44 protein-coding genes and 7 pseudogenes are annotated in these 54,481 nt (G+C 44.0%); 30 read left to right on the top strand and 21 right to left on the bottom strand.

The window, feature by feature from the left end; translation table 11 throughout:
* Positions 1-182: 182 nt before the first annotated feature.
* From EKM84_RS14360 to EKM84_RS12270, 4 genes and pseudogenes are all read left to right on the top strand, one after another.
* Positions 183-275, top strand: a pseudogene (locus EKM84_RS14360) (zinc-ribbon domain-containing protein); the annotation flags it as partial.
* A gap of 234 nt (positions 276-509) precedes the next feature.
* Entirely contained in the window at positions 510-2,645 is a 2,136-nt protein-coding gene (gene dptF, locus EKM84_RS12280; RefSeq protein ID WP_225418201.1) for a DNA phosphorothioation-dependent restriction protein DptF, read from the top strand.
* 3 nt (positions 2,646-2,648) lie between these two features.
* Positions 2,649-3,989, top strand: a complete 1,341-nt coding sequence (gene dptG, locus EKM84_RS12275) for a DNA phosphorothioation-dependent restriction protein DptG (RefSeq protein ID WP_125766010.1) — start codon at positions 2,649-2,651, stop codon at positions 3,987-3,989.
* Positions 3,970-9,261, top strand: a complete 5,292-nt coding sequence (locus EKM84_RS12270; protein ID WP_164511397.1) for a helicase HerA domain-containing protein — start codon at positions 3,970-3,972, stop codon at positions 9,259-9,261. Before dptG ends, EKM84_RS12270 begins: the two co-directional genes overlap by 20 nt.
* A gap of 373 nt (positions 9,262-9,634) precedes the next feature.
* Here EKM84_RS12270 and EKM84_RS12265 read toward each other — a convergent pair whose 3' ends face one another.
* Entirely contained in the window at positions 9,635-10,810 is a 1,176-nt protein-coding gene (locus tag EKM84_RS12265; RefSeq protein ID WP_125766008.1) for an IS256 family transposase, read from the bottom strand.
* Between the two features lie 87 nt (positions 10,811-10,897).
* Here EKM84_RS12265 and EKM84_RS12260 point away from each other — a divergent pair, with 87 nt between their 5' ends.
* A complete protein-coding gene (locus EKM84_RS12260; RefSeq protein ID WP_225418198.1) occupies positions 10,898-11,500 on the top strand; it encodes a phage head morphogenesis protein in 603 nt (200 codons plus the stop codon).
* A 269-nt stretch (positions 11,501-11,769) separates the two neighbouring features.
* Here EKM84_RS12260 and EKM84_RS12255 read toward each other — a convergent pair whose 3' ends face one another.
* Together EKM84_RS12255 and EKM84_RS14450 are read right to left on the bottom strand one after the other, a co-directional pair.
* Complete coding sequence (locus tag EKM84_RS12255) at positions 11,770-12,018, bottom strand: GlsB/YeaQ/YmgE family stress response membrane protein (RefSeq protein ID WP_125766007.1); 249 nt, start codon at positions 12,016-12,018, stop codon at positions 11,770-11,772.
* Positions 12,019-12,024: 6 nt separating this feature from the next.
* A complete protein-coding gene (locus EKM84_RS14450) occupies positions 12,025-12,156 on the bottom strand; it encodes a hypothetical protein (protein WP_263853638.1) in 132 nt (43 codons plus the stop codon).
* A gap of 319 nt (positions 12,157-12,475) precedes the next feature.
* Between EKM84_RS14450 and EKM84_RS12250 the strand changes: the two genes are divergently transcribed.
* The gene (locus tag EKM84_RS12250) at positions 12,476-12,850 is read left to right on the top strand and encodes a YxeA family protein (RefSeq protein ID WP_125766006.1); all 375 of its coding nucleotides are present in this window, start codon (positions 12,476-12,478) and stop codon (positions 12,848-12,850) included.
* Between the two features lie 106 nt (positions 12,851-12,956).
* Here EKM84_RS12250 and EKM84_RS12245 read toward each other — a convergent pair whose 3' ends face one another.
* Both EKM84_RS12245 and EKM84_RS12240 read right to left on the bottom strand, forming a co-directional pair.
* A complete protein-coding gene (locus tag EKM84_RS12245) occupies positions 12,957-14,576 on the bottom strand; it encodes a peptide ABC transporter substrate-binding protein (RefSeq protein ID WP_125766005.1) in 1,620 nt (539 codons plus the stop codon).
* A 15-nt stretch (positions 14,577-14,591) separates the two neighbouring features.
* Positions 14,592-15,497: a proline iminopeptidase-family hydrolase gene (locus tag EKM84_RS12240; protein ID WP_110140163.1), complete on the bottom strand. Its 906-nt coding sequence runs from the start codon at positions 15,495-15,497 to the stop codon at positions 14,592-14,594.
* Between the two features lie 785 nt (positions 15,498-16,282).
* On the opposite strand from EKM84_RS12240, the pseudogene EKM84_RS12230 reads away from it, so the two are divergent.
* Positions 16,283-17,212: pseudogene (locus tag EKM84_RS12230) on the top strand (IS30-like element ISLpl1 family transposase).
* 173 nt (positions 17,213-17,385) lie between these two features.
* Complete coding sequence (locus tag EKM84_RS12225; RefSeq protein ID WP_125766003.1) at positions 17,386-19,215, top strand: bifunctional metallophosphatase/5'-nucleotidase; 1,830 nt, start codon at positions 17,386-17,388, stop codon at positions 19,213-19,215.
* A gap of 148 nt (positions 19,216-19,363) precedes the next feature.
* Here EKM84_RS12225 and EKM84_RS12220 read toward each other — a convergent pair whose 3' ends face one another.
* Positions 19,364-19,747: a hypothetical protein gene (locus tag EKM84_RS12220; protein WP_125766002.1), complete on the bottom strand. Its 384-nt coding sequence runs from the start codon at positions 19,745-19,747 to the stop codon at positions 19,364-19,366.
* A gap of 226 nt (positions 19,748-19,973) precedes the next feature.
* On the opposite strand from EKM84_RS12220, the gene EKM84_RS12215 reads away from it, so the two are divergent.
* Both EKM84_RS12215 and EKM84_RS12210 read left to right on the top strand, forming a co-directional pair.
* A complete protein-coding gene (locus EKM84_RS12215; RefSeq protein ID WP_125766001.1) occupies positions 19,974-20,708 on the top strand; it encodes a GH25 family lysozyme in 735 nt (244 codons plus the stop codon).
* The gene (locus EKM84_RS12210; protein ID WP_125766000.1) at positions 20,708-20,980 is read left to right on the top strand and encodes a hypothetical protein; all 273 of its coding nucleotides are present in this window, start codon (positions 20,708-20,710) and stop codon (positions 20,978-20,980) included. Before EKM84_RS12215 ends, EKM84_RS12210 begins: the two co-directional genes overlap by 1 nt.
* Positions 20,981-21,275: 295 nt before the next feature.
* Here the strand turns inward: EKM84_RS12210 and EKM84_RS12205 are convergent, their stop codons facing one another.
* The 4 genes from EKM84_RS12205 to EKM84_RS12180 form a co-directional block, all read right to left on the bottom strand.
* On the bottom strand, positions 21,276-21,515 hold the full coding sequence (locus EKM84_RS12205; RefSeq protein ID WP_225418200.1) for a DUF5388 domain-containing protein: 240 nt from the start codon (positions 21,513-21,515) through the stop codon (positions 21,276-21,278).
* A gap of 108 nt (positions 21,516-21,623) precedes the next feature.
* The gene (locus EKM84_RS12200) at positions 21,624-21,857 is read right to left on the bottom strand and encodes a hypothetical protein (protein ID WP_125765999.1); all 234 of its coding nucleotides are present in this window, start codon (positions 21,855-21,857) and stop codon (positions 21,624-21,626) included.
* On the bottom strand, positions 21,850-22,638 hold the full coding sequence (locus tag EKM84_RS12195; protein WP_125765998.1) for a ParA family protein: 789 nt from the start codon (positions 22,636-22,638) through the stop codon (positions 21,850-21,852). The genes EKM84_RS12200 and EKM84_RS12195 overlap by 8 nt, the downstream gene beginning before the upstream one ends.
* Positions 22,639-24,081: 1,443 nt before the next feature.
* Entirely contained in the window at positions 24,082-25,011 is a 930-nt protein-coding gene (locus EKM84_RS12180; protein ID WP_015473476.1) for an IS30-like element ISLpl1 family transposase, read from the bottom strand.
* Between the two features lie 742 nt (positions 25,012-25,753).
* On the opposite strand from EKM84_RS12180, the gene EKM84_RS12170 reads away from it, so the two are divergent.
* On the top strand, positions 25,754-26,221 hold the full coding sequence (locus EKM84_RS12170) for a CinA family protein (protein WP_041816491.1): 468 nt from the start codon (positions 25,754-25,756) through the stop codon (positions 26,219-26,221).
* A gap of 265 nt (positions 26,222-26,486) precedes the next feature.
* Here the strand turns inward: EKM84_RS12170 and EKM84_RS12165 are convergent, their stop codons facing one another.
* Both EKM84_RS12165 and EKM84_RS12160 read right to left on the bottom strand, forming a co-directional pair.
* Positions 26,487-26,765 carry a hypothetical protein gene (locus EKM84_RS12165; RefSeq protein WP_003680647.1) on the bottom strand — a complete coding sequence of 93 codons (279 nt, stop codon included), beginning with the start codon at positions 26,763-26,765 and terminating at the stop codon, positions 26,487-26,489.
* A gap of 21 nt (positions 26,766-26,786) precedes the next feature.
* Positions 26,787-27,007, bottom strand: a pseudogene (locus EKM84_RS12160) (hypothetical protein).
* A gap of 269 nt (positions 27,008-27,276) precedes the next feature.
* Here EKM84_RS12160 and mobQ point away from each other — a divergent pair.
* Together mobQ and EKM84_RS12145 are read left to right on the top strand one after the other, a co-directional pair.
* The gene (gene mobQ, locus EKM84_RS12155; RefSeq protein ID WP_125765996.1) at positions 27,277-29,337 is read left to right on the top strand and encodes a MobQ family relaxase; all 2,061 of its coding nucleotides are present in this window, start codon (positions 27,277-27,279) and stop codon (positions 29,335-29,337) included.
* Between the two features lie 183 nt (positions 29,338-29,520).
* A pseudogene (locus EKM84_RS12145) lies at positions 29,521-29,904 on the top strand (ArdC-like ssDNA-binding domain-containing protein); the annotation flags it as partial.
* Here EKM84_RS12145 and EKM84_RS12140 read toward each other — a convergent pair.
* Positions 29,888-30,118, bottom strand: a complete 231-nt coding sequence (locus EKM84_RS12140) for a hypothetical protein (protein ID WP_225354318.1) — start codon at positions 30,116-30,118, stop codon at positions 29,888-29,890. The pseudogene EKM84_RS12145 and the gene EKM84_RS12140 sit on opposite strands and share 17 nt — an antisense overlap.
* A 226-nt stretch (positions 30,119-30,344) precedes the next feature.
* Between EKM84_RS12140 and EKM84_RS12135 the strand changes: the two genes are divergently transcribed.
* The 6 genes from EKM84_RS12135 (at position 30,345) to EKM84_RS12100 (ending at position 37,708) form a co-directional block, all read left to right on the top strand.
* Positions 30,345-30,782: a MarR family winged helix-turn-helix transcriptional regulator gene (locus EKM84_RS12135; protein ID WP_082265494.1), complete on the top strand. Its 438-nt coding sequence runs from the start codon at positions 30,345-30,347 to the stop codon at positions 30,780-30,782.
* A gap of 69 nt (positions 30,783-30,851) precedes the next feature.
* Positions 30,852-33,371 carry a mucin-binding protein gene (locus EKM84_RS12130; RefSeq protein ID WP_125765995.1) on the top strand — a complete coding sequence of 840 codons (2,520 nt, stop codon included), beginning with the start codon at positions 30,852-30,854 and terminating at the stop codon, positions 33,369-33,371.
* Between the two features lie 405 nt (positions 33,372-33,776).
* On the top strand, positions 33,777-34,412 hold the full coding sequence (locus EKM84_RS14555; protein WP_449821073.1) for a hypothetical protein: 636 nt from the start codon (positions 33,777-33,779) through the stop codon (positions 34,410-34,412).
* Positions 34,413-34,521: 109 nt separating this feature from the next.
* Entirely contained in the window at positions 34,522-35,106 is a 585-nt protein-coding gene (locus EKM84_RS12110) for a recombinase family protein (protein WP_025086106.1), read from the top strand.
* 258 nt (positions 35,107-35,364) lie between these two features.
* Positions 35,365-36,285, top strand: a complete 921-nt coding sequence (locus EKM84_RS12105; protein ID WP_125765994.1) for an IS30-like element ISLsa1 family transposase — start codon at positions 35,365-35,367, stop codon at positions 36,283-36,285.
* A 217-nt stretch (positions 36,286-36,502) separates the two neighbouring features.
* Entirely contained in the window at positions 36,503-37,708 is a 1,206-nt protein-coding gene (locus tag EKM84_RS12100) for an NAD(P)/FAD-dependent oxidoreductase (protein ID WP_125765993.1), read from the top strand.
* A 159-nt stretch (positions 37,709-37,867) separates the two neighbouring features.
* Here EKM84_RS12100 and EKM84_RS14535 read toward each other — a convergent pair whose 3' ends face one another.
* The 3 genes and pseudogenes from EKM84_RS14535 to EKM84_RS12080 all read right to left on the bottom strand — a co-directional run bounded on the left by EKM84_RS14535 (position 37,868) and on the right by EKM84_RS12080 (position 40,582).
* Positions 37,868-38,287 (bottom strand): transposase, encoded by a 420-nt coding sequence (locus EKM84_RS14535; RefSeq protein WP_411348113.1) that lies wholly within the window; start codon positions 38,285-38,287, stop codon positions 37,868-37,870.
* Between the two features lie 485 nt (positions 38,288-38,772).
* Positions 38,773-39,228 carry a transposase gene (locus EKM84_RS12090; RefSeq protein ID WP_225418199.1) on the bottom strand — a complete coding sequence of 152 codons (456 nt, stop codon included), beginning with the start codon at positions 39,226-39,228 and terminating at the stop codon, positions 38,773-38,775.
* 919 nt (positions 39,229-40,147) lie between these two features.
* Positions 40,148-40,582: pseudogene (locus EKM84_RS12080) on the bottom strand (DDE-type integrase/transposase/recombinase).
* 273 nt (positions 40,583-40,855) lie between these two features.
* Here EKM84_RS12080 and EKM84_RS12075 point away from each other — a divergent pair.
* The 3 genes and pseudogenes from EKM84_RS12075 to EKM84_RS12065 all read left to right on the top strand — a co-directional run bounded on the left by EKM84_RS12075 (position 40,856) and on the right by EKM84_RS12065 (position 42,877).
* Positions 40,856-42,232 carry an FAD-dependent oxidoreductase gene (locus tag EKM84_RS12075; protein ID WP_024855732.1) on the top strand — a complete coding sequence of 459 codons (1,377 nt, stop codon included), beginning with the start codon at positions 40,856-40,858 and terminating at the stop codon, positions 42,230-42,232.
* A gap of 226 nt (positions 42,233-42,458) precedes the next feature.
* A pseudogene (locus EKM84_RS14350) lies at positions 42,459-42,599 on the top strand (recombinase family protein); the annotation flags it as partial.
* Between the two features lie 26 nt (positions 42,600-42,625).
* Positions 42,626-42,877 carry a GntT/GntP/DsdX family permease gene (locus EKM84_RS12065; RefSeq protein ID WP_238144789.1) on the top strand — a complete coding sequence of 84 codons (252 nt, stop codon included), beginning with the start codon at positions 42,626-42,628 and terminating at the stop codon, positions 42,875-42,877.
* Positions 42,878-43,007: 130 nt separating this feature from the next.
* On the opposite strand, the gene EKM84_RS12060 is transcribed toward EKM84_RS12065, so the two are convergent.
* From EKM84_RS12060 to EKM84_RS12045, 4 genes are read right to left on the bottom strand one after another with little or no spacing between them, the layout of a single operon-like run.
* Positions 43,008-43,592: a histidine phosphatase family protein gene (locus EKM84_RS12060; protein ID WP_071665518.1), complete on the bottom strand. Its 585-nt coding sequence runs from the start codon at positions 43,590-43,592 to the stop codon at positions 43,008-43,010.
* Positions 43,589-44,350, bottom strand: coding sequence for an adenosylcobinamide-GDP ribazoletransferase (locus EKM84_RS12055; protein WP_125643330.1), 762 nt, complete (start codon positions 44,348-44,350; stop codon positions 43,589-43,591). Before EKM84_RS12055 ends, EKM84_RS12060 begins: the two co-directional genes overlap by 4 nt.
* Before the next feature lie 16 nt (positions 44,351-44,366).
* Positions 44,367-45,125 (bottom strand): hypothetical protein, encoded by a 759-nt coding sequence (locus EKM84_RS12050; RefSeq protein ID WP_080952785.1) that lies wholly within the window; start codon positions 45,123-45,125, stop codon positions 44,367-44,369.
* Between the two features lie 14 nt (positions 45,126-45,139).
* Positions 45,140-45,652, bottom strand: a complete 513-nt coding sequence (locus EKM84_RS12045; RefSeq protein WP_125765992.1) for an ECF transporter S component — start codon at positions 45,650-45,652, stop codon at positions 45,140-45,142.
* A gap of 235 nt (positions 45,653-45,887) precedes the next feature.
* On the opposite strand from EKM84_RS12045, the gene EKM84_RS12040 reads away from it, so the two are divergent.
* Entirely contained in the window at positions 45,888-47,204 is a 1,317-nt protein-coding gene (locus tag EKM84_RS12040) for a DDE-type integrase/transposase/recombinase (RefSeq protein ID WP_225417763.1), read from the top strand.
* Between the two features lie 408 nt (positions 47,205-47,612).
* On the opposite strand, the gene EKM84_RS14445 is transcribed toward EKM84_RS12040, so the two are convergent.
* A complete protein-coding gene (locus EKM84_RS14445; RefSeq protein ID WP_013854969.1) occupies positions 47,613-47,741 on the bottom strand; it encodes a hypothetical protein in 129 nt (42 codons plus the stop codon).
* Positions 47,742-48,203: 462 nt separating this feature from the next.
* Between EKM84_RS14445 and EKM84_RS12035 the strand changes: the two genes are divergently transcribed.
* The 7 genes and pseudogenes from EKM84_RS12035 to EKM84_RS12005 form a co-directional block, all read left to right on the top strand.
* On the top strand, positions 48,204-49,100 hold the full coding sequence (locus EKM84_RS12035; protein WP_068807709.1) for an energy-coupling factor transporter transmembrane component T: 897 nt from the start codon (positions 48,204-48,206) through the stop codon (positions 49,098-49,100).
* Entirely contained in the window at positions 49,088-50,752 is a 1,665-nt protein-coding gene (locus tag EKM84_RS12030; RefSeq protein WP_071665514.1) for an ABC transporter ATP-binding protein, read from the top strand. Before EKM84_RS12035 ends, EKM84_RS12030 begins: the two co-directional genes overlap by 13 nt.
* Positions 50,753-50,759: 7 nt before the next feature.
* On the top strand, positions 50,760-51,470 hold the full coding sequence (locus EKM84_RS12025) for an ECF transporter S component (protein ID WP_003636323.1): 711 nt from the start codon (positions 50,760-50,762) through the stop codon (positions 51,468-51,470).
* Positions 51,471-51,489: 19 nt separating this feature from the next.
* Complete coding sequence (locus EKM84_RS12020; RefSeq protein ID WP_107696670.1) at positions 51,490-52,542, top strand: prenyltransferase/squalene oxidase repeat-containing protein; 1,053 nt, start codon at positions 51,490-51,492, stop codon at positions 52,540-52,542.
* 34 nt (positions 52,543-52,576) lie between these two features.
* Positions 52,577-53,311 carry a DUF4430 domain-containing protein gene (locus EKM84_RS12015; protein ID WP_125765991.1) on the top strand — a complete coding sequence of 245 codons (735 nt, stop codon included), beginning with the start codon at positions 52,577-52,579 and terminating at the stop codon, positions 53,309-53,311.
* Positions 53,312-53,567: 256 nt separating this feature from the next.
* Positions 53,568-53,882 (top strand): hypothetical protein, encoded by a 315-nt coding sequence (locus tag EKM84_RS12010; protein WP_107696668.1) that lies wholly within the window; start codon positions 53,568-53,570, stop codon positions 53,880-53,882.
* A gap of 64 nt (positions 53,883-53,946) precedes the next feature.
* Positions 53,947-54,405: pseudogene (locus EKM84_RS12005) on the top strand (IS30-like element ISLsa1 family transposase); the annotation flags it as partial.
* Positions 54,406-54,481: the final 76 nt, after the last annotated feature.

Raw genomic sequence — 54,481 nt, 5'->3', positions numbered from 1 at the left:
GTCAATTAACCACCAGTCTGCAAATGGTCGTTTTAGCGTTTTTAGCACTATTACTTAAGAGATTTTAGACAGCTTCTTAAAATACTCGACTGGCAAACACCGTATCAGGTTATGCTGACAAATTTGTCCAAAAATTCGGATTAAATTTGCAATCTACCAATTCAATAAATAATTTGGTTTTCATGACGTTACTAGGAGGCGTAACTATGAATTTCTGTCCCAATTGCGGGAACAAATTAGTTCCCGATGCAAACTTCTGTCCTAATTGTGGGGCTAACTTACAAAAATATCGAACGACTGAGCCTGCGGCTGTTCCGGAAGCAGCCTCTCAGCCGGAGATACCTGGTAATGAGCACTCAACCAATGAGCTATCGGCAGAGACAAGCCAATCGTCGGTAGGCTCAGAGACGCACCAACCTTCACAGACCAGTGTTTCACCCGTTGAAGATGACGGTATCGAAAGTCAGCAAGCTGAGTCAAACGCAGGGGTGGGGTCGGAAACGATAGATGTGGTCACAACAGAAGAGGCCGCTGAGACCTCTGAGGCGACTGAAGATGCGGGTGCTGAAGCGTCCAAATCAGTTTTGAGTGAGATGACGAGCTTGGCAGCTCGCCCGAAACATCAACCGGCCACTGAAATGAAGGTGCAACCGGCTTCTTCGGTAGCCAGACCGGAAATTCATACACGCTTGGTCGTTAAACCCCAGCCAACGGTTCCTAACGGCCAATTGACGCGTCAATTACGGGCTAGTCTGAATGCGCTTTATATCCAATTAACGTTGACGTTTGACATTCCTCAAGGGAATGGGACGTTAACCACCAAGTTTTCGCGGATAAAGTTACGGATTGCTAAAAAAATAGAAGGGTACGACCTTGACGAGTTAGCGTATAAAGTTGAACCGCTCTGTCAAGACGACCACGTGGCCACTCAAGAAGAAGTTGAGTTCGTGCAAGCCCTGATAAATAAATACCGAAATTACGGGCGAACGAGTGAATTAGAAAAGAAATTGAACCTTCTATCTGGTCAATCGAGTAATGCTATTGTGGATGCGGACCACTTGAATCAGCTACAAGAATATATGCACGTTGACCGCGGGAATCTTGAGACGGACCTATTAACGATGATTGAAGGGCTGTCCACTCAACACGGAAAATTGATTTTCTTAGTCGGTAACGTTGGGGATGGGAAATCCCATTTGATTGGCTATTTGAAGCAAAAACATCGTGACTTATTTAGGGAAAAACAGGTCAAAATTCACTACGATGCGACTGAAAGTTTTGATCCCCATAAAACGGCGATGGAAACGTTACTGGAGATCCTTCAGCCGTTCTCAGATGGCAAACTGGCCACGACGCAAATGAATCTGGTCGTGGCAATCAACATGGGAATCCTGATGAACTTCATTCGCCAGGCGAAACAGGCCGGGGATTTTGAGCAAGTCTTAGCCTTTTTGGCGGCATCGGGGATCACCACCAGTCTGACAAACCAGGATAAGTTAGCGAATGCTCAGTTTGGTCTCTTATCATTTCGGGATTATCCGCTCTTTAAGGTTGATGCCACGGGGACTAACAGCCAATTTTATGATGCGTTATTTGATAAAGTGGCGATGCAGAGCACGACGAATCCATTCTATCAAGCTTACCAAATGGATCAACAACACTATGTGACGCGACTGACCCATCATAATTATGAGTTGTTTATGAACCCTAAAGTTCGCGAAACGTTGAAATTCTTACTCATTAAGATTCAAGTGGAATCAAAGGTCATTATTTCAACGCGGGCGTTGCTTGAATTGATTCACGATATCTTAGTGCCCAATCAATTAGAGGAAAATGATGTCATTAACTACCAAGAATCGCTTCCCTACTTATTATTTGGTGGTTCAGGGGATTCGGCTGTCATCAAAAAGATCAATGAGTTCGACCCCCAAAAATTCCAGAATCAACGGGCCGAAGAGCTGATGACTAAGATTTACAATTCGCGAAAAGACTTGCAGAAACTGGCGGAAGACTTTTTAGGAGCCGAAGACGCCCACCAGATTGAATGGCTCTGGGACTATGTCAACGTTGATAAAGCCTCCTTTGAGGAAAAATTGGGCTTGCTGCTACGGATAAAGTATTTATTAGAACGGGAAGATGCCATCTTTGATGACGGCCCATACCATGAATACTTGCAATTGCTGATGGCTGCGGCCACCAAAGATGGTCGTCACCCAGTTAATCGCGAGTTCTATAAGCAGACAAAACAATTTATCTACGACTGGAATGGTAGCCCCCAACGCAATTATATTTTTACGTTCATTAACGAACGTAAAAAATTTGGGGTGGCGGTGCCGTTTAACCTTGAGTTCAAGGAGATTACCGAACATGACTTTAATGTCGTGTTTCAGTTAAAAAATGCGGATGCGACCCAAGGCCATGCGCTCGTTATCGATTTCGACCTGTTCGTCCTGATTAAGCGAGTGGGACAAGGCTATTTGCTAAAAACGGCTGACCGGCATCAATTTGTCAACGTGGCAACGTTTATTGAAAATATTACCAAGAGTCGCCAGACGGACAAAGAAACGTTGATTGGGAATATTGAGACTAACCACTACTACCGGTTAACCTATGATGGCATGGATGTTGAAATGGGGGAGATGTAGTCAATGAACGAACAAGTTAAGGCCTTATGCACAACGTTACATTTTGAGACCAAGTTTAAAGCCACCCATGATTTTGCCGGATATATCTTACCCTTCTTTACGCGTAAGCCGGAACGGGTCAAGTTTACAAATGGGTTCACCCCCATGGTCGGCGTCATTGCGCGGGCAGTTAATGGGAAGAACGTTGACCTGAACCAATCAGCTTTAACGGCGAAGAGTACGTTGATTGACACCGATGTTGATCAGCAGGTCGTTGACCAACTTTTCTCGCCAGACATTTATCGCGAGATGCCCAGTTCGAAGTTGTTACAATATCTGCCACTATCAGAAAGCAAAGAACGCACGGGTGAAATTCGGTTAGGGGAATTCTTGATTGAGCTCCTGCGGCTGAAAGAAAATCAAACGTTTGTGGCGAGCTTTAGCGGGACCCAGCCGGCGAACTTGTATGAACGTGTCGTTTTCGAAGGACTCAAGGCCACGGAGAGTGCGAAGCAGCAAGCCCCTCGCCATTTTGAATTCTATAATCAGGGTTACTATGAAGACCTATTTCGCCAGGATGTTCAACGGTTGATTCAAGATAAAGGTTATTTTTATGACCATATCGCCGAGTTGTTGAAATTTTATTACTTCACCTATGTGACCCAAACCATTGCGCGAGTTAGCAATTCTAAGGCCAGACAGACCATTACGCCGCTTTATTTTGCGCTTGAAAACGAATCGATTTCCCGTTCACGACAGGCGGTTAAAACGGGGTATTCAATGGTCTACCAACACGGGCAGGATTTGTTGACCGATGTTGATGTTTTGAACTACTTAAATGCTTTGATTCCGGATACGAAGCATTTCTATTGGAAAAATCAGATTCTATCGCCTGATTTTGCGTATATCCATGCGTTATATGCCAATTTAGCTGAGTTCTTACCGATTTTCAGCCAGCAGTTAGACGCCGCAGTGACCGCCGGTATCGATTTTGAGTTCCCTGATTTATCGGCGGCAGTGAAATGTTTGTGGACGTTACTGGCTAAAAGAAGTGATGGTAGTCGAGGAACCAGTTCACGGTATGCGAAGTCGTTTGAAGAAATTGCCCAACAAGGGTTTGTTCGGCAACACGGACGGTTGGGCCGCACCTTCTCCCTGAACAAGCACACTGTGCTGATGTTGACGACCGCGATTGTTGGTCAAGATAAAATGCCGTTGAATGCCGTTTTCAAGGCGCTACAGGAACGTGGTGTTTATTTCGATCGAATGACGCGTGACCAGGTGATTGCCTTATATGAACAAGCCAATATTTTAGAAAAATTAAGTGATAGCGGGGATGCACAATATGTTAGAGGAATACTATGAGTTCTTATGTAAACGGCTGATTTCATGGGCGAATACGGTCGATATCACGCCGGGGGACCGCTACGTCTTAAGCTTTGAAGAGTCTCAGCAAGTTCAAAGCTTCATGGGGAACCTGAGCCGTCTGGACACTGTCAATGAATTCCACGTGAGTCAGGGAGACAGTGACTTTAAAGGGTTAGCCGTTGAGTTAGGCCAACAACCACAAGCTATGAAGTTGGTGGTTGTGTCCACGAATAATGTGACGCCAGACTATTTAGTTAATCTGCGAAATCAGATTGGGCGACAACAAGGGATTTGGGAAAATACTGCATTACTGTTTGTTTCCAACCGTATTTTGGATAGTATCAATAGCGGTGCGAAGGACATCAGTCGCCAGGGTGGACCGTTCAACCTTGATGAGTTACGTAAAAATCTGGAAAATGAAGTTGATCAAAGTGACAGTCTTAGCATCAAGGAGCAACAGATTCTAAAGGTCATGGTGCGGGCCTTCTTCAAGGGGGAGCAAACCTTTACCCTGATGGATTTTGCGGATGCCTATGCCATTATCGAAAAGGGGAAAATCGAATCCCATGATTATACGCAGATGGGGTATTTCCAGGATAAGAGTTTGGAGACCTTCGAAGAGGATGATATCGAGAAACGCTTGGGTGAAAATCATGCGGATTTTGCTGAAATTGGCATGATTCGAGGCTTTGGGGATACAAAAGAAAAGTTAGAAAAGATCGTCACTGGTGACCGACTCACAACCGCATTAGCGGGCAATGATTGGCAGTCAGTGGATTACAAACGGGTGCTAGAGGGAAAGGCTGAGCTTGCTGAGACGAATCAGGTAAAAATCTCCTATTTAGCTGACCAATTAGTAACGGACAATCCGGACATCCAACTCTGGGATCGGCCGCAGAAATCAACTAAGGCGGGCCAACGGAATCGGCAACTCATCATTTTTAATCCGTCTGCGCAGCCGGAGCTAACGTTATCAATTCCGTTTGATCAAGTCATTAAAAAGGATGGCTTGGCTAAAAAGATGACGGATAGCACTAACCCTAAAATTGAGACGGGGGGGCATCATTTAAAAATCGCCTTTACCCATTTAACAGACCAGAAGGCCATGGCGACGAAGGTCGTTTATAAACATCAAAACAAGGGCTCACTGCGTTTTACCTTCAACATCTTGATTTTACCCATTGTCCCGATGTTGATTAGCGCGTTGCGGCCGGTTTATCGATTGGCGATTCGTGGTGGTCAGAAATATGCGATTGAGTTACCTAGTGATATCGATGATTTTGAATTGGGAACGGGGCCGGTCAAAGAAATCACGGCACGGTCGATTGATGATTTAGATGGCCTGCAAGTGACGAAATGGAATCGGTTAGCGATTAAAACGACCCAGTTGATTTTAGACGACGAGGCTGCTGATGAGTTTACATTGTCGATCAATAACATCGATGTGCCATTTTCTTTGGTTGATGAGGATGAACAGGTCGTTCCACGGAACGCCGTCTATCTTGAAAATTTCCGGCGGCAACATAGATTTGATGGGTATTACCGCAACAAACAAATCTTTTTCGGGGAGACCGCTTTTAGTGTCTACGAATCGCAGAAGAGATTTCTGGACTTAGAGTTTGATGCGATTAACCATGACAAGTATTTCCCGGGTCATGATGATTTCACCCTGGAAGCGCCATTACTGACGGCCTATGGTAATCTGTTCTTCGAATTACGTCATCGGCAAACCGCGATGAGCCTAGTTAACTGGGACGACAAGATTCAGGGCCTTGTCCAGATTATTTTGGATGAAGTTAAGTCGGAAATTAGTCAGCAAGACAATCGTATCGAATTACCGAACGACATTCGAAATATCGTGCATATCGGGGAATTCGAACGAGATGGTGAGCTGGCTTATGCACCGTTCAATCCGATGCTCTTGGCCTACCAACTGCAGGTTGAAAAGGAAATCGGCCACGAACAACTGTCTGATACGATTCAGCGTAAGTTGAACCCAGCGCACCTTGTGCCGTACCTTAAGCGAAACGGCACCGAATATAAGGCGGATTATGTCTCTAACGCCCCAAGATGGCTGATCTATTCCCAGACAAAACTGTCCAAGTTTAGTGAGGTTTCTCAAAAGATCATCACGGAGCGCCTCAAGGACTTTAAAAAGCACTTTGACTACTTATTTACGCTGAATGCACAAATCACTTACAACGTCCGTGCGGTCAATGTTAAGGATGAGCGGCCCCTAATTAAGAGTGTGACGGACTATTTGATTTATGAAATTGGACAGAATAAGGATGACCTTTCGCAAATCAATCCGGTGGCTTTGCACATTGTTAACCATGAAGCAAAACATCTCAGTTCCACCATTACACGCTTTTACAAGATTCATAGCAAGGCGGATTATGAGGACTTTTTCCACCAACCGTTGAAGACGGTGAAAGATGTTAATTCTGATCAAATTATTGAAACGATTCAAAATAAGTTGGACATCTTTTATGGTGAGAATCCGGAAATCGATTACCATATTACCTTCTATCAGTTTACGAATCAGTTAACGCTGAGTCAGTACAGCACGGAACAGTTAACGATGAATTACTCGATTGATGGGTTGATTGGTGGCGATGAATACACCAACGTTCAAAATAGTATTAAAAATGGTTTCGGGACTAAGGGCCTCTCGGCAGACGAACTGTCTGGTCCACTAAAAATGGCAAAGGTCTGGAACGAACTTTTGGTGGCAACGGTTCAACGGCACGCCGTGATGAGTCATGGTCAAGCCCTGACGAACAGTGTCGAAGAAGTGGATAACCAGGAGTTCCAGCACCAGTTCGATGGCAGTAAGTGGGTCACCTTATTGAATCCGGAAGTGAAGTTAGATTACTTTACGCAGATGAACCAGAATATCTACGTCATTCACTACACGGATTACACGAATTCGGCCAATTATGAATCGATTACGTTGACCAAAAAGGTGCACCAATATGAAATCATTCTGTCGGAAAACCTTCCTGAATCCGTTGACCATCGGGATAATCAGGCATTTTTGACCACCATTATCAAGTCGTTCAACGTCCTGAATGGTGAGTGGTTATTACGGTTGGTCAGTCACCGCAACCAAAAGAACACGGTCAAAGAAAAGCTGAGTATTCTAGCGGTCTACAAGGAAATGCTGGGCATCTTGCACCGCCCTGATATTGTGTGGGTGCCACTTTCACTGGAAGAAATTTTACGTGTGTCGGGATCGTTTGTCGGGGAGTCCCGGAACGATGCCATCTTCAGTGCCAAAAGTCTGGGGGCCCAGGGCGCAATATCGGATGATTTGCTGTTCATTGGTCTTTGGGAATATGAAGGCCAGCTAAAGGTGACCTTTTTACCAACTGAGGTTAAAGTCGGTAAGAACGCCAATCAAGCCATCAATAAAGCAGATAGTCAGGTCGACAAGACGTATAACGTGTTAAAGAAAGTCATCTTTGATGCCATCGACTTTAAGTCGGACTTTTATTTGGATTTCTTTATGAAGTTGTACTTTGCCAATGCCGCCAAACTATTTAGCAATGGTAACATGACGGCGGACACTTACCAGAAGTTGCAGCGCTATCGCCAGGCGGTCAGCCAGGGAGACTTACGTGTGGATAATACGTTGACGGATGTTTATCGGAACAAATTTATCTTCTCGTTAAAACGGGAAGAAACCAACCGTTCCTTACGGATCAACGACCACTATACGCTGGTTGAAGTTCCTGAAAATGATGCCTTCCGTTTTTCCGGTGTTGAGACCCAACGCGTGATTGATTTGGTGCAGCATGATCAGTTAGGCTTCGATACGTCGCGGTTATTGAACGATGTTTCGCAGAACGATGGTTCAACGTATCGGCATCTGGTAGCAGAAGCCCAAGAGGAAGCAACTTCAATGGCAACCCAGGTCACCGATACGGCCACCGTGGATGTATCGGTGACGGCTGAGCGTTCTGAACTGTCCTCGTCGTTTGAAACAGGTGACCAGTCAGCTGATGAGACGCGTGATGACGATTTAGCTAGTCTGTCGACGGTAGAATCACGGCCAACATCGGTAAACGTGCAAGAAGCTCGTCCGGCCAGCCAGGAAGCTGAGCAGCCGCTCTTAGTTCGTTCAGAGCACACTACGCCGGAAGAGACGACTGAGGTTCCCGATAATCGGCGTATTCTGCTAGGAACCATCGATGGCTCGAATCAAAAGGCATTCTGGGAGTATGACAATCATCAATTAGCAAATCGCCATATGCTGATTACTGGGAAGTCAGGACAAGGTAAAACGTACTTTATCCAGACCTTGTTATACGAATTTGCGCAAAATAAAACGGACACGTTGATTATTGATTATACGGATAGTTACTTGCCAGATCAGTTGGATGATATTTTGAAACAACAGGTTCCTGAGATTCATCAACACATTATTATGCAGGAGCGTTTGGCGATTAATCCGTTTAAGTTTAACGAGTACAGTATTGGTGATTTTCACTACCAGGAAAAGGCTGAAAACGTTGTGTCGCGAGTTGCGGAAGTTTTAGACTTTGTCTTTGGCTTGGGGATTCAGCAAAAGAGTCGGTTGATTACCATTATGAATGAAGGAATGGCGACTAGTAAGCACTATACCTTTAGCAAGCTAAAAGAACAGTTGACCGAAAATAAAGATGATTTAACGCTCTATGGGCGATTGCAGACATTGTTGGATAATGATCCCTTTACCTATGGTGAGACGAATTTTGATTGGTCGGATTACTTTGGTTCAACTGGGCAAATCAACATTATCCAATTAAGTCGCTATCCGGCCTCCGTGCAAAAAGCGATGATTGAATTTGTCTTATGGGACCTATTTAACTATTCGCAGATGCATACGGACCGACATCTGGTCTATCCCGTCTTTCTGGATGAAGTTCAAAACTTGAATTTTGCACGGGAAGCACCAACGTTTAAGATTTTGACCGAAGGCCGTAAGTTTGGGTGGTCGGGTGTCTTTGCTACCCAATCGCTTAGCAGTATTAAGGGTGAGGTCGATTCAATTTATAATACGGCTGAGCAGGTCCACTTCCTGCCACCGGAAAGTCAGACGCGGGCGATTGCGAAAACGTTAAGTTCTGATCGTAACCGACAAAAAGGATATGAGCAGGAATTGTCGGAATTGCAAAAGGGCCAGTGTATTGTCAATGGACCGATTTTGAATGAAGAGGGCCGCTTGATTAAATCGGCGGATGTCGTCAACATTGATAGTTTAAAGAGTCGTCTCAATCGTGATTGAGCTTCCGACAGAAAAGGCGTGACCCGCGGGTCACGCCTTTCGTGTCTTCTATTCTTCTGGTTGATAGAATGGCTTAAAAGAGCTTATAATTGATTACAGAAAGAAATGATAACATGTGGTTAAAAATTTTTGGCATTATTCCAATGATAATGTTTATAGTTGCGTTGTTCTTAATTGGGATTGTTGGGTTAGCAATCATGATTTGGCTTATTGTTGAGTAAGACGTACCAGCTTAATGATATGAACCGAGTGACAAAACTAGATTAAAATTTAAGGCATTTCATTTACACAAGATTCTTGACGCTACCCAAAATGGTAGCGTCAAGAATCTTGTGTAAATGAAATGCCTTCGTACATATAATATGTAACTAACTTAAAGAAATGATGCTTCCAAGGTGTCCTGGAGTCCTTTGAACCCTCGGTGGATCCGCTTCAGAGACTTCTCGTTATAAACATTAAACTGAGAAACCAGGAAGCGATCCAGTGAATCTTCCGTTGGAAATTGTTCTTTGTGGTGGGTGGTGCGCTTGAGATGCTTATTAAAGTTCTCAATCAGGTTAGTGGAGTATAGTGATTGCCGGATAGCTGATGGAAAGTCCATGAAAGTGAGTAAATTCGGCATTTTAAACAGATCTTTGATTAATTTGGGATAGGTCTGATGCCAGTTGTTGGCGAACTCATTCAGTTTCAGTTCGGCTGCTTCACGGTTGGCGGCCCGATGAACTTGTTTAAAGTCACTGATCACGGCCTTGCGGTCTTTTACGCGAACTTTGTTCATCAGATTCCGCCCAACATGAACCAGGCAACGTTGTCGTTTGGCTTTAGGAAAATGCCGATTCAAGCCTTCATCCAAACCAACTAACCCATCGGCCACAAACAACAGCACATCTTTAACGCCCTGCTTGATCAAGGTTCCCAGCAGTTCAGTCCAGATTCCAGTCGATTCTGTTGGCGCAACTTGGTAGTTCAGCACTTCTTTCGTACCATCTGGACGAATGCCAATCGCAATATGAACGGCTTCTTTTTGAACGGTATCCCGCTTTAACGGCAAGTAAGTGGCATCTAAGAAGATGGCCGCATATTGTGAAGCCAGTCGCCGTTGCTGGAAAGCTTGAACCTGTTCATTGACGGCTTTAGTCATGTTGGAAACCGTGGCTTTGGAGTAGTGAGCACCGTACATTTTCTCAATGAGTTCGGCAATTTCAGCAGTGGTAATTCCCTTGGTATACAACTGAATGACCGTTGTTTCTAAATTATCACTGTGCCGACCGTAGGCTGGCAAGGTATGATTTTCAAACCGGCCATTGCAATCTCGGGGAATGGTTAAGTTAAGTTGGCCATACTTCGTATCAAATGAGCGTTCATAACTGCCGTTGCGGTTATTACCAGTGTTAATCCCAGCGTATGAGTAGCGTTCGTAACCCAAAAACTCTGCCAATTCGGTTTGAAGCAGCTGGTTAATCGCAATTTTGAGGTGGTGACGAAAAACTTCGTCCAAATCTTGCTTTTGGGCTAGTGCAGCGATAATTTCTGTGGTAAGTTCATTCATGGGGAATGCCTCCTGTGATGTTTTCTGTGGTTACTAAATATCATAAGGGAAGGCATTCCCTATTTCTATACAATTCAGAAATCTTTTATGCATTTACACAAGATATTTTACGCTCTCGATGAAATGCTAGCTAACGCTAGTCCTAGTGACAAATTGTCTAAACGCTTGCAAGCAATCTTTGCCCAAGCATCTATTTCTCGGCGTGATATGTTGGGTGCAATGATTGGCGCCGGTATGAATATTGCTACAGCAAAAAGTGAATCATTTGCAGTGAATGAACTCAAACAGCAGTATATCGATGGCTATAATAATTCAAGCCCTAATAAACTATCAACAGTTCCAGATAAAGTAGCCAACCAAGCTGAGTATTCTCAACGAATTTGGGTGCATGGCGACGTCATGACGACACGAATGAAAGAAACCCTGAACAAGGGTTTGAGTCGCCGCATGAAAAAATCAGACATCAATAAAATGACCCGCAGTATTCCTCAAAGCGGTGATCGAATTGATGACAATTTAGCAACGCCTATGAACCAAATGCTATCCAGAATTCATACGTTAACAACTAATGAAGCTATACGCAATAGCAACGGCGGTAAGAATAGAGCGTATGATGAACAGAATGTTCAGTATGTGATGTGGTTAACCGAGGAAGATGATCGTGTTTGTGATATTTGTGAACCCACTTGATAGACAAACATTTGCCTATGGACAAGCACCGATTCCAGTCACGAATACTCATCCAAGGTGTCGTTGCCAGCTGGTAGCCTGTGATGAAGATGGGAATCTGCTGTCTGGTGAACTTGATAGGGTATTTAAGGAACAAAAAAAGCCCACTTAGTTTAAAATCAAGTGGGTCAGGAATATTATTAATTGGCTTCGCTCACAACAAAGTCGAGGGGTGCTAACTAAGTTAGCATCTATAATTTAGTATAAGAACCTTAAATGAAGCTTAAAAACTAATTCTTTGATTTACCGACAAAGAAAGAAACTACAGCAACAACAATTACTGCTCCAATAATTGAAGGAATGATTGCCATTCCGGCTAATTGAGGGCCCCAAGATCCGAGTATAGCTTCTCCAATAGAGGAACCAACTAATCCGGCAACAACATTAGCAATCCACCCCATTGATTTTCCTTTGCTAGTAATTGCTCCAGCAATAGCACCAATGATGGCACCAATAATTAAAACCCATAACCAATGCATAAAACATCATCCTCTCTTATTTTTCGAAGGATGTTTTTTAGATTTGTTATAGTTTTGAATTTCTTTAAAAATGGCTAATAAAAGTTGAAATATAGAAATGATAATTGATATTTTTGACCAACGTCCAAATCTTTTCATATGAAATCCTCCATTATCTAAATTGCATCCTTCTTAATCTAATTATAGGCAATTGAATATTTGCATACAAGTTATTCGATTGTGCCGTTCTTTTTAAAATAGGAATTTTTGATTTGCCTTTTCTCAATTACAGGCGTTAAAGAATAATCGATTTAGTTATTGCATAATCTAATTTTAATTTTGGCAATCCCTAACCAAAAAATAAAGAAATACATATGAAACTGTTCATTCCCATTGAACTTGATTGGTCAAAAGGGGATGCTAGTTATTGGCAGTTCGGGGAGCAACATGCTGCCAGTCGGAATCAGAGGAGGAGCATATGAAAAACTTGATCACGACCCACCTAGGCGGCTTGGCCGCCACGTTACTGGCGGTCGAATTATTGGGATGGGCTGGTTGGACGACCTACCGCTACGGTGGGGAGACGGCCTACCTACGAATCACGAAACGCGGTGGGACGCGGCCCTTAGCGCTACCGGTCAATTATGCGATTACCGGTTACGTGTACCACGGGACCGCGGTGACCGCGAACGGGCAGGCCCAGCGCGTGACCTTAAAGACCAATGCGGACGATCCGGGTCCCTTTAAGCCGGGGCAGTTGGTGCGGGTGACGGTCAATCGCCATTACGGCGTGACCCATTACCAGGCGGTGGCCCCGGATCAGGTGCCACTGACTGCCCGGAACCACCGTTAAGAACCAGACACACCAGCCGACCAGCGATTCTCGTCCGGAGAATGACTGGTCGGCTTTTTGCGTGGCTTCTTCTATGATTAGAAGGAAAGGCAGAGTTCCCAAAAAACTATTTAAAGGTAGCTCGGGTGTAGTCGTTTTCCCCCACGGCATGGTAGACCACGCCGGTTAACTTCTGGTTGACCAAGTGGCTTTCCGTCATGTTGTAGAGGGGCAGGACGGCGGCGGTCTGATTCAGGCGTTGCGCCGCGGTCCGCATGTTTTGCCAGTAGGCCTTCTGGTTGGTGGCGTTGACCCCGTGAGCGTCGCTGACCTGGGTGTTGAAGGTTGCGTCGGCGTACTTGCCGTAGTTCTGCGGATTGGTCTTGGTCAGGATGTCGAAGAAGGAGACCGGATCGGCGTAGTCGGCTAGCCAGAGGGTCGAATCCATATCGAAGTTGCCGGATTGCACGGCGCTGTCGGTACTCTTAGCGGGTAAGGCCATCACGGAAACGCGGGCGTTGTCGAGGTTTTGCTTGACCGCAGCCTGCACGAACTGGTCGACGTTCTTCGAAACGGTGGTGTCGTCACTGACCAGTTTGAGGGTCACGGACGACTGGCCGAGTTCCTTGAGGCCCTTGGCCCAGAGTTGCTTAGCCTTGGCCACGTCGTAGGTTTCGGAGTTCTGGGTTTCCGTCCCGAAGTCCTTACCGGTGGTCGGGTCGGTGACCAGGGAAGGCGTCACGTAATTGTACGCCGCGGTGGAACCATCACTGAGGACCTTCTTGGTCAACTGTTCCTTGTTGAGCACCAGATTGAGGGCCCGGCGCAAGTTCTGGTTGCGCAATGCGTGGTTGTCCGCGAGGTTGAACCGCAGATAGTAGGTACCGGCCTTATTGACGTGTTTTAAGTGTTTGTCGTGCTGGACACCTTGGGCGGTGACCCCGGAGACCGTGGCGTCGTCTAAGTCACCCTGTTCAAAGAGGTTGTGGGCGGTGGTCGGGTCCTTGACCACTTGCATGGTCATCTTGCTGAGCTTGATGGCGCCCTTATCATAGTAGCGGCTGTTCTTGACCAGGTTCCAGGTATCGTTGGTGCCGGTCCAGTGTTGGACGGTGAAGGGACCGTTGTAGGCCATCTTGGTACTAGTGGCGCCGTAGGTCTTCCCGTACTTGGTAACCACGCGGTGATCCTGGGGGAAGAAGGCCGGCATGGTCAGCATCTTATCGAGGTACGGCATGGCGTGGGCCAGGGTGACCTTTAAGGTACGGTCGTTCACGGCCTGGACGCCCAGGGAGCTCACGGGCTGTTTCCCAGCGGAGACCTGCGTGGCGTTTTGGATGCCCTCGTAGATGTAACTGTAGCCAGAGGTGGCGCTGGGGCTGACTGAGCGGCGCCAGGCCGTCACGAAGTCCTGCGCCGTGACCGCGTCGCCGTTGCTCCATTTGGCGGACTTCCGCAGGTGGAAGGTGTAGGTCTTGCCGTGGTTGGTGGGTTGGACCACCTTTTCGGCCATCGCCCCGACCACTTGGTTCTTGGCGTTCATGCGGTACAGGCCCTCCATGGACTGCTGTAAGACGTTCCATTGAGTCAAAGTGGCGGTGTTCGACGTGTCCAGGGAGGTCAGGTCCGAGGTCTGCATCAGGTGCAGCGTTTTTTGCCCTTGGTGCGCGGTGGCTTGACCACACGCGGCCAGGGTGCCGGCGAGTAGGCAGAGACTACCGAAGACGGTTAATTTTTTTAAATGCATTGGCGATTCCTCCTGTTAGTAAGTGGTGAACTGATTCTGTTCGACATCTTGTAGGTACTGACCCAGGTTCTGGAAAAAGGCGGGCGGGTTGTCGATGCTGTGGCAGTGGCCGCCGTCCGGGGTCAGGACCAGCCGGGCGTGGGGCAGGGCTTGTTGCATCCGCCGGGCGGTCGCGAGTGGCATGGTGTCGTATTCTCCAAACGTCAGGAGGGTCGGGAGGGTGATGGTATGTAAGTCGGCGCGCCGGTCCCAGCCGTTTAGGGTGCCCACCATGACGAATTCGTTATTGCCCTGGAAGTGGTTGTAGACTTGCGTAGCGGTGGTGGCGACCAGTTGGCGGGGGCCCTTTTCGGGATGCCGGCAGACGAACTGGCGGTTCAAAACGTCGACCAGCGCCTGGTATTCGGGATCGTCAAAGGCTTCGGCGTGCTCGATGCCTTGCATGTAGGCGACCTGGCTAGCGGTCAGGGTGGCCGCCCGTAAGGCGTTGATGTGAACGGTGTACTCGGCGATGTTGTCGATCATGCTCATGACCACCAGCCCCTTGAGGTGTTGCCCGTATTTCAATGCGTATTCCTGGGCGAGTAGGCCACCCCAGGAGTGGCCGAGCAGGTAGAACTGGTCTAAGCCCAATTGCTGGCGGACCTCCTCAAGTTCGCTGAGGTAGTAGTCTAAGGTCAAAAAGTGCTGGTTCTCCGGGCGACTGAAGTCGGGTTGGTCGGAGAAGAAGGACCCGAGTTGGTCGTACATGGTGACCTGGACCCGATCCTCCCCGAGTTCCGCGGCGAAGTTTTCAAATTCGGTGTGGTTGCTGCCGGGGCCGCCGTGAAGACACAGCAGCTTGATGGGGCCGTGACCCACCGTGCGGGTGAATAAATGAAACCCATTCTTTAATTGCAATAAACGCGTACCTGTTGACATCGAATCCCTCCAAAAATTTGAGAAAACAAAAACGCCCTACCTGGATCAAAAACTGATCCAAATAGGGCGTCGCCACGGTACCACCTATGCTTTGCCATTGTATAAAAAAATGGCCTTAATTCACGTACGGTGGGTCGCCCCACGATACGCTAGCAAGATAATGGATGCCGCCATTAAGGACTCTCCCAAAGGTTCGTCCTTACCACGATCAGGGGATTTTCACTAGCCAGTTCGTTCAACCCCTCGCACCAAACGGGGCCTCTCTGCGGAACCTGCTGACGGTTACTTGCCTAATCATTGCGTTTAATTATTTTCTCATTGATATTTAATGATTCTTAATCTAGCACCGAATTTTTGTCCTGTCAACAGGTTGTCTGAATAAAACAGTGAATGTGAAGGAAGAAATGTGGGGACAATAATCGTTGGCGTATAAGGAATATAAAAACAATTTGGCAACCAGTGAATTTGTTGAAATAAAAAATAAATTTTTTTGAAAAATGAGAAAGCTTTGATAAGCGGCCATTCAGCTAGTGCATCGTGGAATCAAGGAATTAGATATTTAGCGCAAGGTTTGGATGCCATTACCGCTGGCGATGCTTTGATCCAGAATCATCTAACCCGGTGATATCGAAAGGTGACATGGCATTGCCAGTGGTTAGCGTTGTGCTTTAGAGCTGTTGGCACTAGGTAGATTGTAAAATTAATCCGAACGCTGTTCGGACAAAAAAGATCAGCTTCCTTTAAAATGGTTTTTACCACAAACCCATCTTTTAGGAGCTGATCTTTTGTCTAGTATAACCTATTCCGAACGAATTAAAATCGAAACCTTTTGTGAACTAGGGCTGTCCAATATCCAAATGGGCGTTCGGCTGAACCGATCACCGTCAACAATTTCTTATGAATTATCTCGATGTCAACCTTATCAGGCTGAATTAGCACAAACAGATGCCGAATACAAGCGATCACGATGTGGTCGCAAAACTAAGCTGAGCGATGAGTTAAAGCAAAAAATTCTCAACCATTTACGTCTAAGCTGGTCACCAGGAATGATTGCTCACGAAGTTAAACTAGCTACTAAATCTATTTATAATTGGCTAAATCAGGGGAGAATTGGTTTCTCCTTGAATGATCTACCTGAACATGGCGTACGCCAACGGCGTAACGTTGACCAACGACCCAAATATAATCAATCTTTGGGGCGATCAATTGAACAGCGTTCCATGATGATTAATCAACGTAATCGCATCGGCGATTTTGAACTAGATACAGTCGTTGGTCCTCGTGGGCATAGTAAGGCAGTTTTATTAACTTTAATCGATCGAAAATCACGGTTCCTTTGGGCATACCGGTTAAAAGATCGGACGACAGCGACTGTTAATGAAGCACTAACTAAGTTCCTAACCACTTTTAATGGTCCGGTGCACAGCTTTACTGTGGACCGTGGCACTGAGTTTAGTGGGCTAGTATCACTTGAATCACAATATGGTATTAAGACCTATTACTGCCATGCTTATACGCCAGCTGAACGTGGTAGTAATGAACGTTTTAATCGGAATTGACGTTATTTTTATCCTAAAGGGACTCGTTTTGAGCACATTAGTGCTCAAGATTTAACGACGACGTTACTCCAAATTAACCAGCGACCGCTTAAAATACTCGACTGGCAAACACCGTATCAGGTTATGCTGACAAATTTGTCCAAAAATTCGGATTAAATTTGCAATCTACCACTTCCTTTCAATTATCTGGTCTAAGCCGGGATTACTACCCGTTCTCTACCTTTAGCGGTACCAACCTTGATACCTTGCTTACCAGCTTCACTAGCGGTTATGGCTATGCTATAATATCAATTGTAAGCGCTATTATTTGAAACTGGGAGGAACGTCACATGTTTGAATTCTCGAGTAAGACGCGTCACGTCCTGGCCGCTTTAGTTTGTTTAGGGGCCATTACGGGCGGCGTAGTTGGTGGTACGGTCATGACCGCGCCGCAACAAGTGCAGGCGGCTAAGAAGGCCAAAAAGTCCAAAGCAAAAAAGACCGCGAAGAAAACCACTAAGAAAAAGAACCAGAACATCGATGTTCAATTCTTAGGGGTCAACGACATTCACGGGGGCCTGCAGACCACCGGGAAGCTGGTCATGGACCAGAAGACCATCGAAGGTGCCGGCACGGTCGCACGGCTGGGCGGGTACCTCGACCAGGCACAGACCACCTTTAAACAGGCCCACAAAAACGGGGTCACGGTCCGGGTCCAAGCCGGTGATATGGTCGGTGCCAGTCCGGCGAACTCCGCCTTACTCGATGATGGTCCAACCTTAGCGGCCCTCCAGGCCATGAAGATCAAGGTCGGGGTCATTGGAAATCATGAATTTGACCACGGCCTGACCCAATACGGCGACCTGGTCAACGGTCAACGTCCTAGCACCACGGGCATCAAGAATCCCCAACAGGTGCAAGCCATCAACCAGTACCCGTTCGTGAAGACCGGGATGCAAATCGTGATCGCTAACGTGACCGACAAGAAGACCGGCGAGATTCCAGCCGGGTGGAAGCCGTACACCATCAAAAAGGTCACGGATCCCAAGACCAAGGCCAGCGTGAAGGTCGGCTACATCGGCATTTTGAATACCAATTTGCCGGGCATCGCTAAGAACTATAACCTGTTAAATGAAGCGCAGACCATTGCCAAGTACGACAAGATTCTGCGGGCCAAGGGCGTGAAGGCCATCGTGGTCTTAGGCCATACCGGTGCCGTGACCCAAAATGGCAAGACTACCGGGGACGCGGTCAACGATTTGACCGAACTCAACAAGATCGACCCGAAGAACAGCGTGGATCTGTTCTTCGCCGGCCACAGTCACCAATACGCGAACGGCCGGGTCAACGGGGTTCCCGTGGTCCAGGCCGGGTTCCAGGGCCGGGGTTACGACAACATCACGGCTAAGCTGAGCACCAAGACGGGTGACTTCGTTAAGAAGAGCATCGACGCCAAGGTCGCACCGGTCTTCTCCTTAAAGGACGATCCGGCAGCCACCTTTACGAACGACAAGGCCTTTAACAAGATCACGTCGATCGTCGCCGATGCCAACAAGGACGTGGCCCCGATCATCAACACCGAAGTCGGGTCGACGGCCGGTGGCAAGGCCATCAGTAACGACCTGTCCGACAACAAGGAATCCGCTGCGGCCTACGCCGTGGTTGACGCCCAACGGACGGTGGCTAATGAAGAAGGCCACGCCACGGATATCGCCATTACCAGCAACGACTCCATTCGTAGCGGCATGAACGTTAACGAAAACGGCAAGGTCACGCTGGGAACCCTGTACGACATGCAACCATACGGGAACAGCCAACCCATCGTTGAACTGACGGGGAAGGACATCGTCGACCTGTTGAACGAACAGTACACCAAGTCGCAACTGTACTTCTTGGAAGTTTCCGGACTGACCTACAAGTACGCGCCCGCAACTTCCGGGGACCAGCTCTACACAGTCTCCGACGTGAAGACGGACAAGGGGGAAGCTCTCGTGCCGACCCAGAAGTACAAGGTGCTGACCAACGACTACTTATCAACTGGTGGGGACGCCTACACCGCCTTTACCCACGGGACCATCGTGGATAATGCCGGCCAAGACATCGACCTGTTGACGAGCTACCTGCAAAATCACAGTCCGATTCCCGTACCAGAATTGAACCGGAAAGTGCCAGTTAAATAAAGACTGATTAGACGCATCTGCCGAATTGAATTCGGCGGATGCGTTTTTAGGTTGAGCAGATAACTTAGCCCCGGTGGAAGGGTAATTGCGGCCACTAAAAAAGTCGGCACGCTGGCCGACTTTTAAGATAGTCCGATTTTCCCTTAAGTTATTTGCTGATGGTGTCCGTGATCGTGTAGGTCTTGTATCCCTTTTGGGCAACGGAATACTTAAAGGATGAACATTGGCTGAGCTTCTTAGCTTGGGCCTTAGTCAACTTAACGTTGAAGTTCCCCTTCGTCTTCACGTCAAACTTCTTGACGCACTGCTTCTTGCCCTTGGAGATGGTTAACTTGGCGTTTTTGCGACCGTTCTTGAACTCGAGCTTTTGAGCGTTCTTTTTGTAGGGCGTCCGTAACTTAATCTGTTTGGATGAAGTCACGGTCTTCATCGATGAAGACTTATCCCCTTGGGCACTCGCACTCGATGACGCACAACCACCTAAAGCTAACAAAGCAGCGGCACCAGCAACATAACCTAAAATTTTTTTCATAAAGAACTCCCCCTAAGAAAATAAATAGGTAGTCACCTTTTGGCTATCTGAGGCCTAGTCTATAGGGCCAACCATTCTGAGTCAATATTGACGTTCGGCAAATCTTTTTGGCCAATTATTTAGAAACGCTAATCATGGTTAAACGCTGATATGGTGGGACTCCAGCCGCGTTGGTCGTTAGGAAAAGCGGGTTAGCCATACTCACCAATTTATCTCGGGGATTTCCATGAAGTGGGGTGCTGATGGGATTATGGCCAAGCTAACCGAAGGTACGGGTTATCTCAGTCCCAAGGCTGGCAACCAGATTGCCAATGGATTCAAAGTATTCAATACCGTAGGGGTTTACCACTTCTTTCATGGTCGGGGAACGGCTGAAGCTCAATACTTTCTGGCTTGGGTGAAGAAGATGGGATTAGATAAGTCCACGGTACTTGCAATCGATGTTGAAGCACCCGACTTACCCTATTCCACAACCAGCCAGGTTAACGTATTCCTTCGGTATCTGATTAGTCACGGGTACAAGAATGTGATTACGTACGGATCGGGTAGCTGGTTCAATGCTGGCCGAATTAATCGTTCCCAACTGGTAGATAAAGCAATCTGGGTGGCGGCTTATGGTGTCAGTCAACCGGGAGTAGCTAATGCCAACGCTTGGCAATATACCGACAACTGGTACGGAGTAGATTGCAGTTATGATTTCGACGGTAAGCTTTCAGGTAAGGCTACCAAGGTAACCCATAAGAAAGCCTCATACTGGGCTGATAACGGCCTGTACGAAGTGATTACCAGTGAGGTTAATGTGTATGGTAAGCCAGCCTTAGACAAGGCTAATAAGCGCCGTATTCACTTCTCCAAGGGCAGTACCATTTACGGTAAGGTGTACCGGATTAAGACTGACGTTGGTTACATCTCAGCTAATAAGGACTATGTGAAGCTGGTTAGAAAGTCGGGTGGTAAGTAATGACCTTTGATCGTTGGATTGAATTAATCACCTTGGCTTTTGCTGTAGTTGCAGGTATCTATGCGGCTTTGATGGTTGTCATGAAGCCCTTCACGGATCGGCTGCAAGACATTGCTCAAAGTATGAAGGATAGCAGCCAGCGAATTGAACGGCTGTTTGATTCGCAAAATACGCTGCGTGAAGATTTCATCACTAGCAGAAGCGAGCACAAAGTTATCAACGAACGCTTAGACAACGTTGAAGGCGATGTACGTGAATTAAAAAATAAATAGTGCTAGGATTAAGTTAATCCTTCAAAGTTGACACAACCAAAAAGCCACTCATCTCATCACGAGGTGGGTGGCTTTTTTTGTGCAAATGGCGTGACATTTTAAGGCGTGACATTTTAAGTTGAACGCTATATACTCTTAATTAGGCACAAACATTCCCCTAAATAATGTTTGTATAGATTGGCTTCAAAAAAGCCCCCTACTTCGCATAGTAGAGGGCTTTTTTGCGTGCATTCTGCTTCATTTAAACGGACAAGTATACGTCTAAAAGTTGAACGTGTTGTCTGAGGACGCGTGATTATTTACTTTTTACTTTGTTAGCATCGCCGGTTTCCAAAGTTTGTATTTGAGTCGTAAGCGTATTTTGTTCAGACTCCGTTAACGATTCAAAAAAGTTTTTTTGCAATTGGGCTAAGCCATTTTGTTGAGTTGAGCTATATCCCAAAATTACCATAGCTTTCATAAAGTTTTTCAAGTGGTTGTCAATTCTTAGCGTAGTATCAAAGGTAACTGAACTGACGGATTTGTTGACGCTGATAGTTTGATCTGAGACATCTTCATCAAATATAATAGTTGCTCGTTTTTTATTCCCAAAGCACCTTGAATTTTTGTAATTTAAAATAAATAATTTATTTTTTATTTTAAATTATTTATTATCTTCGTCAAACTCGCCTGAATTGATAGCGTATTTAAGCATAGAGTCAATGACATCAACTATCTTAGCTTCCTTATGATAGGCTATATCTTTAATCATTTTATACGTACCTTCACGTACTTGTACGGGCCTAGTGACTTCTTTTTTTTGTTTAAATGGGCTTTCATTGTCGCCTAGTTGTTGGTTAGCTTGTTTTGCTAATTTTCCTAAAAAATCATTAGCCATTTTCCATTTCTCCAATCCGTTTTAGTTGTTCTTTTAGCACCATATCGTACATTCCAATTGCTCGTTTATCCCAGTGGTCTTCATTTTTGATGCCTTCGTTTGAAAACAGCTTAACTCGTTCCTGCTGCCAAATTCTGTTGGAAAATACAGCGTCTCCAAATGAATCTATGGCAGCTTGTGTTATTTCTTTATCAACTTTGGCGTCTTTTTTAACGAGGTAAAGAATTACACCAGCAACGTTAAAAGATGCTTGATAATCACTTTTTAATTGAAACATATACTGTGCAGTTTTAAGAACAGACGTGTAAGCTTGCTTTTGAGTTTGCAATACTAACGATATATAGTCACTGGCTAAAATTGCATTATTGGTAAAAATGGAGAGTGTTGGCGGAACATCAATAATAATGTAGTCAAATTGTTCTTTAAAGCTCTTGATCAGCTCACTTAATATAAGCATGCGGTCATGAGACTTAATTTTTTCAGCTTTACCAGGCCATAAACTTAGTTCCCAATCAGCTGGAATTATTGAGATATTATCGGTTAGAGTAACTACTGATTTACTTAGATCAAAATTTAGTAGTCCGTTGTAAAGAGACACAGCCGGTTCAATTTCTTTGTTAAATGTGGCTTTCATAATTTCGGTAGCATTTGCCTGTGGGTCGAGGTCAATCAGCAAAACTTTGTTTTTGTTGGCACCTAATAAATATGTGTTCATGACGCTTAGTGTAGTCTTGCCTACGCCACCTTTAAAGTTAAAATGTAGCAATGTTTTAGCTCTCATAGTATATCCTCCAATGACGCAATGATAACACAATAAGAAGATAATTTAAAATAAATAATATATAATTTAAAATAAATAATTTATTATTTATAATTTATTAGAAGTTTGACAAACTATCGATTCAGGGTTACCATTACTTCGTGGACATTAATAAATAATAAGTCTACTAAATTATATACAAAAAAACACCCACCAATTGCAGTTGGTGAGCGCCACATAAAAGTCATCTAGTTTAATGACTATTATATCATGGCCGGTGCGATTTTTAAAGCCCTAGGGGACAAGCTGGGGTCTAAATCCAAGGGGACACGTTTGCCAGTGCGACTTCAATAAGTCTGGCTATACCACAACAAGGTCATCTGTACGGCTGGGTGGTGAATGGTGAGCGCGACCATTAACGGCGCGGGTGGTAAAACGAAGCTTCGGCTTGGTGCCATTGATTAGTTGGTGATCGAACAAAAATAAATACGTATCATCAACGCCTGCTAGGGCGTTTTTTAGTAGGCTAAACCGAAAACGTAGGTTTATAATGAGTGGTGGTAGCAATACCGCAATTGTACAGACAAGCGACGGGCGTTAACGACCGACGAACTAAGGGGAAACTTTTAGTAGTAGAATTGTACTCTGGTTCAGTTATTCCCAATAGCTGATTCCAGGGAACAATTCTGCGCTCAAAACGTCACTCCCTCTAAACTGAATGGAAAACCATAACCCGTCAAGTCAAATTCCAAAGAAAAAAAGAAAGTTGGTGGAATTGTTGGAATGTAAGGATTACATTGTTCCATTGAATCCAGATGTGATCGTTAAGAAGACAATCTATCGGAGTTCTGCAAGAATTACAAATCAGCAGAGAGATCAAGTAAAAAGAGTTTTGCATAAGCAAGGGTATCGGGGGAGAATTAGTAGTATTCGATATACTCGTGTAAATTATAAGTATTCCTTTAAAGTATCCGTTAAATATCAGGGAAATGTCGGTAAGTTTTTGGTTAATACAAAGAATGAGACAGTTGAATTCAAGGGAATGGCCTAGACATGATTTCAGTGAATTTCACAAAGTATATTTACCGATAAACCAGGGATTGAATAGCTAGACCAATTGTTTCCCAGAAAATTTCACAAAGGCCAAATAACGGATCGTTGTTTTATCAGGGCGAATGGTGGTTACTTGGGATAAGGCTGAATATGTAAAGTAAAAATTGGTATATAGAAAAAAGACCATCCAATGAAGAGCTGAGGGTACCTTCTTAGACGGTCTTTTTAACACTGTATCAGAATTACAGAAACTTCTCAATGATATAGATAAGAAGGGTAATCTAAGAACGCCACCGGAACACTTAATTGTCACTAATGAAATTAGTCACTTTTAGTGATTACAATAGGGTAGGCCTAAGTTAAACAAAATGAGCTGGAAGGGAAAATATATGTTTTTGGTAGATTGCAAATTTAATCCGAATTTTTGGACAAATTTGTCAGCATAACCTGATACGGTGTTTGCCAGTCGAGTATTTTAAGCGGTCGCTGGTTAATTTGGAGTAACGTCGTCGTTAAATCTTGAGCACTAATGTGCTCAAAACGAGTCCCTTTAGGATAAAAATAACGTAAATTCCGATTAAAGCGTTCATTACTACCACGTTCAGCTGGCGTATAAGCATGGCAGTAATAGGTCTTAATACCATATTGTGATTCAAGTGATACTAGCCCACTAAACTCAGTGCCACGGTCCACAGTAAAGCTGTGCACCGGACCATTAAAAGTGGTTAGGAACTTAGTTAGTGCTTCATTAACAGTCGCTGTCGTCCGATCTTTTAACCGGTATGCCCAAAGGAACCGTGATTTGCGATCGATTAAAGTTAATAAAACTGCCTTACTATGCCCACGAGGACCAACGACTGTATCTAGTTCAAAATCGCCGATGCGATTACGTTGATTAATCATCATGGGACGCTGTTCAATTGATCGCCCCAAAGATTGATTATATTTGGATCGCTGGTCAACGTTACGCCGTTGGCGTACGCCATGTTCAGGTAGATCATTCAAGGAGAAATCAATTCTCCCCTGATTTAGCCAATTATAAATAGATTTAGTAGCTAGTTTAAATTCGTGAGCAATCATTCCTGGTGACCAGCTTAGACGTAAATGGTTGAGAATTTTTTGCTTTAACTCATCGCTCAGCTTAGTTTTCCGACCACATCGTGATCGCTTGTATTCGGCATCTGTTTGTGCTAATTCAGCCTGATAAGGTTGACATCGAGATAATTCATAAGAAATTGTTGACGGTGATCGGTTCAGCCGAACGCCCATTTGGATATTGGACAGCCCTAGTTCACAAAAGGTTTCGATTTTAATTCGTTCGGAATAGGTTATACTAGACAAAAGATCAGCTCCTAAAAGATGGGTTTGTGGTAAACACCATTTTAAAGGAAGCTGATTTTTTTTGTCCGAACAGCGTTCGGATTAATTTTACAATCTACCTTTTTTCAATATTTTTAGGATTAGTTTTGTTATCAGTTGGGATAATCTTAATTGCATTTCTATCCTCATTGATTTCATGTTAATTTAAAGCTATGAGATACGTTCTAAGACGTTTTAGAACAACTTGAATATAAATATACGTGAGTAAGATAGAATGGCTTAAAAGAGCTTATAATTGATTACAGAAAGAAATGATAACATGTGGTTAAAAATTTTTGGCATTATTCCAATGATAATGTTTATAGTTGCGTTGTTCTTAATTGGGATCGTTGGGTTAGCAATCATGATTTGGCTTATCGTTGAGTAAGACGTACCAGCTTAATGATATGAACCGAGTGACAAAACTAGATTAAAATTTAAGGCATTTCATTTACACAAGATTCTTGACGCTACCCTTTAGTTAAGTACGCAGCTTTGCTACACCATAAGAATAAGACATATTTTCAAGTAATATGATGGCTACTGTCACTTGTTTTTAACAACGCTATTAGCAAGTATCGGATGTTAGCTAAGCAGAACTTATTTCCCAATGTCGATTGGAACTAATATCAAAGTTAAGCAAGTCCAAGTCGTATCGTTCGGAACAGCGGAAACTTTCGGTACCAAAATTATTCACTGCTGTAGAGTAGAGGAGGAATGCAATATGGATATACCGACACTAGCAAAATATTTAGCTAAACGCAAACTGACATTGACCAGCGCCGAGAGCTTAACTAGCGGGACCTTTCAAAGCCAATTAGCCGCCACACCACAGGCTAGTCAAATTTATCCAGGCGGTTTCATCACCTACGCCACCACGGCTAAAACCAAGCTACTCGGCGTGCCGGCCGCTTTGATCGCAAAATATGGCGTCGTCAGTCCTGAAGTTGCTAAAAGCATGGCCCAACAAGCGCGCAAAATTGCCGGTACTGATTTTGCGTTAGCATTTACCGGCGTGGCTGGTCCTGATAAATTGGAGGGCGTAATGGTGGGGACTGTTTGTATCGGCTTAGCTAATCCGGAAACGACGTTAGCCAAAACGTATTATTTTCCTGGTGAACCTGAGTCAGTAATGACGCAGAGCTGCCAAGCAGGGATTGATTTATTGGTGCAATACTTGCAGAAATATTAAAACGATATTGCCAGCGAAATTCATCACGAGTACCGAACACCTGAATGTTTGTGTCTGTAATTCCCAGTAATTTAAGTGTATTATCTAGTTGAGACATCTATTCCTACCCCGCTTATTTTGAGTTTCGTCGCTTAAAGCATAGCACTAGGGAGGCTTAGATGCCCTTTTTTGTTATCAAAAAGGGCCTAGTACTTTTGGAATGGAAATACTTTCCAACACCAAAAATTCTAGACCCAAAACAATCCTGAAAATAAAAACGATTGGCCTAGTTATTAGGTTGATCGTTTTTTAATTTATCCGGTTTATGGGCGTTGACATAGTCAGCAAATGTTTTTAAAAGTTCTTCGGTTTGTTCGACCGAGAGGTTATTAGCTTGAAAGTACTTTTCTAATAAAGCCCCTTTTTGAATTAATCGGCGAGAACGGGCTTTGCGTGCTTGTCGATTTTCATAATACTTAGATTGGCGTAACTTAAAATCTTCCCGCTCAATTTTTTGTTTTAAACGCGCTTGTTGTTCAATTAGTTTTTCATATTGATTAGGCATGGAACTCCCCATCTCCTATGACTAATGATCTACGAACTTTTCCTTTAAAAACTCGGATACTTTTTTGGATAAGGACTTGATATTGTCATTAGATAAATTAGCATAATCTAAATTGGCTTGACTGATGATTTGTTTACCTAGCCGTTGTTCAATCGTTGTTCAATCTTATTTTTTTCGGCCTTAATTTTTTGATTAAGGGATTTTAATTTAGCTTCTTGTTTCTCTAAGTTACTTTGCTGCATAACTATCCCTCCAATCATCTTAAAATAATCACCGACACTATATCATAAGGGAAACGTTAAGTCAAAGGATAAAAGTTGAAATAGCGAAGCGGAAGGCATACACTAAATTAAAGTTAAGAGAATCAGCAGACCGAGTGAAATGAGGTTAATGCGCACTTACACATAGAATAAATTCTATGTTGTGTTAACCCCATTAAAACCTGTATTAGAAGTCGCCGTTGGCGACAACAAAGTCAAACTCATAGAATCAAAGGAAGACGGTGACCAACATGGCAATATTTCATATTAGTTTTAGTAATATTAGTGCTGGAAAAGGACGAAGTGCGATTGCCAGTGCGGCTTATCGAAGTGGTGAAAAATTATTTGATGATCAAGAAGGTCGCCGATATTTCTATGCCCGATCGGTAATTCCAGAAAGCTTTATTTTAACCCCCAAAAATGCACCAGAATGGGCCAGTAATCGAGAACAATTATGGAATGAAGTTGAAAAGAACGATCGTAAATCAAACTCACGGTATGCAAAAGAATTTAACGTGGCTTTACCGGTAGAATTAAGTGAATCCGAACAGAAAGAATTACTGACAAAATATGTGCAAGAAAATTTTGTCGATCAAGGTATGGTAGCTGACGTAGCAATTCATCGCGATCACCCAGACAATCCGCATGCACATGTGATGTTAACCAATCGCCCATTTAACCCCGATGGTAGTTGGGGATTAAAAGCAAAGACGCAGTACATTAAAGATGAAAATGGCAAGCAACTTCTAACTAAAAGTGGGTTCCCAAAACAAAGAAAAATTTGGTTAGTCGATTGGGATAAAAAAGAAAAAATTAATGAGTGGCGAAAAAATTGGGCAACAAGTGTTAATCAGTCTTTAGCACAAAAAAACATTCCCGATCGGATCAGTGAAAAATCATTTATCGATCAAGGAATTCAAGAGACACCTACCCAACACGAAGGGATTAACAGTCAACGACAAAACCGAAAAGCATTTAATCAACAAGTTAGAGCACAAAGAAGCACTCAAGCTAAGTATTATAATCTTGACGAAAAGATTCGAAATCATGAACATTTTGATGCATTAACTGACGAGTTATCATTTTCCGAAAAGCACACGATTAGCCACCTAAGTCAACAACTGAAAACCTATGTCGATTTAGAGCATTTAGGCGATAAACAGCGCATGCTGTTTAATTGGAAAAACAGCTTATTAATTAAGCATGCGGTTGGTGAAGATGTAACTAAACAACTGTTGACCATTGGCCAGCAAACGACATCACTAGCACAAGCTAATCAGTTGTTAAATAAAGTGGTGGAACGAGCAACAAAAAAGCTTTATCCAGAGCTTGATTTTGAACAGACAACTGCAGCTGAACGACGGGAACTAATTAAAGAGACTAATAGCGAACAAACGATTTTTAAAGGTAGCGAATTGGCAGAACGGTTAGCGGATATTCGAAACGACTTATTAACCCAGCAATTATTGACGTTTACCAAGCGGCCATATACCAGCTGGCAGTTAGTTAATCAGCAAGCCCAGACGATTGAGAAGCAATTAACCACGGTACTAGCCAAACATGGTCACCAGTTAGACGATTTGAAGCCTACTGATCGGGGCATACTAGCCGCTTATGAACCTAACGAACTCGAATTCATTTCGAAAGCGGTGAAAGATTTACGTGTCATGCGGGAAGTTAAAGCCGTAGTGCAAACCCAATACGACAGCATTCTAACGACTGCTTTTCCGGACAGTGACCTCGATAAGCTAGAGACAATTGACAAGGAGCAAATCTATACCGCTGTGGTTTACTATGACCCAGAATTAAAGCCATTAAGCGCCGATGATCTTAGTCAATTACAACAGCAGCCACCGGTAGTCTTTACTAGTCAGCAACACCAAGCCGGTTTAAATTACCTGTTAGGTAAAATGGAATTAAAAGATATTCAGGATCATCGACTGCAACGGGTCTTAAAACATGATGGCACCCGGCAACTGTTTATCGGCGAATGTGGCCAAGATCCTAAGTTGGATCACCAACAAATTGAAATGGTGCAAGCCCGTTTGAAACAACAGACAATGCGCTTTGATCAATATAAGCGAGCTCAAGTTAAGGGCTATCAGGCCATTAATTACCATCCAACTAGCCCGAAAAATTACCTGATGAATATTTTGGACGAAGCCTTAATGACCATTTTATATGCGAAAAATACGGACTATCTAAGAAAACAGCGACTACGTGGACTAAAGGAGACCGAGTGGGAAATGACGAAAAAGCAACGGCAACACCAAACTCGAAACCGGCATGAAGATGGGGGCATGCACTTGTAATCTAAATGTAAAATTAAAGGAGCCTATAAGTATTTAAAAGAAATTACTGAAAATGGGGCTTATTATCAAGTAGCTTGGCAAAAATTAGCCGATGGCTACGTTGCCCTTTATGGCACGACCCCGATTCAAATAAGATCATTGCCAACATTGAATGATATTTTTGAAGATGAGGAGGGGTATCTTATGCCAAATAAAGCAGATGTTAAGGCTTGGAAAGCACAATTAGTCGCCCAGGCTGAACAGCAAATCCTAAAATTAACTGATAGTGACCAATTTAAAAAGTATCTCAATACCCTGGCTAAATTTCATCGTTATAGCGCCAGAAACATTGATTTAATTTATGCGCAAAATCTTCAAGCCACTCAAGTCGCCGGTTTTAAGCAATGGCAGAAGGCTTTTAACCGCACCGTCAACCGGGGCGCAAAAGCGATTCGGATTGCGGCTCCGATCATTAAGAAGCTAACACCAGCCGAGCAGAAGCGTCTTGATACCACCGATGAGCGCGCCATTGTCGGTTATCGCTATCTACCCGTCTTTGATGTGGCACAAACTAGCGGTGAACCAATATCTGATTATGATCAATAGGGATCATACCAACGTAGAAGTTGTTTAAATCAATAACGGTCAAAGAATTAGGAACACGCAGTTTAAGCACTTCTTGGGCTAAAGCTTTCATATTATAGGCATTATTATCAGATATTAAAGTAATATCACTGCCTTCACAAAGGTAGAAATCTGCTGAAGCAACATTACCAAGTAGCTGAAAAGTTGACTGATTCATGATATCTCCCTGACTATTTACAAAAAAGTGCTTTATTTTGCAGAATTAGGCGTGTCATTCTGTTCTACAAGGGTATAATTAAAATTAGGTTGGCTCAATATAATTGAGCGGGAAGGAATTTATTGGGAGAAAAGAAATTACATTATAAAATGGCAGATTGCAAGAAATAACTTGAACGAATTTAATGACGTAAATTAAGCAAGAAGTGGATCGAGTCGTCAAGTTATTGACTGATGACTATCAAACGAATTTCCGGGCGATTGAGCAGATGCTAAAAGAGTCGGTTCAAGAATTCGGCGAAGGCTGGGGCAGTATTTCACTATTGACTCAAATCTCAAAGGGACAGCGACTAACGATGTCGGATTTAGCTGAGCGGAATCACATTACTAAAGGGGCGATTTCAACTCAAGTTACCGGCATGTTAACTAAAGGTTTAGTCGAAGTGGTTGCGGACTGCAATGATCGACGTCGGTATTATATTCATTTGACAAGCAAGGGCGAACGCTTAATGAAGCGTGTTAACGATCACACTCAATTTGTTGCCCATGATGTCATTAAAACGATGGGGATGGTTGGCGTCAAACTGCTACATAACGACTTTACGACGTTTACGAGTACGATTATTAACTCAACCCATTATTACAGTAATGATGAGTCTGAATAAACGACAAGGCAGAAACGTTGTTGCACATGCTCTAGCGACTCAATTTTTAAAAAATGAGGGGGTATTATTTTGGAAACTAAAACACACTTCAAAATGTACAAAGATGGAAAACAATGGCTTGTCAGTGGTATTACGGCAATGGCCTTGGGATTGGGACTGACTGGGTATTTGACAACAGTTAATGTTCACGCTGACAGCAATACTGATTTAGCGACAAACGACAGCGTCAGTGGCGCGAATTTCACGTCAGTAACGACGGGATCGGCAGTTGCGCTCTCAACCGCAACTAGTGCAGCTTCAAAGTCAGCAGTTAGTGTTGCTTCGCAAACGTCAGCAAATACTGCGGTCGCTACTTCAACAGCAAGTTCTGAATCACAAACGTCTGCAGTGAAAACGAACGCATCAACGCCAACTAGCACTGAAGTTTCTAGTTCGTCTGCAAGCTCTGGTCAACAAAAAATAGATAATAGTGCTGCTGCATCATCTCACTCCGATTCTGTGAGTGTTGCTTCGACAGCGAGTTCCAATGCTGAGGCAGACAATCATTCAGACACTACGAGTGAGGTACAAGCGGTAACTTCATCAACGCCAACTAGCACTGAAGTTTCTAGTTCGTCTGCAAGCTCTGGTCAACAAAAAATAGATAATAGTGCTGCTGCATCATCTCACTCCGATTCTGTGAGTGTTGCTTCGACAGCGAGTTCCAATGCTGAGGCAGACAATCATTCAGACACTACGAGTGAGGTACAAGCGGTAACTTCATCAACATCTACTGAGCAAACTGAGTTGATGGCTGCAGCAAAAAATTTGAGCGTAGGTAGAGCCACTAGCCTAGATCTGTTATCCGATACTGATACCACGCCTGCCACTGACATTACAGCCTCTGCCACTTTGCAATCGGATCACGACCTCTACACCGAACCGACTAGTGATCCCACTCAGACCAACCCATGGACAGGGCAGCCAACTTTTATGTATTTGAATGATCCTAACGATGCAACGGCAATCCTGCCTTACACTGATGAACATTACATTCATTACCCAACAGCTACTGGCTGGACAGGATACGTTTATTACGTTACTGATGATGCGGCCCGTGGGTCTGAATTTGGAACAAAAGGTTTTCATCAGCTACATCTCTGGTATGCTGGCGACCCTTCTAAGGGATATGCAATTGCACCGTTTGAAACACCCGGTAACCCTGCTGTTGATACTTATTACCACCTTTATCCTGATCCACAGCAGGCCACAATCGTCTATCTTGATGACACCACTCATAAAATGCTTCACTATACAAATCTCAAAGGTGGGCGGACCTCTTCGATTTCAAACTATGATCAAACCAACATTTTGAACGCATATGCAAATCTTGGTTATGAAGTGGTTAGCAATGATTTTACAAAAGGATTTAAATATGGAGACGGCACTACAAAGCAGCAATTTCTTGTTCATTTAAAGCACAAAATTGCTACGGCAACGGTTACGACGCCAGGTAAAACGGGGCAGCCGTTTGATCCTACAGTGCCAAATGGTCCAAAGTGGCCGAACGGTTTTGAAAAAGATTCTTTAAACAAGGTTGTTACGCAAACCGTTCACTATGTTTATACCGACGGCACAAAGGCGGCGGATGACAAAACCGATCAAGTGACGTTTACGCGGACAGGGACCATTGATGAGGTTACAGGCGACAGTTTGTATCAAGCATGGACTGCAACCAACGGGGATACGACGTTCAATAAAAAAATTTCGCCTGTAATCACCGGTTATACGCCCGATCATCAGTCAGTCGACGAAGTCACAGGTCTGACGGAAACTAGTGCTAATGTAGTGACAACTGTAACGTATGCGATAAATAAAGAGACAGCTAAGGTCACATACATTGACGATGCAAATGGTCAAACGCTAGAAACCAAAGATCTGAGCGGTAATTTCAATACGACGGACTCATATCGAACAAAGCCAACGATTGATGGCTATTTAGGCAATGGCTACACATTTGTCAGTGATAACTACCCAACTGATGGGGTTGTCTATAGCCAGGATGGCACTGTGCAACAATTCTACGTTCACTTAATTAAGAAGACTGCGCCAACGGAACCAAATAAGCCATCGACGCCAGAGAAACCGAATGTACCGAACAAGCCATCGACGCCGGAGAAACCAGACGTACCAAATAAGCCGTCAACTCCGAAAAAGCCAAACGTACCAAACAAGCCTGCTACTCCGGAAAAGCAGAACATTCCAAACGTGCCAACAACTCCTGAAAAGGTTGATGTCCCTTCGACACCGGACCAGCCTAGTGTTTCTGTTACGTCGATTCACTTAACGCCATCTGTACCGGTCGCAACGCCAGTACAAGGACAACCAGGAAATCCTTCCCAGCCAAGTAACGCTACTAACAATGGAGTAATCAATACGTCGACTAATACAGGATCTAAAGTTAACAACGGTGCTGTTAATTCACCAGAATTACCTCAAACTGGTGAAAACAATAGTCAAAGTCAAACAATTTCATTTATTGGTATTTTGTTGGCAATGTTTGGAAGTTTACACGGTTTTCTTGGTATCAAGAAACGTCGTAATGATTAACCATTAAATAAATATATCTGTAGCGAATATAGATTATTTAAAGAGGACCCTGAAGAATATTATTATTCTTCAGGGTCTTTATTTGGCTCTACGTCGGCAAGAATGTCAATAGGCCGGACAAAAGAAGTTACGGTCTGACGAAGGCACTTGGTTATTTCTTAAATTCACGCATCATCAGGTCTTTTACCAGTGTTTTATTTTGTTTTGATGTGACCGAGGAACGACAAACAAAGTTGCGAGATAAACCCAGTTTTGATTGATCAGGTGAATATAGGTGATGTCAATGGTAACGACCCCAGATAAATCAGCTAGATGTCTCATTAAATTAGGCTTCTGCGACGTGTCAGTATTGGTTGTAGGCTTTTTAGGACGTTTTCGATACATAGTCGATTGAATGCCTAATTCATGCATGACCTGCCAAATCGTTCGGCAAGAATGTCAATGGTCCGGACAAGAATTGTACGGTTGGACGTGCGGACGTTTTTTTGGGCTCAAATCGTCAGTGTGGTTTGTGGGATCAATCTTCATTTGCACACCGAAACCGGAGGTGCCCGCTTCTTCTGCATCAGCATAATCAATCCCAACGCTAACCACTTCACCTTGTGCTTGATGGTGACGAAGTCTGCCAGCAACCTGATCGGCAATCTCGCTAAGCACGACTTTAATCTCCTTTGCCTGCGTGTAATCACACATGAGCACCTGACTATTGCCATAGTCTTTTTTCACATTTACTGGGTGGTAACTTTAATTATGCAATCTAGGGATGCCAATGATTTAGAGGCTAATATCAAGCGAGCTTTTTCCGCTCATGCCGATGCGGTTGTGCTGTTGGTGGATCACACTAAAATCGGTAAGCATCAACTATACATGAGTGCACCAATGAGCGCGATTAACTACATTGTTACCGATAAATCGCTACCCGAAACGATCTTCAATACAGCTCGGAATAATCATGTTCAAGTTTTTGAGGGTCTAGAATTTTTGGTGTTGGAAAGTATTTCCATTCCAAAAGTACTAGGCCCTAATTTAAAAAGCCATTGATAATGGATCAAAAACGGCCATTAGGGTATGCCCTATTGGTCTTTTTTATTTCTGTGCTATACTAGGAATTACAAGTGTTCATTAGAACTGTCCAAAAGGAGAATTGGAAATGGCTAAAATCGGTTATGCGCGTGTGAGTTCCAAGGAGCAACATTTAGATCGACAATTAGCGGCTTTAAAAGGCGTTGATAAATTATTTACGGATAAATTAAGTGGGGCTAACACTAATCGGCCAGAACTGCAAAAAATGCTGGCCTATATTCGTGAGGGTGATATTGTCCTGGTCACTGAATTAGATCGCTTAGGCAGAAACAACCAGGATTTGACTAAGATCATGAACTCCATTCAAAATAAGGGGGCCACCCTAGATGTGTTGAATTTACCGTCCATGACCGGGATTGCGGATCCCAACTTACGGCAACTGATGACCAATTTGATTATTGAACTCTACAAGTACCAAGCTGAAAGTGAACGTAAGCGGATCATTGAGCGACAGCAACAAGGCATTGCGCTTGCCAAACAGCAAGGTAAATATCATGGCCGCAAACCCCAATATGCCAAAGATGATCCCCGTTTGCAACACGCTTTTAAGCTTTATCAAACGGGTATGAGTGATGTAGATGTTGCCCGTAATACAGGGATTAAACGGACGACCTTTATCAGATATCGAAAGAAATTCAATATACAAAGATGATGTTTACATGAGAGAATCATAGCAGAGCGGACCACTTGAAACTTCTAACTCCACTAAAATCCGAGAAATGACCAAGAAAAATGACAACTCTTCGAATATTGTTACTTCAAATTAAAATCAAAAATGATTACCTTAAAAATTGAGGTTTTTTAATTAAAATGGCAAATTCTATAATTAATCCGAACAGAAATTAAAAAGCCCAAAGCAATCACTTACAATGGTAGTAACTAATTCCAACCAATATAGGGAGTGATTACTTTGGGTACATCTACTTTATCACGTTTTCAACGTGGCGCACTAGCACAACTGGTCAATGAGGGGAATAAATCTTACCAAGTAATGGCTGACGCCTTAGGCGTCGCCAAAGCTACGATTAGCTATGAGTTGGACCGGGTTAAACCTTATGATCCAGAATTAGCTCAGCAAGATGCAGATCGCAAAAGGCGGAATTGCGGTCGTCGTTCGATGCTGACGGCAGCATTAGCGACTTTAATTACCAACCACCTACGTTTAACTTGGTCACCAGAAGCGATTGCGACAGCTTTTAACCTGAGCACTGCGTCAATTTATAATTGGCTTAATCGTGGCTGGCTCCCCTTCAAATTGACTGATCTACCCAATCGGAATGTCCGCCAGCACCGAGTGAGCGAAAATCGTGGGAAATTTACAAGTGGGACTTCCATCGAACAACGGCCAATAACTGTTAATCAACGGTTAGCATTTGGTCATTGGGAAGTAGATACGGTGCTTTCTAGTCGAAGTGAGTCACGATCATGTCTGGTTACATTCGTAGAACGTAAGACCCGACTTCTATGGGCCATCAAAGCCCCTAATAGAACGGCTAAGGCTCTAAACACCGCCTTTGGCAAGTTTATGGGGGCCTTCGGTCCCCAAGTAAAATCCATTACTGTTGATCATGGTAAAGAGTTTGCCAATTATCAGGCCTTAGAACAGGATTATCAGATCAAAGTTTATTTTTGCCATCCATATTCACCATGGGAGCGAGGTTCCAATGAATATTTTAATAGACGGTTACGCTGGTTCTTCCCGAAAAAGACCAATTTTAGCCAAGTAACGACTGATGAGATCCTAGCAGCACTTGAACTAATTAATCAACGACCATTAAAAATACATCATCAACAGACTGCCATTGAAAGTTTCCGGGCTTGTTCGGATTAAACTTGTAATTTGCCAAATAATATTATTTTATGCTGTGTTATCCGCAATTCTAAATCTGGATCATAGTGATATTTGATAGCTTTGTAGCAGTATGTAAATAAAATTATTATTCTGATAAAAGCAAGCAACGATTGACAATTCTGATCGTTATTTTTCGAATCATGGCGTTTTTATATTACAATGATCCTAGAAAAAGTAAAGTTATGGAGGCGATTAGATGAGTGATTTGGATCAGACAAACAGCTATCGATACGTCATTGTTGGTGGCGGAGTGGTTGCTGGCTATGCCATCAAGGGAATTCGACAGGAAGATTCAGAGGGTGAGATCTTAATTATTTCGCAAGAGGCGGATGTCCCATATGAACGACCGGCACTGAGTAAAAAACTATGGCTAGATGATGAATTTACTGAAGAGAACATTCAGATTGGTGCTGAAAATTATCCCAATGTGACTTTTAAGTTCAAGACAACGGTTACGGCTATTAATCGGCAAGATAAGGTCATTACATTGGCCGATAGTGAGCAAATCAAGTATGAACAGCTATTGCTAGCAACTGGCGGAGAACCTAGACAAATCCAGGGACCTTCTGATCCACATGTGCTAGTCTTTAGACAGTGGTCAGATTATCGCAAGTTACGTAAATTTAGTGGTCCGAACAAGCGAGTTGTGATCATTGGTGGTGGATATGTTGGTACAGAGCTCGCATCGTCACTGACCCAAAATGAGACTGAAGTTACGATGATTTTTCCAGAAAAAGCGCTGGGTGAGGGTAAATTTCCTGAGTCTATTCGGACTGAGTATGAAGCCACGTTCAAACGCAATGGTGTCACACTGATGAGTGGTCAGTTTGTCCAATCATATCAACGCCAAGGTGACCACTTGACTCTATTGACAAAGGATGGTACGGTGATCGCAGCCGATACGATCATTGTTGGGTTAGGCGTTACGCCGCGGATTAGTTTAGCTGAAGACAGTTGTTTGGATTTAGCTGATGGTGGTGTGAAAGTTAATGAGTATCTCAATACTAGTGACTCAGCCATCTGGTCTGCTGGAGATATTGCCTCTTATCCAGATCACATCTTGGGTCGGCAACGGATTGAGCACGTGGACCATGCCCGACTTTCTGGTGAATTAGTTGGCCGTAATATGGCAGGTGCTCACATGAGCTATCAGCATACCCCATACTTCTATTCCATGATTTTTGATATTTCCTGGCAAGCAATCGGTAATATTGATCCTAAATTGCAATTGATTTTTGATCGGCGAACGCATGGATCGCTTGTCTATTTCATAGATACCGATAAGTTAGTTGGTGTTTTAGTTTGGAATGTTAAGGTGAATCTTGATGATGTTCGCGCATTGCTTGCGAACGCTCCAGATACAGATGATCTGGTGGGCTCCATTCGAGAGAAGAAGGCTTAGTATCTGGATGAGATATCGGTGAATCATTGCGTCATCACGAATGTACTTTAGAACAAAATGGCCATCATTAACGATGGCTCAGTAGCAAATAAAAACTAGCCTTGAGTCATTTTAAAGTGCATGAAGTGCAACACAAAAGTTAGACAAAAGTAAATATTATTATGCCGCTAAGGTATGTTCTCGATACTCACACGGGGACATACCCTTTATTTTTGATGAGATTCGTCGGTAATTGAACCAATTAACATATTCTAAAGAAACTGCTTTTAATTCGGCTAAGCCTTTACACGGTGAGAATCCAGCCAAACATTCGGTCTTATAAAGGTGAAAAAAGCTTTCAATCGGGGCATTATCATGACAATTTCCCTTGCGGGACATACTTTGGATAAATTCATGTTCAGATAATTTTTTTGTATAGGAATCTAGTTGGTAATGCCATCCTTGATCGGAATGAGTGATGGGTTGAACATTACTTGGTAACTTATTGATTAATTCATCAACGGTCTTGGTTATTAGAATGCAATTGGGACTATTACTGATTTGAAATGCTAAAATTTCCTTGCTGGCCTCGTCGGTAATAGCTGAGATATAAGCTCATCGTGGTTCGCTAAGCGAATTTGCGTAATATCTGTATGGAGTACTATATAAGGCTTAGCCTGTTTAAAGTCTTGTTCCAAGAGATTTTCGGCGATCTTACCGACGGTACCCTTATAAGAGGAATATTTACTACTGTTCTTGTTCCGGTTATAAAGACTCACTTGTACGCCCAATTCATCCATTAGTCGACAACCGCATCTGCGATATGAACATCAAGCTTAATTAGTTCATCTTGAACCCACCGGTAACCGTAGGTTAACCGACCACGATACTTACCATTTTCAGCATATTTATCATTATGATTTTTGATCCCTTTACGTTCATCATTATGCGTGGCCTTCTTAAGCCCAATGGCACTAAGTATATCGCCAATTCTATAACGTTGTTTCTTGGGTAACTTGACTTGATCCGCCCTGATCTGATCAACTATTTCTTTTTTTTGATGCCCTTTGAAGGTCCGAACAGGGTCATTGATTTTTTAGGATGTCATTCTCCAACTTTGTGTCATAGAATTCCTGATTCTTTTGAGCGATCTCGCTTCGTAAACGCTCGATTTCACTCTGTTTTTCTAATTGACGAATCTGTTTTTTAGAACGTTTCGTTTTGGTTGACCTACCTTTGGGATGAGGCTCTAAGCTAGAATAGCCGTCTCGAATAAGCGTTTTTCGCCAAACACTAATCTGACAGGCTAAAACGTTGTATTTTCCGGCAACCTCGGCTAAAGACTCATCATGAGTTTGGTAGTAGTTTATCACATACCATTTAAATTCTGCCGAGAACTTACGCCGAGTTTTGCACCGCTTAAGTGTTTCAATGCCGTTCAGATGATATTGTTGAAGCCATCGATTAACTTGTCGCTTGGGTAATTGATGATTTCTTGCTAGTTCCGCTCCGGAAGTACCGTCGCTGAGATGTTCATTTATAATTTGAGCTTTTAAAACAGAACTATTATTTAACCATGAAAAAAGTACCTCACAATCGTTAGACTTCTTTGTCTAACAATTATGAAGCACTTCACTAAAGGGCATTTTTAACTCTGCACAAATTGATGAAGGTAGTATCTGAGGTGATTGGTACAAGCAATATAATAACACGGATTAAGGCATAAGAAAAGCCCCTACAAGACCAAGAGTAAGGGCCAACTAATCATACATGAAAGGGCATTTTCATGCACTTAAATATTAACACTTTTTTACGTAATAAAAAAGCACTCTAGAAAGGAACTAGCGAGCTTTTTTAAGGCAAAGATTTTCTGGAATAAAATCTAAGCAAGAGGTAGATTAACTCTGGGACACTCAGAGTATAACACTTCTTCAGAACAAGAAAAGCCCCCTACCAGACTGATAGCAAGTACTCACAAAACGTAAATGAAAGAGCATCCTCATGCAAACAATATGATATCACAGATGAAAGTAATAAAAAAGCCCTTACCCATGGGGGATAGGGACTCCTTCAATCAATCAACACACATGCACGTACACAGAGATACCTCTCCATGCACTTATATACTACCACCAACTAGTACAGGGTTGCAACAATCCATAACCCAATCCAGTCAATGGCACATACAGCACCAATGAATCCCCAGTTGAGAAAAGTGGATACCAGAAATATCCAAAAGCAGGATTTCCGTAGCGTTTTCAAGTCGGCATAACTAAGTTGTGACTTACATTCCTCTTTTCTACGTTTGGATCTCTGTACCCGATTTTCATGATGATACCATCTGGACATTGACGCAATCTTAAAAATATCTCGAAATATTTCTATTACTTTCTTCTTATGGTTCTGGTGCAAAATTATAAATGGGCTCACATGAATTGATCGTTCTGGGCTATAGGCAGTTTACGCTGCCAGCATTTGTTTTAATTCATTGATCACTGAAAAACCAAGGAGACTTCCGTTTCTTCGGTTTTCTTTCCTCATTGCGTGAATAACTTCAACTCCAGCCAGGGTACTTGCTGCCGTGCGTATGTTTTGAAATCCTGCTGACTGACGATGTCTTTTGATAAATCGATGATCTTGTTCAATTAAATTGTTGCGCTATTTGGAACATTGATGGGCCTTTAGGTCCATCAAACCGTCTTTAGCCACAGGTTTAATTGCTCTGAGCGTTGCGCCATAGTGGTGAACTAAGCGCATGATCGTTGTATGGTTTACCGAAACACCCCGATCAGCCATAATTTCAACGATATCACGATAGCTTAAATTAAATCTAAAATAATAGCCAACGGCTAATGTGATGATATCTCGATTAAAATGACGACCTTTAAACCCAATTCATGTCATCAACTCTCAAGAAATTTCTTTCATTCTACCAAATTATGGGTGCTACTAAAGCTTTGCACCAGAACCGTTTCTTGTTGGTGGACGATCTAGATTGTTAAAATAGTAAATTTATTTCTCAACAAATTTCATTAGTTCCTAAAAGGAGTATTTTTAGTTGAATTTGATTGACTTATTTTTAGAATGATTCTAAACTATATTTGGACCTTTTTTGTAAGTAGATTCATCTTATTATTTGTCACCCATCTATTAGGAGGCTATATTTTTATGTCGAAGACAAAAGTTATTGTTGTTGGTGCCTCGCACGGCGGCCATCAGTCGGTTTTGGAACTTACTCACAAATACTCAAACCTAGATATTAAACTCTTCGAAGCGGGAGATTTTATTTCTTTTATGTCCTGTGGTATGGAATTATATTTAGAAAACAGTGTAACGAGTATTAATGATGTCCGTAATTTTAAACCTGCAGATCTCGAAAAATTTGGGACAGAAGTATATGCCAATCATGAAGTGACCAAAATAAATCCAGAAAATAAGCAAGTTACCGTGAAAGATTTAAGATCCGGTAAGATACAGAGCTATGATTACGATAAATTAATCTTAAGCTCAGGCGTAACTCCAAACGATTTACCCGTTCCTGGTCATGAGCTAAAAAACGTTTATTCAATGCGCGGCAAGGATTGGGCAGAAAAGATCAAAGCAAAATTATCTGACCCAGATGTTAAAAATATTACTGTTATTGGTGCTGGTTACATTGGTGTTGAAGCTGCTGAAGCCAGCATCAAAGCTGGAAAGAATGTTACATTAATCGACATGATTAATCGGCCTCTGGGCAACTACCTAGATACCGAATTAACAGATATTTTATCAAAAGAATTGACTAGCAAAGGCGTTCAAGTTGTCACTGGCGCTAAGATTGAATGCTATGAAGGGACTGAATCGGTTTCTGCTGTTAAGACCAACGATGCAGAATATCCTAGTGACTTGATCATTCAAGCTGTTGGAGTTAAACCTAATACTGATTGGTTAAAGGGAACGGTTGAACTAGATAAGCGCGGGTGGATTAAAACTGACAAATATTTGAGAACTAATCTGCCTGATGTCTATGCCATAGGTGATGCGGTGTTGGCCTATTCAATTCCTGCTCAGAGGAACATGCCGATAGCTTTAGCCACGGTTGCCCGACGTGAAGCCCGTTATGTAGTGGAACACATCTTTGAGAACACACCGTCTATGCCATTTTCAGGAGTAGTCGGCTCATCAGCATTAAGTGTTTTCGACTATCACTTTGCCACATCAGGTCTGAATATGACCACAGCCCAAAAGGCCGATATTAAGATTAACACATCTTTTTACAAAGACACTTTACGTCCAGCTTATGTCCCTATGGAGAAGGGAAATACAGAGGTCTACGTAGAGCTGGATTACAATCCAAACACTCATCAACTATTAGGTGGTGCTGTATTGTCAACTTATGATATCACTGCCCAAGGTAATGTTATTTCATTAGCCATCCAACAAGGATTAAAACTGGAAGATTTAGCCGAAGCTGACTTTTTCTTCCAGCCAGGCTTTGACCGACAGTGGAGCCTATTGAACTTAGCAGCCCAACGTGCTCTTGGTGAACTTGAGTTTACAAAATAGAAATTGTAACGACCACTTATAACTTGCTGTTTAGGATCACGAATAAATCAAAAAGAGGCTGTGACATAAGTCTCCACAAATAAGACGGTCTAGTGAGAATCTTCGGATTCTCACTAGACCGCCTTTTGATATAATGGAAAATAAAAAAGGCATCGGTCACACCCGATACCCACAGATTATCCCCGAAAGGACATCTAAATATGCAAGACTATTATGGTAGATTGTAAAATTAAGTGGGGCTAACACTAATCGGCCAGAACTGCAAAAAATGCTGGCCTATATTCGTGAGGGTGATATTGTAATGGTCACTGAATTAGATCGCTTAGGCAGAAACAACCATGATTTGACTAAGATCATGAACTCCATATCCGAATTTTGACTGGTCAGGGCGCGGTGGCTGCCATTACCGCCGCCGGAATCGTTGCGCCAATGATCGCCGCATTCAACGTCAATCCTGTACTGATGGTACTTACATGTGCCGTGGGTAGTAACACCATGACGTTAATGTACGATGGTGGCTTCCTGCTGTTCCAGCAATCATTCGGCATTTCAATTAAGGATACCTTCAAGACATGGGGTGCCCTTGAATTTGTCAACTCATTCGTTGGCCTTATTGTGATCCTGGGATTAGACTTAGTTATGTAATGGCCGCAAATGATTAATTATACTCAAAAGCAGATTTCAACTTTTCATGCCATTCCTGGTTACTCACTGAAATCTGCTTTTTGGTTATCATTTTAAAATTAATCAACTAACCTGGCATTTTCAGGCTTTGCTAGTCATTAAGACTCACCAACGACACACCACCGTCTCCCGTCTCAAAAACCGAATAACAGCCCGCTTTAAAATCCACCGACCAAAAGTCGCCGCCGGTCCAATAACGGTACAGTGTTCGCAACACCCCCTGATGCGCAACCACTAACAATGTACTGTTTGACGGCAGCGTTTCCCGATAATGGTCGAGGGCGGTCGTCACCCGTTTTTCAAATACTCGGTATGGTTCGGCGCCAGCGGGGGTGACATCAAACGGCGCCTGCAGCCAAGCTGCCCAGGTTGTTGGATCCCGAGCTTCTACCTGGTCAGCGTTCAAACCTTCCCAGATTCCAAAAGGCATTTCGTCAATGTCCTTTTCGATAATCTGTTTGGTTTGCGGATGATATTGCATGATTGCGTCCATGGTTTGCTGAGTCCGTTTTAAATCACTGCGGATTGCGTAATCGATCGTTGTGGCCTTCAGCTTATCGGCAAGCTCTCTCGCCTGCCTGAGTCCCAAGCCATCCAATTCAATATCCGTACGTCCATAATATTTCTTTTCTTTGTTATATTGCGTCTCACCGTGGCGAGTCATTAATAATTTCATCCAAAAGCCCTCACTAACGCTGTTACTACCAATAAAAACGCGACTTGAGCCAGCTCACCATACGCACCAATTGTGTCACCGGTAAAACCGCCCAGTTTATGCGTGATGTAGTGCCGGTACCAAAGAGCTCCCAGGACCACTGCGAGATAACCGCAGAGGCCGAAAGTCCCTAACAGACCACCAAGTACCAAAATCGAAAAAAGCTGAGCGATCATGATTTGCCAGGTGGCAACACCAGTCCAGAGATTACCAAGCCCCTTCGTTTTGCCAGCATAAACCATTTTGTAAAATAACAGCGCCATGCCGGTCTTGGCCACCATGGTCGTACAGGCCACCAATGAAACGAATTGCCAGGCCGCCAAATACTGACTGCAGACAACCCCGGCACCCATGACAATTGCATAGAAATAGATCAGGGCCAGACTTCCCATGGTACCAATCCGGCTGTCCTTCATAATTTCTTTGATCCGGTCCACCGTCCGCGATGAATAAAGACCGTCGGCAGTGTCGGCCAAGGAATCCAAGTGAAAGCCGCCGGTTAGAACCCCATCGGCCACCCAGAATAAGATCCAAGCAAACCAGCTGGGAAATACCAAGGTCATCAGCCAGAAAAAGAGGGCCTCGATGCAGCCAATCAAAAATCCAAACAGGGTAAAATACTGGATGCTCTTCTTGAACTTTACCGCTGCATCCGGAATTTCATACGGAATGGGAATCCTGGTGAAAAATTGGGTTAACAATATCAATGAACCAAACATAGAATCAATGCCGTCCTTAATCTGAGTTTTGGTGAAGCTGAGCAATTTCGGTCAGCTCGGGAAATTGCCTTTCAAATAATTGACGTTTATCGGCCACCACGGCAACTAGTAACACGGTCGCCGGTCCGGCAGATTGCGTAAATTCAGCATCCGCCAGGTCAACCACGGCGGAAATTTTTGCGGTATGGGTGGCGGCCATCTGGGCCAGCTCGTTGGCAATTCCCTTTGAGCCCACCGGCAGCATATCCACCACTGCTGGGGTGGCGCGAATGGTTCGAACCTGATCGTAAGAAAAAATCGTTGCCAAATGGGCTTTGACCGCCTCCCCAACGTAGGGTGTTCCAAGCTGATAAACGATCAGAGAGTCATCGATCGATGTCGTGGGAATATCTTTCCGATTAATTTGGCCAATCACGGTCACCCCAATCGCCGTTGTCCGGGTCGGCATATTATCTTCGGTACTACCATTCAATGGAATATCGTAAAATCCAGCCTTGGTTAATTCACGCTTAAGTCCCTGAATTACCCGACGGCCAGTTGGGACCATTTCGTTGCCAACCGTGTCAACGACGGCAATTGGCCGGGCCCCAAAGCACAGCAGCTCCAATAGCGGTACCCGCAGTGAATACGCCGCGGTAATCGCCGAATCAATTTGAACGGCGTCCAAGGGCTTCTCACCAATCCCCGCACTGCTGTCACAGGCAATCACCAGCGCTGTTGTGGGACTCGTTGGCACCACCGATAAATCACGAAATCGTGGGTTCATTTGGTTCATTTAATCGGTTCCCCCTATTTCTGCGGCGTCAGAAACGGCGCATCCTTCACTCGATGGGGCAGTGCCGCATAAATCACTTCACAAACAATTAAGTTTAGAATCGTTGCGATGGTCAGTGGAACAAAGAACGCCCAAACCGCCTGCTTCATAAGCGGATAAAGAAGCACCAACTCGATTGGCACATTGATCGCGTAGCCCAGCACGTCAGAAGTCAGCACGCCCTTCAGCGTATCCTTGCCCAACCATTTACGAACCAGGCCAAATATCAGCATGCAAATCCCCATGGCAACGCCAATAATTAAATGAATCGGCAATGTCAGAGGAAACCCCGCCAACGCGGCGGACACCAGGTGCTCGAATAATCCCAACGTTGCGCCAAACCACGGGCCTAGCAACACCGCTCCTAAGAATGCCGGGGCTGAATCAAAGGCCACTGAGCCCATGATTTTGACGTTTGCGCCAATCACGCAGAGCGCCAAGAGCATGGCGGCTAGGGTGAGGCGCTTCAGTCGATCTGATTGTGTAATAATTGCAAAATCCTCCTCATAATAATCAATTTTAGTTCCTTTTCGATTGTATCAGAGATGGGTGGGGATATTTAGCTTTATTTCAAAATATCCTTCCCCCTAAAGTTCCAGCATAGTGTAAGCACCACACAAACACAAAAACTGAACCAGAAAGGGATCTAGACAAGCGCTTACACAATTATTAGCGTATTTAGTTAAAATAATCAAGCTTCAACAACAATTTATTTTGATTCTAATGACCCAACTGGCAAATATTTATCTTCATTCCAAAACGCCACGGCTAGAAAGCCCGACCTATCGACGTTTCAACCAATTCAAAGCTGATGATAAGCTGCCGCTTCTCCAGGCAAATATCCACAAAAACCAACTGAATTACCAGGAATTATTAGTAGCTTATCAAGCAAAGCACGGCAAGCCGTTAAAACCGGTTAACCATCGGCAGGCGTTTGCCTTCCCGCGACAAACCTGTCCCGGGTGTGGCGCACCAAGTCAATACTTGTATGCCAATGGCGGTGGTGATAAGAGCTCATTACTTCTCTGTCCCGACTGCCAAAACAAACTGGAACTTGCGAAGCAGCGGGCCAACTTCAAGGCCTGGCGGTGCAATAATCGTCACTGCCCTAATCGCAAACGTGAGCTGGCCAAACTAAATTCCAGTCAATACCAGGAATACTTAAAGCGGCCATCACAATTCAAGTTACGGTACATCTATCGGGAATACGCTTTTAAAATTCGCCAGATAGCCCCGCAATCATCCGCGCAATCTCGGGTTGACCTCAGTCGCATTCAGGCCTCACCACAAGTGCTGGGATTAATCCTCAGCTACTGTGTGAACTATGGCATCTCCGCTGCCAAGACTGCCGCGTTAATGTACGACATCCATGGCATCAAGATTTCCAAGCAAACCATTCTCAATTACGCACAAGCCGTGGCGGCCAATATTCGACCCTTCCTGGATAATTATCCGTATCAGCTTTCCAGCCAATTGGTGGGTGACGAAACTTATCTGCGCGTGAAAGGAAAATGGCACTATCTGTTCTACTTCTATGACGTGAACAAAAAAATTATCCTGGCAGATTACGTGACCCCCAAGCGAACCACTGAATCAGCGTGCATCGCGATCTATCAAGTCCTCAAAAAGTATCAAGTGATTCCTGAGAACCTGCGGTTCACGGTTGACGATAATCCCATCTATCGAGTGGCCAGACTATATTATGCACATCAGGAAGGCATCAACTTCGACCTTAATATCGTTAAAGGCTTAACCAACGAAACCGAGGTGGCAAAGGAATATCGCCCCGCCAAGCAAACCATTGAACGCTTAAATCGCTCACTGAAAGCTAATTATCGCCCAATGGGGGGCTTTAAGTCAGCCAGCGGCTCTATCACTTACGTGACGCTGTATTCACTCTGCCATAATTTTTTACGGCCCCATCAAAGTCTGGGATACCATCCACCAGTTGAAGTTCCTGAATTAACGGGACTTACCCGCATGCCAGACAAGTGGTTGAGACTCATCAAACTCGCTCAAGAACAGCTACCAACCGCTTGATTTTGGTAATTGGAGCCCGGTGGTTCGTTATCGTCAAATGGCGGTAGCGAACACTTGACAAGCCGAAAAGCCAATGGGTTAAACTTAAATGACCCGAGGCTTATTTAAGTGGCCTTGATTTCGTCTAACCATCGCCTCGGCACCGCTGAGCCAACCCATTGGCCGGCTTGTCAGGTGCATTTGACGATTACGACCACGTAGTAGACTGCAAACCTGAATGAAAACCATATTAGAATCTACTTTTTCATGGAACTTTGGACATTACCGATTTCCTAACGTTTATAGTTTAGCACTGGAAAACCCAAAAGGTGTCGGACAGCACTTGGTATTAGCCACCATACAAAAAATCCCCATTCAGTCCGAAAACTGATGAGGATCGTCACGCAAAACTTATTAATTTAACCATGATTACTTCTGTTGGCCTTTCAATACCGAATTCCAGAAAAGACGTGAATTCAAATCATCTTTCAAGGTTCCTGAACGGCGATTCTTTCTTTCAGTGGTTCTTGCAAATAAATTCTTCAAAGTCTTTGGCATAAAACATTCCTCCTTGGTCAATTCTATGAAGCTTATCAATCTTCTCTCTACTAAGTAGTAGAGCGCTACTGTCGACCAGGGAGATAGTAATATGCTTATAAAATTTACCAAAGCAAAGCCCCGACACGGATGACTTTTTCCGCCTCGGGATGTTGCTTGAAGGATGTTGCAGCTTTTGCTTTCAATGATTTTCAGAAAGTTATTTACGTGTTAACCACCTCGCTTGTTCGGATGAACCCGTATAAATGACAGCTTAGCAGGTCACGGTAAATTTAGTGTAAAAATGGTGTAAAAAGGCTGTACATAATATCCAAAAGGTGATAAATCAGTTCGCAAATTTCACCATTTAAAAACGCCTCAAAATAATACTAGCCACCACACAAGATATGCCGTTTACCACCCTTGGCAACGATGATATACTGTTGGAAGGGCTTACTAACCCTTAGAAAGTCGGGATTTTCCATGACACACACCCCAATCAAGATGACGTTTTTTTCGCAGCTTCATCCAGTAGCGCTCACGCTGTACTTTACTGAGCTGATCGTCTGCCTCCTGCTGTTTAATCACGTGGCGGTCGCGGTGGCTGAGTTCATCGCGCTCACGATCACAGCCACCTACTACCTTGGCGGCCGAAAGACGGCGCGCCAACTGAAATACGCCGTTTCATTTCTATTAATGATTCTATTTTTCAATACGCTCCTCAATCAAAAGTTTCCGCCGATTCTTTGGCATTTCAAATGGGGCATTCTGACGTTCAAATTTTCGTATCCGGCATTTCTGTACGGCATTGCGATGGCAATTGTCCTGATCGCAATGCTGTTTGTTTTTTCAGTCCTAAACGCGGTTCTGACCCCCAGCAAGCTGATCTACGTGTTCTCGCCGATTGCGCCCCGGCTGGCAGTACTGGTCACCATTTCGTTTACGCTGGTCACCAGCTTCACCGATAGGCTCAAACGGATTTTGCGCCTGCAAAAAACCCGCAACGTCGACGTGGTTAATGGATCATTGAAGACCCGCACCCAAAAGACGCTCCACATCTTCGAAATTCTTCTGCAGGACGCCCTGTCTTCTGCGATGGAAACCGCCAATTTAATGGACGCCCGCGGATTTGGCGCCGCCAAGCGGACCCACTACCGCTCGTATCACTGGCAGTTTAGTGACCTGCTGTTCATCACGATTGCCACCGTCATGCTAGTTGCAACTATCGGCGTCCGGATTCTTTCAATGGGCACCAGTCGTTCAGTCGCCAATTTCACCACCATTTTTACGCCGGGCGATACTTGGCCCATCGTCGTCACGGCACTCCTATTCTTACTACCATTAATCTCAGAGGGGGTCTATCGTTCATGCAAAAATTAGCTACCGTGACCCATCTCACGTTCACCTATCCCGATCAATCAACCTCCGTTCTGGACGACGTCAACTTCACCATTGACCCCGGCGATTTTATTGTGATTGCCGGTAATACCGGCAGTGGCAAGACGACCCTGCTTAACCATTTGAAAAAGGAGCTCATGCCCAAAGGAGCCCGAACTGGTGACGTTCAAATTGCCGAAACACCGGTTGCTGACATGCCGAAGTTGGTGAGTGCCCAAACCGTCGGCTATGTGGCCCAAGATCCACAAACCCAGCCGGTGATGGCAACGGTGATCGAAGAACTGGCCTTCCCATTAGAAAATATTGGCTGTCCCAGCAATGAAATCGAACGCCGGATTACCGAACTGGCAAATTTCTTAGGTTTGGATCAAAACCTCGATCGCCAAATACATCAATTATCCGGCGGCCAGCTTCAGTTGGTAAACCTGGCTTCGGTTCTCATCTTGCGCCCAAAATTAATTTTACTGGACGAACCCACGTCCCAGTTGGATCCGCTGACCGCTCAGCATTTTCTCACCGTTTTAGGGCGGATTAATCAAGAATTAGGGATTACAATTATGTTGACTGAACACCGGCTGAGCACGGTAGCAGCCATGGCCAACCGGATGATTCTCCTGCAGGATCACCACCTGACCTTTGACGGTGATCCCCACAGCGGCTTGGCAAAAATGACCACTGATGCCCACTTGACCTATTTCGTACCGTCAATTCCCAAGCTCTTCTTAGATCAACAGATTCGAACCTCCCAATTGCCGATTTCAGTAGCCGATGCCCAGTCGGCGATTCGGACTCACCATCTTCAATTTCAATCAGGGACGACCGGCGGCAAGGTTGCGCAATTACCCCCAGCCGAAAAACCAATTCTAACCGTCAATAACATTTCCTTTAGCTTCGACGGCCAACATAACGTCCTCCATCACCTGAACCTGGCGATTAATCCCGGTACGTGGTTGGCAATTATCGGCAAAAACGGCTCCGGCAAATCAACCCTGTTAACGCTGATTTGTGGACTAATGACGCCGCAGCACGGCAAAATTCGTTTCGTCCACCAGTTAGTTTGGAAAATGGCCATTAACCAGCGAATGGCCAAACTGGCATTTCTGTCGCAAACTCCCCGTCTCCAATTTACAGCCGATACCGTTCGTGAGGAGCTGGAAGTTCAGGCGGCTGAATTACGGTTGCCAGACGCTAAGGCCCAAGTTGACCATATGATTAATCAATTTCATTTGAACCGTATTGAGAAACAAAATCCATTTGACATTAGTGGCGGCCAACAACAGCTGGTTGGATTAGCAATCGCACTGATGGCGACCCCTGATCTGTTGGTTCTGGACGAGCCAACCAAGGGACTGGATCCCTACACCAAGATTCAGGTGGGCAACCTGCTGAAACAGTACCAACAAGCCGGTATGACCATTGTGATTGCCAGCCACGACATGGAATTCTGTGCTAAATTTGCCGACAAATGCACGTTTATGTTTGATGGCCATCTCAACACGCTGCTTGCCACGCAATCATTTTTTGCCGATAACTTTTTCTTCACCACGCCAATTAACCGGATTGCCCGTGATCAGGTTAAGGACGCCCTACTGCCAGTCGATCTGAAGCTGGCGAACCATCCAGAAAGGGGGTGAGTGTTACTTGAAACAATCTTCGTTACTCAACCGGTATCGGTTATTAATTGCGTTACTGTTAATGTTTATTTTTCTGCTATTCATTGTCTTATTGAAGGGAAAGCACTACCTATTATTTAGCTTTATGTGCCTAATCTGTAGCCTTTTACCCGCGTACTGGCGCTTCGAACACGATCCAATCAGCACCCAAACGTTGATGTTTGTCGCCGTTTTGATCGCGTTGGCGGTTGCCACCCGGGTCCCACTGGGCGCCATTCCTGGTGTGCAGGGAGCCAGCTTCGTCGTAATTCTAAGCGGTGTCAGTCTCGGCCCGGAACTGGGCTTTATCACAGGATCTACCACGGCACTGGTTTCCAACATGTTTATGGGTCAAGGACCATGGACGCCTTGGCAGATGGTCGCCTGGGGCTTAATGGGGTTAACCGCTGGCCTCTTCATGAAGGCCCGATTGTCCCATAGTCTGATTTTTATGATCGTGTTTGCCTGCGTCTGGGGCTATTTGTTTGGCTGGATCATGGACCTCTGGTACGCCCTGGCCTACGTATCACCGCTGACCATCAAGAGTTTTATCTTGGCTTTTGCGGCCAGTTTCTTTCCATTTGACACGTTCCACGCAGCATCCAATGCCTTTCTCATCGCGCTATTTTACAAGCCATGGGAGAAGCTGTTTCACCGCTTAGTCACCAAATACAATATTTTACCGGATAAAAACCAATAGAAAAAGGATGGATTAATCAATGAAATTAACATCAAAGCTACTCATGATCTCTGCTTCAACCCTATTAGGATTTGGCAGTATCGCACCAGCCTTCACCGCCAATGCAGCCAGCGTTAAGACCGCCAGTCGTGCTTATCAAAATAGCAAGATCAAAGCCAACTACCGTTACGCGAAGAATCTGATGATTAAAAATAAGACCGGACTTTCCGGTCAAAGCAGTTCTATTTTTAGTAAGAAACTCAATCCTGATACTGGTGCGACTGCGGGGTACTCTGACCTTCTGTTAGGGCTCAAGGGAAACGGTTATAAATTTAATACCAAGGAAAAAACGTTGCTGCGAAAAAACTTGGTAATCAAAAAGACAACCCCTGCTGCAACAATGGCCAATGCCGTGATGGCTGTTCAGGCGATGGGACTCAACGCTAGAGATTATAAGCCATATGGCCACAAAAAGGGAATCAATCTGGTAACCAAGTTGTACCGGACAAGTGTTTCCAAACAAACGACAAGTGCCCAGGCACAAGTGCTGATTGCCATTTCGATGAGCTCAAAGTTCAAGCAGCCAAAGGGAGCGAAGTTTAGCAAAGCAAGCTTGAGTGCTCGGCTAGTGAAAGCTCAATTAAATAATCACGGTTGGACGTATAATAACCAACAAGGAGTTAGGGATACCGACACGACCAGCATGGTTCTAACCGGTCTGGCTCGAGGAAAGGTTAATACAACTAACGTCAAGGACAGCTTGCTGAAGGGGCAAAAATTTCTTACTGGTATTGTGCAGCCCAGTGGTGCATTTGGCTACACGTTTAATGGCAAAACAACGCCAAATGCCAATTCAACCGCTGAAGCAATTATTGCCCTATCAAATGATTTTGGCATGAAGAAATATGTGAATAACACGGCGATGAAAACAAGTCAAACTAGGACGCCGCTTTATGCAATGCTGACCTATGTCAATAAATCCGGTTCAATTAAAAACGCAGCTACTCAGCTCTATGGTGTCGGTCAGGTAAATTTAGCGGTTGCCGCTTATAAAGCTGCTTTAAAGAATCGTTCAGTTTACACAATTAATTAATCGCCAAATTTTGAGTGAGAGGTGACAAAACAATATGAAAAAAGCAATTGGCTTCATTCTTGCGTTCATTCTCACAATTGGAATCGCTTTTGGTGCCCAACAGGTGATTTCATCGAGAGACGCAGCCCCTAAGCCGACAACTTCTAAACAAGTGACTTCTTCAAGTTCAAGTCATCTTAAACAGCCAAGTCACCAGCAAAAAGCAAAAGGTGCAAGCAAAGCAAAACCAAAAGCAGATAGGCGGGCTCAAAAAACAGCCAACAAGACCCAAACTGCTAGTTCTCAATCAAGCACAAGCCCTAATCGGACAACCGGATCCAGTGCAAAGGCAAGTCCTAACAAGGTCGCTAAAACTAAGCGGTCAAATGCCCCTAAATCTGATAAGCTGGGTAAAATTAACCACAAAGCAGAAACCAAGGTGGTTCAGGATACGCATCATGCGGCTAAAAAGTCGTCTAATGCTAAGAATACAATTCAAATCCATTTAACGGTTGATGGATACAAAAAAGTTTTCTATTCGAAGCGGATGCGCGTTAAAAAGGGCGCCAACGCGTTTTCGATTTTAAAGCAAACGAACCTGAAGATTAGTTATATTCCGGGCCCCTCCGTTTACGTGAACGGCATTAACGGCCTCAAGGAAAATGACGTTAAGGCCGGTTCCGGTTGGATGTTCAGTGTTAACAAGAAATTTATTGACCATGCTGCAAACTTAACGAAGCTTAAGAGTGGGGACAACGTTCGTTGGTACTTTACAACGGAGGGGTATTAACTGATTAGATCCCGCTAATATTGATTCAAACAAAGCGACTGCTGCCAAAGGGAGGGATATATTCCTTTGGCGGTGGCCGCTTTTAATGATTATTCTCTTTTAGAGCTTTCTCCAAAAAATGCCGAAAAATTTTGGACAATTCTCCAAACATAAATGGCGAAAAAGAGGTTATATTCCTTTGATAAGGGATCACTCGATAATCCGGGGGAATTTTTGAGTGGTAACCAAGCTATTTTTCTAGAGGGAGTTGTTTTTTATGAATAAATTGAATCAATTACTAATAATTGCAGCGGCTTCAGTGGGGGCTTCATTTTTATTATTGACAGGGGTTCTAATGCCAGCTTTTGCTGCCACCAGCCCCACTTCCACGACCCAAACATCACCGATCACAACTATTGCCACTCAAGACCAAGCAGAGGACAATAACAGCGGCACCCTTGACGGAGGTGTCACTTGGCAAATTGCGAACGATACCTTGACGATTAGTGGTGGAACCATTGGGTCTAGAATTTTTGGTGTTGGAAAGTATTTCCATTCGGCAAATTCTATAATTAATCCGAACAGGAATTAAAAAGCCCAAAGCAATCACTTACAATGGTAGTAGCTAATTCCAACCAATATAGGGAGTGATTACTTTGGGTACATCTACTTTATCACGTTTTCAACGTGGCGCACTAGCACAACTGGTCAATGAGGGGAATAAATCTTACCAAGTAATGGCTGACGCCTTAGGCGTCGCCAAAGCTACGATTAGCTATGAGTTGGACCGGGTTAAACCTTATGATCCAGAATTAGCTCAGCAAGATGCAGATCGCAAAAGGCGGAATTGCGGTCGTCGTTCGATGCTGACGGCAGCATTAGCGACTTTAATTACCAATCACTTACGATTAACCTGGTCACCAGAAACCATTGCGGCCGCTTATAACTTGAGCACTGCGTCAATTTATAATTGGCTTAATCGTGGCTGGCTCCCCTTCAAATTGACTGATCTACCCAATCGGAATGTCCGCCAGCACCGAGTGAGCGAAAATCGTGGGAAATTTACAAGTGGGACTTCCATCGAACAACGGCCAACAACTGTTAATCAACGGTTAGAAGCTGTCCAAGATCTATGATTTTTGATATACTTCTATGTAAAAAGCGAGTTTAAGCTATGAAAAATTATCCCAG

The organism is Levilactobacillus mulengensis (assembly GCF_003946045.1).
In the GTDB taxonomy this organism is placed as follows: domain Bacteria; phylum Bacillota; class Bacilli; order Lactobacillales; family Lactobacillaceae; genus Levilactobacillus; species Levilactobacillus mulengensis.
Note: the sequence above shows the minus strand (reverse complement) of the source record. Positions and strands in the feature narration are given on the sequence as shown.

Bases quoted from the DNA above. Each gene is read 5' to 3' on its own strand.
- dptG (WP_125766010.1), top strand. From the start codon at position 2,649: ATGAACGAACAAGTTAAGGCCTTATGCACAACGTTACATTTTGAGACC.
- EKM84_RS12270 (WP_164511397.1), top strand. From the start codon at position 3,970: ATGTTAGAGGAATACTATGAGTTCTTATGTAAACGGCTGATTTCATGG.
- EKM84_RS12265 (WP_125766008.1), bottom strand. From the start codon at position 10,810: ATGAATGAACTTACCACAGAAATTATCGCTGCACTAGCCCAAAAGCAA.
- EKM84_RS12260 (WP_225418198.1), top strand. From the start codon at position 10,898: ATGCATTTACACAAGATATTTTACGCTCTCGATGAAATGCTAGCTAAC.
- EKM84_RS12255 (WP_125766007.1), bottom strand. From the start codon at position 12,018: ATGCATTGGTTATGGGTTTTAATTATTGGTGCCATCATTGGTGCTATT.
- EKM84_RS14450 (WP_263853638.1), bottom strand. From the start codon at position 12,156: ATGAAAAGATTTGGACGTTGGTCAAAAATATCAATTATCATTTCTATA.
- EKM84_RS12250 (WP_125766006.1), top strand. From the start codon at position 12,476: ATGAAAAACTTGATCACGACCCACCTAGGCGGCTTGGCCGCCACGTTA.
- EKM84_RS12245 (WP_125766005.1), bottom strand. From the start codon at position 14,576: ATGCATTTAAAAAAATTAACCGTCTTCGGTAGTCTCTGCCTACTCGCC.
- EKM84_RS12240 (WP_110140163.1), bottom strand. From the start codon at position 15,497: ATGTCAACAGGTACGCGTTTATTGCAATTAAAGAATGGGTTTCATTTA.
- EKM84_RS12225 (WP_125766003.1), top strand. From the start codon at position 17,386: ATGTTTGAATTCTCGAGTAAGACGCGTCACGTCCTGGCCGCTTTAGTT.
- EKM84_RS12220 (WP_125766002.1), bottom strand. From the start codon at position 19,747: ATGAAAAAAATTTTAGGTTATGTTGCTGGTGCCGCTGCTTTGTTAGCT.
- EKM84_RS12215 (WP_125766001.1), top strand. From the start codon at position 19,974: ATGAAGTGGGGTGCTGATGGGATTATGGCCAAGCTAACCGAAGGTACG.
- EKM84_RS12210 (WP_125766000.1), top strand. From the start codon at position 20,708: ATGACCTTTGATCGTTGGATTGAATTAATCACCTTGGCTTTTGCTGTA.
- EKM84_RS12200 (WP_125765999.1), bottom strand. From the start codon at position 21,857: ATGGCTAATGATTTTTTAGGAAAATTAGCAAAACAAGCTAACCAACAA.
- EKM84_RS12195 (WP_125765998.1), bottom strand. From the start codon at position 22,638: ATGAGAGCTAAAACATTGCTACATTTTAACTTTAAAGGTGGCGTAGGC.
- EKM84_RS12170 (WP_041816491.1), top strand. From the start codon at position 25,754: ATGGATATACCGACACTAGCAAAATATTTAGCTAAACGCAAACTGACA.
- EKM84_RS12165 (WP_003680647.1), bottom strand. From the start codon at position 26,765: ATGCCTAATCAATATGAAAAACTAATTGAACAACAAGCGCGTTTAAAA.
- mobQ (WP_125765996.1), top strand. From the start codon at position 27,277: ATGGCAATATTTCATATTAGTTTTAGTAATATTAGTGCTGGAAAAGGA.
- EKM84_RS12140 (WP_225354318.1), bottom strand. From the start codon at position 30,118: ATGAATCAGTCAACTTTTCAGCTACTTGGTAATGTTGCTTCAGCAGAT.
- EKM84_RS14555 (WP_449821073.1), top strand. From the start codon at position 33,777: ATGCATGACCTGCCAAATCGTTCGGCAAGAATGTCAATGGTCCGGACA.
- EKM84_RS12110 (WP_025086106.1), top strand. From the start codon at position 34,522: ATGGCTAAAATCGGTTATGCGCGTGTGAGTTCCAAGGAGCAACATTTA.
- EKM84_RS12100 (WP_125765993.1), top strand. From the start codon at position 36,503: ATGAGTGATTTGGATCAGACAAACAGCTATCGATACGTCATTGTTGGT.
- EKM84_RS12075 (WP_024855732.1), top strand. From the start codon at position 40,856: ATGTCGAAGACAAAAGTTATTGTTGTTGGTGCCTCGCACGGCGGCCAT.
- EKM84_RS12060 (WP_071665518.1), bottom strand. From the start codon at position 43,592: ATGAAATTATTAATGACTCGCCACGGTGAGACGCAATATAACAAAGAA.
- EKM84_RS12055 (WP_125643330.1), bottom strand. From the start codon at position 44,350: ATGTTTGGTTCATTGATATTGTTAACCCAATTTTTCACCAGGATTCCC.
- EKM84_RS12050 (WP_080952785.1), bottom strand. From the start codon at position 45,125: ATGAACCAAATGAACCCACGATTTCGTGATTTATCGGTGGTGCCAACG.
- EKM84_RS12040 (WP_225417763.1), top strand. From the start codon at position 45,888: ATGACCCAACTGGCAAATATTTATCTTCATTCCAAAACGCCACGGCTA.
- EKM84_RS14445 (WP_013854969.1), bottom strand. From the start codon at position 47,741: ATGCCAAAGACTTTGAAGAATTTATTTGCAAGAACCACTGAAAGAAAG.
- EKM84_RS12035 (WP_068807709.1), top strand. From the start codon at position 48,204: ATGACACACACCCCAATCAAGATGACGTTTTTTTCGCAGCTTCATCCA.
- EKM84_RS12030 (WP_071665514.1), top strand. From the start codon at position 49,088: ATGCAAAAATTAGCTACCGTGACCCATCTCACGTTCACCTATCCCGAT.
- EKM84_RS12020 (WP_107696670.1), top strand. From the start codon at position 51,490: ATGAAATTAACATCAAAGCTACTCATGATCTCTGCTTCAACCCTATTA.
- EKM84_RS12015 (WP_125765991.1), top strand. From the start codon at position 52,577: ATGAAAAAAGCAATTGGCTTCATTCTTGCGTTCATTCTCACAATTGGA.
- EKM84_RS12010 (WP_107696668.1), top strand. From the start codon at position 53,568: ATGAATAAATTGAATCAATTACTAATAATTGCAGCGGCTTCAGTGGGG.